Origin of the sequence: Staphylococcus sp. HMSC06C11, from assembly GCF_001808345.1 — a bacterium.
Classification (GTDB): Bacteria; Bacillota; Bacilli; order Staphylococcales; family Staphylococcaceae; genus Staphylococcus; species Staphylococcus capitis.
Window position 1 is genome coordinate 1 of the sequence record NZ_KV793032.1, and the last position, 57,671, is coordinate 57,671.

Below are 57,671 nucleotides of genomic sequence, written 5' to 3' on the forward strand. Positions count from 1 at the left end.
CACTTGTTGATAATGACGTACTAGCAGATTCTGATGCACTTATTGATCCTGAAGTACTGTCAGATAATGAAGTACTCGCACTTCTTGAGTTACTTAGGGAAGTACTCTCACTTAGTGAGCCTGAATCAGATATTGAGTCACTTGTTGATGTACTTGTACTGTTTGAATCACTTATACTTGTACTGTCTGAATCACTTATAAATGTAGAATAACTTTCACTTGTTGATGTACTTGTATTAGCCGATTCACTATCTGATACGCTAGTGCTTGCTGACTTACTTGTACTCTCTGATGCTTTTTGTGAATTACTCTCACTGATTGATTTTGACGTACTTTCAGCTGCTGATTTACTTTGCGAATCTGCAATACTTGTACTTTTTGATTTACTCTCACTGATTGAATTTGACTCACTTTCCGACGTTGATTTGCTTTGAGAATCTGATGTGCTTGTTGATGCACTCTCTGAATCCGACTTACTCGTTGACGCACTTTCTGAATCCGACTTACTCGTTGATGCGCTCTCTGAATTTACCTTACTTGTTGATGCACTCTCTGAATCTGCTGTACTTGTTGATGCACTCTCTGAATTCGCCTTACTTGTTGACGCGCTTTCTGAATTAGCTATACTATTGCTTTTTGATGTTGAAAGGCTTTTACTTGAAGAAGTAGATATGGAATCACTAGTACTATTTCTAGTAACATCATACTTAAATGTAGACGTTGATGTATTTCCAGTCTCATCCTTTGAAGTAATAGTTATGGTAAAACTACCCATTTTACTTGGCGTGCCACTAATCGTATTCGTATTCGAATCAAATGTAAGACCATCAGGCAAGCCTGATACTTCGCTAACTACTTTAGTCCCACTATTATCTGTTGTACTAATCGTAATTGGATTGATTGGATTATAAACTTCTGATGATTGATTACTAATCTGTGTAATCGTTGGTCCAGTAGAATCTTTAACTGTAATGACAAAGCTGCTATCTGAAGCATTACCAGTTGAATCTTCAGAATGCACTTGTACAGTCGTTGTACCTATATGAGTAGGTGTACCTGTAATGGTATTAGTAGTACTATCAAATGATAATCCATCTGGCAATCCTGTTACAGTTGTTTTAACCGGATCTGAACTATTATCTGTAACTGTAACGCTAATTGGTGACGTAGGTTTCCCTACTTCTATAGTTGGATTACTGACACTAATCGTCGTTTTTTGTGCATCATTAAATTTGTAAATGATAGTTTGACCGGCATTAGTCAATTTAACTGTACCTGTACTGTCTGTATAATTAGGTGCGCCAGTACTATCCACACCAGAATAGTTATATCCTTTACTCTTCATTGCATCGATTTGTTTATCAATAGTCGCACTGCCATCAACTTCACCAGCATATGTTTTAGGAGGGATAATGTCTTTACCTGTTTTAGCATCCACGTATCTTACTTGTGCCGTAGCAGATTGTGTATATTCAAATTTACCGAATTGAACTTGTTGAAGATTTCTAGCCCCACCTGTAGACGCAGTCATTGATAAAGAAAACGTCGTAGAACCACTTCTTTTAATCCAGTCGGACATGTTTTTAGTCCACGTTTGACCTGCATATGTAATGGTCATAACTTTTGTGTCACCATTATAATCAATCACAAAATCTTGGAGAGAGTTATCCGTTGGTTGCACTTTTAAAGGAGATGCACTATTTTCATCAGTTGTCGCAACTCCATTTGGATCTGTTGAGACAAACGCACCGAAGGCACCTTTCCCAATCATACTACCTGGATCTTTATTAGCTTTGGCATCCCCTTTAGGTTGTGAAGTATTATGGTAAGTATCCAATTTGAAACCAAATGCATTTTTTAATCCACCTATTCCTACAGCTGCACCTTCTTTACCAATCTCACCTAGGTTACCAGGAGAAAAGGCAAAACCTATACCGTCTCCCCCAACGATAGCAGTATCACCTGTTCCTTCATTATGTCCTTCATATCTACTACCAAGGTTGACCTTACCAGTAAAACGAAAACTACGATTTGAATCTAACCGTGTATTTAAACTAATGGCACCTTTCACACTATTCACATCTGGCGTTAATGTGACAATACCTGTATTTTTATCAAAAGTCGCTGAACCTGAAACATTCATATGATCGTTAAAGTTATCTTTAGTTACTACTACTGAATTTGAAGATACGCTTGACGCAGTAGTTGTTGTAGAAGCAGCTGGTGTAGCTGCCAATGTTTTAAAGACACTCATTCGACTGAATGTTCGCAAGTTACTTACTTTAGAGGCCGTTGATTCACTTGCTGATTGAGAGTTCTTATTAATAGTCGGCTTTTCTGAAGTATGAGTGCTTGCTTGGTTATTACTAGTATCTTTTTGAGTTGCTGTTTGGCTATGTTGAGTGAGTGTAGATTGACCCTCTTTTTTATTATTTGAACTTTCTGATGTTGATTTTAATTGTTGAGATTCCTGAGAAGTTTTTTCTGATGTGGATGTATTCTTAAGTTGTTGGGAATTTTTGTCATTATTCGTGGATGATGTATTTGAAACAGTTGATTTACTTATAGAAGATTTTTCTGAAGATGATTTAGATTGTTCGCTATTTTGTGCTTTATTCGTACTTTCACTAGCTTCTTTTTTTATGCTTTCACTATTTTGATTGTTTTCTACAGCTTTTTCGCTACTAGATTCGTTTTTATTTATCACTTCTGATGATGATGTTTTAGTAGTAGAATTTTTGATTTCACTACTTTGCTGCGTGGAATTTGACGTTGTGTTATTCGTTACCTTTGCTTGCGAATTTCTTATAGTAGTAGAGTTTTGATTGGCAACTGTTCCGCTATTAGATGAAATTTCTGAAGTCATTGGCGTCTCAGAAGCAGCTAACGCATGATGATCTTGAAGCATGTTGAATGTGAACGCTCCGCCGACTAGGGCCGTTGTCTTAGCAGCATTCTTCTTGAATCTACTACCTTTATTATCTTTAGTTTGGCTTTCTTTTTAAATATTTTTACTTAAAAAAGGCACTCCCATTGTTCTTAATAATTCAAATTCACTAATACTCGCTTTAACCCAGTTTTTACCGGACTTATAGAGTTTGACCCGGGCTTTTTCTTGGCCAAGACTCTTGTTAAAATCTCTTTCTTTTTTTGACATAATCGACCTCTCACTTATCCCTAAAAATTTGTAAAAAATAGTTATTTATACCATAAATATTCATTTTCTTAAGTATATAACCCGCTATATATAAAAAGCAACCAATTTAACACAATATTTATATAACTAAATTTTAAAAATATCGTTACGGTATCTTTATACACTTTAGGTGTAATTAGACGCTTAGATAAGCATGTTTTTTCGAAAAATAAACAAAAATTTTACCTCATAACTATTGAAATTAAATTCTTTTTATGAAAGCGTTATATTAATTTTATAGGTAAATCAATTAGGATTTAAATCGTTTTCAGCTATAAAATAAGTTTAGCTTGATGTATTAATATACATAAAAATGTATATAATAAGCCGACTTGATACATAGGGATTCAAGCCGACTTTATTGTTTTTCATTAGATTATTGGCAATTTATCTAAAGACATATACATTTATTTAAATTTCAAATTAATAAATAAATGTATATAGGACAACCTTGATTATATATTTCTTTTATCAACCTCTAAAGATTTTTTAACCATTTTATTCTTACTATCCTTATGTAAACCATCCTTGAGATAAATCCCCCAAAGAATGTAACAAAGAGCACCGATATTTATTGCGTTAAACATTACGATTTCTATGGTATTAGTCAGTAAGGTTGCTATAAAGAGCACAAACGTGAGTTTAAACATATATGTGGCTAAAAGCATAACTTTTAATACATATATCACATAACAAGTTAAACCAATTACCCCAGTAAACATCATAAGTTCAAAAACCATATTCCCTGCGACTATATCACTATTTTTAGTCAAACCGTGCAATGACATACCAAATCCATTCCCCATAAGCATATGTGTTTCTAGCACATTCTCGATATTTTTAATTTGATTATCCTTTGGCATTAAAACACTCTTAACTGAGTTACCATTTAACACAAAGCTTTTAATTAAATAATGAATTGACGGTTGAAAGATACTTAATATGATTATTGAAATTATTAAGGGAATCGTTAAATATTTATAACGCTTTTTCAAAATTAAAAGCAATAAAGAGAGAAATAAACATACTATAAATACAAACCATGCCAACTTAGAATGAGTTACATAAAGTTCAAAAATTCCCGACATCATAACAAACATGACGAAGAAGTTAAATTTATGATATTTCATAGATGAAATAATGAGAGTTAATAAACCTAATATAAGAAAGACTGCAAACGTATTTGAGTCATTGAAGAACCCTTTAAATGATTGTTCTTGAGAAAGAACTTTTATTAATGACATCACTAAAGGTATTAATGTAAAAAGAATGAATGTTACAACTTGATTCGCTAGCCATTTAATAAGTTCATCTACTTCTTTGATAAGATAAACTAAAGTAACAATAATGATTAATGGAATAAAGTAATTAATGAGTTTAGTTATTGAATAAAGAGGATCATTAGATGTAATCAAAGACATTATGATATAAATTAGCATCAAAGTGATTGAAGCTAGAGCAAAGGTAAATATCAGATAGCTTCTCACCCAACGTTTGATATGTCTAATTAAGAAAAATATTCCTATAACATAAATGAGAATGTAAATCGCATATGTAAGATCATACGCGCTATCACTCGTATCGAAAAATGAAATCATTAAATTTCTTGTAGTATAGAGGTAAATAAGTTGGATCACTCCAAGTATTCCTCTTTTTAACAAGAGAACCGATAAAATAATCGCTAAAAGTAGCAACCATTTATTATATAAACTCATTATAAAAATAAGACTTATCAATGTATTTTCTCTTAGAGTATGTTTATGTATTTTAAAAAAACGTTTCATTTAAATGTACTCCAAACCTTCTAGTTGTAAATTCTATTATGATGCTCTTGGAAAATGTAAATTGGGAACTTAAGTCTATAACTTATACGCTATAAATATTACAATCTTTTATCTATCGTTGATCTCAAACCTACTTTCACATTTAAAGATAGGTTAAACTTTATATATTCAATAATTTTATAATTCTATTTTTATTAAATAGCTTTCTATAATTATATCATGAGTTGTTAGGACACGAATACTTAATAACCACTACCATGATTCAACATAAGTCTAATAACCTTAAATTAAAAACCCGTTCAAAATGTTTTATGAACTTTGAACGGGTAGTATATATCACTTATTTTATATTGTTGATTGCATCCTTAATATCAGTTTGACCTGTTTGAATGAAGATATCTTTACCTTCAACTGCTGACGCATCAAGAGCTTCGATTAATACAGTTGCTACGTCTTCGCGAGGAATTGTATAGCTATTAGGATCTCTTGCGATATCTAATTCAGCATCAATTTTACCTGTACCTTCTTCATTTTGAAGTGGACCAGGGTGGACAATGGTATAATTTAAATTTGAATTTTCAATATATAGATCTGAGAAATGTTTAGCTACAGCATATGGTTTCATTACATCAGTTTCTTTATCAGGTTCAACACTATCAGTAGCACTTAAATGAACAAATTTCTTCACTTGATGTTTAGTAGCGTAGTCCACAGCTTTTTTAGCTCCCCACAAATCTACTAATAAAGTTTTATCTGCACCAGTACTACCACCTGAACCTGCTGTAAATATGACACTATCTACGCCTTCAAAAGCACTTGAAAAATCTTCCTCTAAATCTTGGACAACGACTTTATCTGCACCTAGTTCTTTTAAATCACTTACTTGTTCCTCTTTACGTACAAGTGCTACAGAGGAATGTTCAGTGTCTTTTAATTGCGAAATAACTTTTCTGCCCACTGCACCATTTGAACCAATTACTAGTACACTCATCATTAAAAGCTCCTTCCTCGAATTTTATATGCACATGCATATTAACATGCGTGTCATTCTCACTCAACTCATGTGCTTACGCTCGTAAAACTCTTTTTCTTTAAAAAAATAAGTATACCTGACGTCTTATTATAAATCTTTATGATTCATAACTTTTTATACGGTAGGCATACTTATTTTCAGATAAAATGACTAAACAATACGCTTACGGATAGCACCGGAAATTAGGTCGACAATCGCAACCATAATCACCAATCCTATTAAGATGATCCCCACACGATCCCATGAACGTGTTTGGAGTGCAAAGATTAACGGCGTACCAATACCTCCTGCACCTATTAGACCTAGAATAGAGGCAGAACGTAGATTTAGTTCAAATCGATAAAGAATTAATGATATAAATGAAGGTAATATTTGTGGTATCACTGCAAATATTAATGTTTTAGTTTTATTAGCACCACTAGCTTTTAATGATTCAACAGCACTAAAATCTAAACTTTCAATATCTTCAACAAAAAGTTTTCCTAACATTCCAACGGAGTGAATACCTAATGCAAGTACTCCAGAGAATGAACCTGGTCCTACGGCTTTGATAAAGATAAGTGCCATTACAATTTCTGGAAATACACGAATAATACTTAAGATAAATTTACTTATGCCAGTTACTGGTCTTAACTTCACCATATTTCTTGCACCTAAGAAAGCAAATGGAATACATATAATAGAGGCAATGAATGTCCCTATTACTGCAATTGCAAATGTTTCTAATAGTCCTCTAAGTAAGTCTTCACCGGCAGGAATATATATGTAGCCTAGATCTGGATGAAATAAGCCTTTGAATATGGACTTCAATATTTCAATCGATTTACTTTTTAATTCTAAAGCTGGCATACCTGCAAATGCCCAAATAATAATCGCTGCTACAATAACTGCAATAATCCAATTTTTTATAATTCTCTCACGATATCTCTTTGAATTGAGTTTGTATTTTTGTTCATTCATGCTAATTTTTCCCTCACTTTCGAACTTACAAAATCAATAATGACAACGATGAGGAGAGTAAATAAAATAATCATTGCCGTTTTCTTGTATTGGAATAAACCTAGAGTTTGATCGTAAAATAATCCAATACCCCCTGCACCTACAAGTCCTAAAACTGCCGATGCACGAATATTAATTTCAAAAGCGAATAAAACATATGACATGAATGAAGAAATTGCTTGAGGAACAACACCAAAGACAATCCATTTAACTTTATTTGCTCCTACAGCCGTCATAGCTTCCATAGGTCCTGGTTCAATTGTTTCTAATGATTCATATAGTAACTTTCCGATGATACAGATAGTTAATATGAATAATGCTAAAACACCAGGAATTTGACCAATACCAAATACCGCAACAAACACTGCTGCTAAAAGTAAGTCTGGAATTGTACGTACAATATTGAGAATAAATCGTGCTGGAATAGCAATCCATTTAGTTTGAACGATGTTGCTTGCACATAAAAGAGCTACAGGTATTGATACAATACTCCCTAAGAATGTGCCTACAATTGCCATACGAATTGTATCTAACATTGGTTTCGTAATTTGATCTAAGTAACTCCAATCTGGTGGTACCATCTGTCCAAAGAATGCACCAATTTGTGGAATACCTATCATTAAATCTCCAATACTAAAACCTGTATAAATAAAGCTCCATATGATGAGAGCCGCTATAAGAATAATTGTAAAGCTTGTTTTAATTGACATCTTTTTATTTAAATATTGATCATATTTACTCGTTGATGATGTAGGTGTTGCCATTTTACTCCACCCCTAACTTTTCATCTTCATTAATTGATCGACCATAAATATGATTGAAAACATCATCATCCGCTTCACTTGCTGGTCCATCATAGACAAGTTCTCCAGCTCTAAGACCTATGATTCTAGATCCATATTCCTTTGCTAAATCTACAAAGTGTAAATTGATTAAGATTGTAATTCCTAATTCTTCATTAATTTTCTTTAAATCATCCATAACTTGTTTTGTTGTTAAGGGGTCTAACGATGCAACAGGCTCATCCGCAAGAATGATTGCTGATTCTTGGCACAATGCTCGCGCGATTGATATACGTTGTTGCTGTCCACCTGAGAGTTGATCTGAGCGTTGATCGTACTTATCTAAAATGTTCACTCGCTCTAAGGCGTTAATTGCTTTGATTTTATCTTCTTTAGGGAATAAACCGAGTACCATCTTCCAAGTTGGATGATATCCCACTCTGCCACTTAGTACGTTTCTTAGTACGGTTGAACGTTTTACGAGATTGAAATGTTGGAAAATCATTCCAATGTTACGTCTCATTTCTAATAACTGTTTGCCACGCGCTTTCGTAATGGATTGTCCATCAATTGTAATATCACCTGAAGAAATATCATGTAGGCGATTGACAGATCGTAGCAAAGTCGATTTCCCTGCACCTGATAAACCAACAATAACTGCAAAATCACCCTTTTCAATGTTTAAATTAATATTTTTTAACCCCACGTGCCCGTTAGGATATACTTTATTAACATCCTTGAATTCAATTTGACTCATAACAAACACCCTTCTTTTATAAAGAAAAGCTAAGAAGCTGAATAGTTGATATCATCATCTTTCATTCAGTCTCCTAGCTTTTCTATTTTTTGACTCTATTCAATTTATCGTATGGTTGATTACTTCATGTCTTGAACTTCTTTTTCATATTTTCTTACGATATCGAAGTTAGAATCCTTTGTATCTGTGTATCCTTCGTGTGAATATACTTCACTAATGATTTTGTGACCTTTTTTAGATTTAGCGATGTCTTTAAATGCTTTTTTAAGTTTCTCTTGGAATTTTTTATCCATATCCGGACGTACTGAAATTGTATCGTTAGGAATAGATTCAGTTAGTTTTAAAATCTTAGTATCTTTAAAGACATTTGGTTGGTCTTTTTTAACTATAGTACGTGCATCTTGGAATACTGCAGCTGCATCAACGTCACCATTTAATAAAGAAATAACAGCTTGATCGTGACCTTTAACATTTACAATCTTCATATCTTTTGTAGCATTGATACCTGTTTCTTTTTTAAGTGTAGCTAATGGGAATGTGTACCCAGCTGTAGAAGTTACATCTTGTAGTGCGATTTTCTTGCCTTTTAAATCTTTTAAGCTTTTTATTCCTGAGTTTTTCTTAACTAAGATTTCAGATTTGTAATCATCCACTAATTTTTTATTAGATGAACCGTCTTTATTAACACCGTAACGTTGTGCTTGAAGTAATAAGTCTGCTGCTTTTTGATCATGAGCTAAAGTATAAGCAGTTGGTGGTAAGAAACCAACGTCTACTTTTTTAGACTTCATTGCCTCAACAATTGTGTTGTAATTCGTTGATACTGATACTTTTACAGGAATACCTAATTTATCAGATAATAACTTTTCTAAAGGCTTGGCTTTCGCTTCGAGTTTATCTGCATTTTGAGATGGTACGAACTGTACAGTTAATTCTTTAGGTTTATAATCTCCCGAACTTGAACCAGAATCTGATCCACTATCTGAACTTTTCTTATTGTTATCTAATGAACTAGAGTTCCCACACGCTGCCGCAAAGATAACTACCGATAATACAAGTACAACTAAAAACTTCAAATTCTTCATTCTCATAACTGTCCCCTTCACAATATAAGTTAGTGTAATATGTATATTTTAGAAACCATATTTATAGATTAGCACATCTAATAAGTAATGAGTATTTAATTTTAATTAAATTTATAAAAACTTTATATTAATTACTAAGGCTTTGTAAAAATATCGTTAAGTCTCTACTTACCCTCCAATTTTTATACTATAATTTTGAAAGGTATACATTTTTAATGAGGAGTAAATAAAGAGATGAAATTATTTAAAGTGTTAAGTTCAACTGTTTTAGCTACTGCCATTTCTGTAACTACGATTCAATCAGCTCATGCAACGACACAATCTACATCTTCAAGTTCGGGACAATCTGACCAAACCGTGCTTTTCGATAACTCTCATGCACAAACAACTGGTGCCGCTGACTGGGTAACTGACGGTGCATTTTCAGATTATGCAGATTCTATGAAGAACAAAGGATATAACGTTAAAGAATTAGATGGAGAAGCAAATATTAGTAATGAAACACTTAAAAATGCTCATATTTTAGTAATTCCGGAAGCTAATAATCCATTTAAAGAGAAAGAACAACAAGCTATTGTTAACTTTGTAAAACGTGGGGGTAGTGTCATATTTATTTCAGACCACTACAATGCAGATAGAAATTTAAATAGAATCGATTCATCCGAATCTATGAATGGATATCGTCGTGGTGCTTACCAAGATATGACAAAAGATATGAATAGTGGAGAGAAAAACTCTAAAGCAATGCAAGGTGTGAAAAGCTCAGATTGGCTTTCTAATCAATTCGGCGTTCGCTTTAGATACAATGCATTAGGCGATTTAAATACTCAGAATATTGTATCTAGTAAAGAGAGCTTTGGAATTACTAAAGATGTGAAATCAGTATCTATGCATTCTGGTTCAACTCTAGCTATTACTGATCCTGATAAAGCTAAAGGTATCGTATATATGCCTGAAAACTTATCTAATAAACAAAAATGGTCTCACGCCGTAGACCAAGGTATTTATAGTGGTGGCGGTACTAAAGAAGGACCTTACATAGCTATTTCAAAAGTTGGTAAAGGTAAAGCTGCATTTATTGGAGATACTTCACTTGTAGAAGACAGTTCTCCTAAATATCAACGTGAAGATAATGGCAAATCGAAAAAAACATATGATGGCTTTAAAGAACAGGATAATGGAACACTTTTAAAAAATCTCACAACTTGGTTAGGAAAATCAGATAGCCATGAATCAATGAAGGATACAGGTGTCAAAATTGATAATAAAACCCCATTATTAAACTTTGAAAAACCTGAAAATTCCACTGAACCTCAACATGAACCTTGGTCACAGCCAGAAAAAGGCTATAAATGGTATGACCGTTCAACTTTTAAACCTGGTAGTTACGGTAGTTCGCAAAGTGGTTCTTATAATAATGATGAAAGTAGCTCTAATGACAATAGCAACTCACATCATGACCAAACTGGTAACGCTGAATTCAACCTACCTCAAAGTATTCAGCCCAACCATCCATTTAAAGTAACAGTAAAACTTAAAGGTTATGATGCAAATAGTACAATTAATAATTTAACAGTTGGTATTTATAAAGATGGAGGTAAACAAATCGGTAGCTTCTCATCAGATGGGTCCCAATTTAGTCAACCAGGCTATAGTAAAGATCAAACTGTTAAAACGGATAGTAATGGAGAAGCAACATTAACACTTACTGCTAAAGTTTCTGAAGATATTAATGGTGCTCATATTCGACTCAAACAAGGTAAAAAAGTAGTTACAACTACAGACATTCATTAACACTATAGATATAATATTTAAAAAGAGGTCGGGACGAAAGTTTTAGGATTGAAGCAGAACCATAAGTTTTACTGCTAAAATCCCGCTTTGGGACATCATAAATTAGTTTCCCAAAGCTTAAACTTTTAAAGTCCCAACCTTTTCTTTATCAAAGGAGGTTCTAGGTGGATGACTCAATTAGCATTTTATGTTGTAAGTGATGTGCATGGATTTATCTTTCCAACTGACTTCTCACATCGTGATGTTGAATTACCCATGGGATTATTAAAAGCTAATCATATCATTGAACAAGACTGCTCTCACTATGACGGCAGTATAAAAATAGATAACGGCGATTTTTTACAAGGTTCCCCTTTGTGTAACTATTTAGTTTCTGAATTAGCTACTAGTCGTCCATTAACCGATATTTATAATCGTTTAAATTTTAATTTCGGTACAATTGGAAATCATGAGTTTAATTACGGTCTAAAGTATCTTAAACAAACCATACATCAGCTTGATTATCCTATGCTATGTGCAAATATTTTAGAAAATGGAGAACCGTTTACAGGGCAAGGTATCACTTACATAAAAAGTCAGGGGTTAACTATAGGTGTAATTGGCTTAACAACGCAGTTTATTCCACATTGGGAACAGCCTGAATACATTGAAACTTTGACATTTCAAAGTGCTGTTGAAACTCTTTCTTCCCAATTACCTGAATTGCGAAAACAAAGTGATGTAGTAGTCGTAAGTTATCATGGTGGGTTTGAACGTGATTTAGAAACTGGTGAGCCTACGGAAGCTCTGACTGGAGAAAATGAAGCTTCTGAAATTTTGCGTTTATTCAGTGATGACATTGATGTATTAATTACTGGTCATCAACATCGTGATATTGCTACCATTTACAATCAAACTGCCGTCATACAGCCTGGTACAAGAGGGACTAAAGTTGGAAAAATCGTCTTAAATATTGAACATGACAATGACGTTCAAATAGAGAATTGTCACTTATTAGATGTCGAGGATTGTTCAAGTTTTGAAATAAATCAACAAGATCAAAATTTAAGAGTTCATTTAGAAGATTGGCTAGATAAGAAAGTTGCAACTTTACCTACTTCAATGCGAGTTGAGAATGCTTTTGATGCTAGAGTTAAGCCTCATCCGTTTATTAATTTACTAAACTACATTTTACTTGAAAGTAGTGGCGCTGATATTACCTGTACTGCCCTTTTCGATTCTGCTAAAGGCTTCGATAAAGATGTGACTATGCGTGATATCATCAACAACTATCCATTTCCTAACACATTTAAAGTAATCGAACTTACAGGTCGTGATATTAAATTAGCTATTGAACGGTCAGCTGCTTATTTCGATTTACATGATGAGGAAATAAGTGTGAGCGCAGACTTCCTTGAGCCAAAACCTCAACATTTTAATTATGATATCTTTGCGGGAATAGATTATACGATTCATGTAGGTCGTGCTCTAGGAGAACGAGTGAGTGATTTATTTGTGAATGGGAAGCCTTTAGATGAACATAAAAGCTACACTATTTGCGTCAATAATTATCGTGCTGTTGGTGGTGGTAATTATAATATGTATGAAAATAAACCAATCATTAAAGACATCCAAATTGAAGGCGCACAACTATTAATCAATTACTTATCAACTAACGACTTAAGTCATATACCTAAAGTTGTAAATTTCAAAGTCGTAAAATGAGAGGTGCAAGTTATGTCAGAATTTAACCTTTTTATAAATGACATCGAGAATGAAGCGCATCGTGAAAAATTGAGACACTTATTTGAATGGATTGAAACACAATATTCAGATTTAACACCAGTAGTGAAATGGAATCAACCAATGTACACGTACAACGAAACGTTTATAATTGCCTTCAGCAAAGCCAAACAACATTTCTCAATTATGCCTGAAGCAGCTTGTTTGAAACAATTTAAGCAACGTGTAACTAACGCTGGTTACACACAAACTGAAAATTTATTTAGAATCAAATGGAACCACGAGATTGATTATGATTTAATCGGTGACATGATTAAACTAAATATGGAAGAGAAAAAAGATTATACGAAATTTTGGAGAGATCATAAGTAAAGAGTGATTTATGATGTGAGTTTATTTATATTAAATCAATTATGCCTGCTCGCTAAGGATAGCGAACAGGCATTTTTTAATTAATCATTGAATGTAATGTGTTTCTTTTCATAAATATTATTAAGAAAGTTAAGAATGATACCTAGAATAATGATACCACCTGAAATAAATGTAATTTGAATATATGGTAAACCTATAGATAATAGAATCGAACCAATGATTGCGCCTAAGAAATTCGCTACATTGAATACTGATGCAGCCAATGTACTTGCAAGTAGTGGCGCTTCATGAGCACTTAATATAATTTTACTATTGAGTAATGGTGTCGTACCAAAAGTTCCAAAACCAAACATGAAACATACAATTAACGCTAAAACTGCGTTATGCACAACAGTAACAAATAAAATAATTGTGATGAATAATAATAAAAACGTAAGATAGAGATTTTTAGTTAATTTATGTTCTGGAATACTTCCAGTAACTAAATTACCGATAACGCCACCAAGACCAAACATAAATAGACACACTGTAAGGCCTACCACTTTATAAGGTGAGAAATCTCTAATCATTGGTTCCATAAAAGTATAAGTTGTAAATACGCCACTATATCCAAATACAATGATAGAAATAACTATAAGGATATGTGGATTTTTAAATACTTTTAATTCTTTAGCAATATTGGCTTCTGCACTTAATGATACTTTTGGAACAAATTTAATCATACCTAACATTGTAATGATAGCTAATAGGATCATTACACCAAATACTGTTCTCCAATTTGCGAATCCACCAAGAAATGAACCAAACGGCACACCAATCATTACCGCGATAGTTAACCCAGCTTGAACTAAGGCAATTGCTTGTGGTTTCTTAGCGGGAGGAGCAACCGCAGCCGCTACACTCATACATACACCAAAGAATGGCGCGTGCATTGCTGCTGACATCAATCTAGATAATAGCAGTATATTAAAATTAGGAGCTAACATACCCACTAAATTACTGACAATGAATATAGCCACTAGAATAGGCAATAATCGATGTCCATGCACTTTTAAAGTGAATATTCTCATGAATGGACCAATCACAGCTACACTAATTGCATAGACACTTATTAGTAAGCCAGCGCTTGAAATAGAGACTTTCATGTCGTCAGCAATTTGCGTTAACAAACCGGTCACTACATATTCTGCCATACCTACTGTGAAAGTTCCTAACATGAATATGAAGAACATCATTTTGTTTTCTCTCATTTTTGCTTCCTCCCTTATTATTTTTTCTCAAAAAATCAACATGAGTGATATACTATAAAAAATTATGGTACTTGTGAAGAGGTATTTAGAAATTAATTTTTGAGTTTAAACTCAAGTATCATAAGCTTTCATTTTGTTTTCATTATAATAAAATTAAGACAATTTTAGATAACGTGGTATTAAGCCAATTGTAAAATGATTAATTAAAATACTTTTTAATATAGATAAATTGAAATGCATATTCATAATTTTTGTCGATTTTGTGACAGCACATTCCAATTATATATTTATCTTCCCTATTGAAATAAATATTAACGACGACTTTTGAAAAATCACACTGTAACTGTTATGTTTATTTCAGTATTAAAATAGGAGGAGAATAATGAGTTCAACACCCACAGAGAAAAAGAAAAAACGAAAATTTGAATGGTTTTGGTGGTTCGTGGATATTATTATAGATCTTATTTACTATTTAATTATTGGTCTAGTTAAGGTATTTAAACAATGGAATTAATGAGTGTATGAAATTGGTATTTACATAAATTTAAAGAAAATAACATTTTCTCTTTACAAAAGAATATGAGCGTTTTATAATAGTTAATGTTCTGATTTTGGAGGGATACTCAAGTCTGGCTTAAGAGGCCAATCATTCGTGATTGGTAGGAGCTTTTAGCTCGCGTTGGTTCAAATCCTTCTCCCTCCGCTACTTTATTAAAGGGCAAGTTCTTATTACAAGAACCTGCCCTTTTTTGTTTGCAATTTGATTTTGCAAAACCAAATTGAACGTGTTTCTTCTATTATATGGTATATATTTTAAGATTAGTTTTCTATTATATAAAAAGCCATAGCATGTTTTTAGAATTGGGTCAGAAACATAATTTTGAAAATTATCTTCATGGTCCTTATCTAAATGTTACACACTATGGCTTACTTAATTAAATCACATTGTTTACTTTTGTGATTATTTATTTATGTGGTTTGAACGTCTTTTGAGGTGCATAAATCGTTGTTTTGTATTTATCTGCAATTTTTTGTGTTTCACGATCGATTCTCTTGTTAAATACTGAGTTAGGCATCTCATTAGCATTACCAACATTATATTCTAATTCACTGTATTGCTCACTAGTCATACCTTTAGGAGGCATACCACCATATGGTCTAGATCCCATATTCGTACGTCCTTGTTTATCAAACTCTTTTAAAGCTTCCATTTTACCTTTATATTCTTTATTACTAATAGCTCCATCTTTTTTTAATTTTTTTAGTGATTCAACTTTTTCCTTATAAGTAGCGAAGTTGCCATGATGATAGTCGCTCGCATTTGCTACTCCTGTTACGCCTGATAAAGCAATCGTACCTGCTAATACTGCACTACTTAATAAAGTGACTTTCTTCATTAAACTGTAACCCCTTTCAGAAATTTTGAATTTTACATATTCTACGTTATCACAGATTTTTAATTATTTCATTTATGTTACATAATTTTTACCATATTTTTACATCATTGACTTGTAATTAAATTGCTTAATTAACTTTTATTTTTAAAAATTAAAAAAAAGAGCACCCACAATGACGATTGTAGATGCTCAAATATATTATAAATTTTATTAACTAAATGTCTATGACTCATGTTTATAGGCTGTTTTCGATTATATATGAATTTAACAATCTTAATTAAGCCTCTATAATTTTAACTTAACTATAACTAGGTTCACGATCAAATTTTGAAATACTAAAATCACACTTATGAACAACTCTTATTAAATTTGAATTATTCAAATCTCCAAGTAATTGTATAAAATTCGAATTTTATTAGCTATAACTTTAGAGTCTCAATTTTTATATATATTGTCAACTATTTTTTGGTTTCAAAAAAATATGCAATGCAATTCCTTATAAAAATAAGAGATTTATTACATACTAGTTACCAAAATTATTTTTTTATAAACACATTTAATAAAGAATATACTTGGTCTTTATAGCAATTCTTATTTTCTTCAGTAACCCCGAATCTTTGTGAAAAGGACGCTCTCAGATACCAACTCTCTAAAAAAAGGAGTATCAAATTTTGAAAATCTTCTTTACCCATAGATATATTGGAGGAATCATAATATTTTATAATTTCACTATCTAGCACTTCATTAACTCCTAAGAGATGATTATGGATCTCTGAAGATAACTCTTCTGGTGCACTGGATAATTGGACGTATAACCTGATATACCTTTCATCAATATCAAATATAAATTCAAATAAAAACTGGTAAAGCCCATCTATAGAGTAGTTAGAATCGTTGTTGCTCTCAAGAATGAAAGTTTTAAAGTAATTAAAACAGTTTTCTACGCTTTTACGGTAAATTTCTTCTTTGTTGTCATAATGATAGTATAAACTCGCTTTCTTGATGTTTACACTTTTAGCGATATCATCAAGTGTAGTACCGTAATACCCCTTTTCAGAAAATAAGGTTATTGCATTATCAATAATCTTATTCTTCAATTCTAAAATCTCCCCCTTATTTAATTTAAATTCGTTATATTACAGGAAAATTAAGTTAAAATTACAAATATTACTGTTCAAGTATAACAACATTCTATTGCAAATTGAAACACTTTCGATTAGTATATGCGATACAGCCTAACTAACGAAAGGTAGGTAGATAAGTTGCAATTTTTTAACTTTTTACTTTTTTACCCCATTTTTATGTCCATTTACTGGATTGTTGGGGCGTTTTATTACTTTTTCACTAAAGAATTTCCTTTTAGTAAGAAGAAAGTAATCTCTAAAAACAAGGACCAGATTGAAGGTATCTCTTTCTTGCTGGCCTGTTACAACGAGAGCGAAACTGTTAGAGATACACTCTCAAATGTGTTGGCTCTCAACTATCCAAAAAAAGAAATCATCATCATAAATGATGGTAGTTCAGATAATACCGCTGAAATTATTTATGAGATGAAGCAACATCACGACTTTAAATTTGTTGATTTACAGGTAAATAGAGGAAAAGCTAACGCTTTAAACGAAGGCGTCAAACATTCTTCATATGATTACGTCATGTGTTTGGATGCAGACACAATCGTTAATCAAGATGCGCCATATTATATGATGGATAACTTTAAACAAGATCCTAAACTAGGTGCTGTTACAGGTAATCCACGTATACGTAATAAAAGTTCTATATTGGGGAAAATTCAGACGATAGAATACGCAAGCTTAATTGGATGTATCAAACGTAGTCAATCACTTGCTGGTGCCATTAATACTATTTCTGGAGTGTTTACATTATTTAAAAAAAGTGCACTTAAAGAAGTTGGTTATTGGGATACTGATATGATTACTGAGGATATTGCTGTTTCGTGGAAACTGCATCTTGCAGATTTTCGTATTAATTATGAACCACGTGCCATGTGTTGGATGTTAGTACCTGAAACGGTTGGGGGGCTATGGAAACAACGTTTGCGATGGGCTCAAGGTGGACATGAAGTTCTATTAAGAGATTTTTGGGCAACAATGAAATCTAAAAAATTATCGCTCTATATCCTCATGTTTGAACAAATAGTTTCAATTATTTGGGTTTATATGATTTTGCTGTACTTAGCATTTCTATTAATGACAGCAAACTTCTTAGATTACACATATTTGAAGTATAGTTTTTCAATATTTTTCCTATCATCATTTACGATGACCTTTATCAATATTATTCAATTTACAGTTGCTTTGTTTATAGACAGTCGCTACGAAAAGAAAAATATCGCTGGTTTAATATTTGTGAGTTGGTATCCGACAATCTATTGGATTATCAATGCCGCCGTTGTCATTTTCGCATTTCCTAAAGCATTAAAAAGAAAGAAAGGTGGCTATGCTACATGGTCAAGCCCAGACAGAGGAAATATCCAACGGTAAAATCGTCGTTGAATATAGTTAGGGAGAGCTTATTCATTGCGATATCTTGTGCATTTTGGATTTATTGCGTAGTCGTTATGATTGTATATATCGGAACGCTAATCAATTCTCAAGTGGAAAGTGTGATAACAATACGTATCGCTCTTAACGTGGAGAATATTGAAATTTATAAGATCTTTGAATTAATGGGATTATTTTCAATTATCATTTTCCTATTCTTCACATTTAGTTTGATTTTCCAAAAAATTAAGAAAGGTCGTGAAGTATGAAACCTTTCAAATTCATCTTCATTAGCTTAGTAGTGATGTTAGTAATGACGAATGTAACACCTAGCTTTCATCATTATGCACAAGCCGATGAAGACCACAAGAAGTTAAAGTATAAGAAGAATAGCGCTTTAGCGTTAAACTATCACAGAGTGAGAAAAAATGACCCGTTAAATGACTTTATTACGATTTTCTCTAGTAGTAAGGAAATTAAAAATTATAGTGTGACAGATAAAGAATTTGAATCACAAATCAAGTGGCTTAAGAAACATGATGCAAAGTTTCTTACTTTGAAAGAGTTTTTGAAGTATAAACAGAAAGGGAAGTTTCCAAAACGTAGCGTATGGATAAATTTCGATGATATGGATAAGACAATTTATCAAAATGCTTATCCAGTACTAAAAAAATATAAAATTCCTGCAACTGGCTTCGTGATTACAGGACACGTTGGAGAGAAGAATTTTCATAATTTGGATATGATCACGCAGCCTCAATTATCAAAAATGTATCGTTCAGGACTTTGGGACTTTGAAACACACACGAATGATTTACATTCTCTTAAGAAAGGAAATAAATCTAAATTTCTAGAGGCGTCTAATGTGTCTGCTATTAAAGACATTGAAGTAAGTGAAGATGAACTAAAATCGAAGTTTGGTAAAACACAACATGCCATTGCTTACCCCTACGGTCTAATCAATAATAGTAAAATTCAAGCTTCTAAAGATGCAGGTATGAAATACGGATTTACATTGAAGGAGCAAGCAGTCACTCCTCATGATAATAATTATAAAATTCCACGTATTTTAGTAAGTAACGACGCATTCGAAACTTTAATTAAGAAATGGGACGGTTTCCATGAATAAAAATAGACTTGAATTAGTATATTTACGTACTTTTATTTGCATCATTATTATAGTGACACACTTATTAACTCAAATCACACTAGAACATGAACATTTGTCAGGGAGTTCTCTTGTTCTACAATATTATATTCGGAATATAGTTATCTTTGGAACTCCAAGTTTTATTGTATTATCACAGTTGCTAACAACATTAAATTATAAATCTGTAAGCGTACAATATTTGATTTCTCGGTTCAAATATATCTTTATTCCATATTTATTAGTGGGATTATTCTATAGTTATAGTGAATCATTATTGACTGCTTCTTCTTTCAAAAAGCAATTTTTTGAAAATGTAATATTAGGGCAATGGTACGGTTATTTCATCATTATCATCATGCAATTCTTCATATTATCTTACTTAATTTATAAAATTAATTATAAACTGTTTAACAGTAAGATATTATTAGTATTAGCATTTGTAGTACAACAAACATTTTTATACTACTTTAATCATAGTGATGCTTTCCATACATTTGTAAAACATTACTATCCTTTAAGTGAAAATACGATGATATTAGGATGGATTTTTTATTTCTTTTTAGGTGGTTTCATAGGATATAACTATCAACGTGTCCTATCATTCTTAGAAAAATATCTCGTTATCATGATTATGTTAGCTTTAGGTTCATATGTATTATTTATAGCACTTTCAGGTGATGATTATTGGAATGTAACAAGCTTCACTTATTCACTTACGTTATACAATAGTATTATGTTCTTTGTGCTTATTGGCATTTGTGCGCATTTTAAAACGATGCTATTAAACACGGTTCAAATGATAAGCGCATTTTCGTTTTTCATCTATTTATTACATCCAATTATCTTAGATTCACTATTTGCTTATACCAATATCTTTGAAGATAACACGGTCGTCTTCTTAGCGGTTTCCTTGTTAATGATTATCGGAATATGTATTGGTGTTGGCATGATGTTAAGAGAATTTTATATTTTTAGATTTGTTATTGGCAAACAACCGTATAAGCTACAATTTAATAACTATCAACCTAGTTGGAAATCACACTAATGTTGAAAAAGCCTCCCACAGAGATATAATAACTGGATCTCTGTGGGAGGCTTTATGTAAAGCTGTTATCTCATTATGAGAATAATGTTTTTAAGACTTTGAAAAATGAGCCGATTAATTGAAATGCATCACCTGTCATTGGATTCACTCCTTTTTAAATAATTTTTAAAATTCATGTTTCATCGTTATGCTTTTTTAGTTGATGTCAGTTTTTCACTTTGAACTAAATCATCTGCAAGTCCATGCCAGAATTGTTGTAGTTCCTCTCTTGAGCGTACTGTATCTGAGCTATCTTGTCCAACAAAGTCCACATGATCCCAGTCATGTTTAGTTGGTGTCACTTGCCATACACCTTTTTGATTTTGGTCTGTAGCTTCAACATATTTTTGATTGAATGGATGTTGAGAAGAAATAACTGATACTAAACCGTCATTTTCTCTCCATTCTTTCTCTTTAGCTTTACCAATAACATTGGCAGTTACCGTGAATGGGAAGAAAAGATTTAAATCTGCTTTTTGTCTACCAAATAGACCTTTATGCGTAGATTCACCTGTATATGTTTTATAAACAATATTAGGATTTAATGATGTTTTACGGTTAAGGTCAGTCGCACCATCACGAGTTAAATCATTGAAACCATTATCTTTAGATTTCCATAATTTAGATTTTTGAACTCTCTTCACATAATCAATACGTGATTCGTTTGGTTTTTGTTTAAGACCCCATTGTGATAATCCAAAGTCTACGCGAGAGTTTTTATTACCGAATGCTCTTCCTAAATCATACACAACTTGACGTACTAGCGCTTCATTACCCAATTCATCTGATGCGTGCGTACCATTATGTGGTGTACCTAAAGTTGTGATTGAAGAAACCATATTGTCATTATTACCTTTATATAATGGAGAAATTTCGCCACCATGTTCTTTTTGATATTTAACTTCTTCAGGATTTCCGTTTCTTAGTAACTCTTCTAATTGACGGATTGTTTGACCACCCATACTATGTCCGACAAGATGAACTTTTTGGCCTGGTTTCCAATCTTTGTATACACCTTCATATGTTTTACCGTAACGTTTATGACCATATTTCGCAGCATGTGCGGCACCATAATCTACACGGCCACCTTTAATATAGTAATATAGTTCAACTGCGCGATCGTAGTTACTACCAAATGCACTAATACTTGCTTCATAAGATTTATAACCATTCTCTTCTAAATCTTGACGGATATTCATTTTATCGCCGCCCCAATAATGTGCAAGCACTGAAGGATTGATATCATCAGTGAAACCATTGAAACCGTGAACTAAGATGATTGGATCATGATTTTTATATTGGCTTTGTTTAGCCGCTTTATTTGTTTGATCTTTCTGTTGTTTCGTTGTTTGTTGCTTAGATTTTTTATTTGTAGTAGCTACAGCATTACTCTTAAGCGTACCTAATCCATCTTTAGAATCTTTATCATTGTTAGATGATTCATCTTTCTCAGATTTAGGATTTGCTTTGTCACTTACACTCAATGCTTGCGTTTTGTGGTTATCTGTTTCAGCTGGAGTCTCTTCTGAAGTTGCTTCGTCTTGCGCTGACACTTTTTGCTGTTCTTCTGCATCATTTTCTTTATCTTGTTGTGATGCTTTTGGTTTTGTTGCAGTTGCAGTCGCAGTTTGAGTTTGAGTTTGATCTTTATCAGTTTGAGAAGCTTCAGTTTCATCTTTAGCTTGATTTTTTACTGCTCTGTCTGATTGAGTTGTCTCTTTATCTGAAGATAAGTCGTCTTTTTGTTGGTTATTTTGAGTGACTTTTTGTGAATCTTTTTGTGAATCTGATACTTCTTCTGTTTTATCTTCAGTTTTTGGATTGTCTTGTTTTAGATTATCTTGAGTCTCAGATGAATCTTTTTCACTTTCTTGATTTTGATTCACTTCTGGTTTAGATTGAGTTGATTTATCTTCATCAGATTTTTCTGTTGGTTGTGTTTGAACATCCGTTTGTTCTTCTGTTTGTTCAGATTTTGAGTCCGCTTGGTTAGCGTCCTCTTTACTATTATCTACTTGTGAATCCTCACTAGATTCCACTTGTTCATCTGATGACTTAGTTGAATTTTGAGTTGCATCTTGTGCAGAAGTTTGTTCCTCTTTACCTTGTTCTTCAGTAGACTTCGTTTGTTCTGTATTTTGTGCTGAATTTTGTTCTTCAGTTTCTGAATCTTGTTGTTCAGTGTTTTGATTATTTTCATTATGTAAGCTTGTTTGATTATCATTAGCATTTTCGCTATTATCTTTTTCAACATTTGGCTGTTCAGACGTAGTTTCTTTAGCTGATTGAGACGCGTCATCCTCTGTCGCCTGTTGCCCATTTGAATCTTCATTTTCATCCCCAATAGATTGTGCTGTTGCCTTCTCAGGATTTCCCTGTTCCTGATTTTGTTCGGCCGCTTGTGCTGAGCCTCCACCCATAAATAATAAAGCTGCGATTAAGATGGATGATGCCCCCACACTAAATTTACGAATACTATACTTGTTTTGTCTTGTTTTCATAGTAAGCACCTCTCTATTTGTTTATTTTTGAAAAATGAACTCCACAATAGCGTATTTCTAAATAAATAGATTTACGATTGCGCGTGGTAATAATTCAAAGATCTTGCTAAATATCGCTTTAATAGCTTCCATAATGACCATCCTTTCCATCGTTCAGAAAGCGTTTTCAATTATTATGAAAAATTTTTCTCACACACTCTTTATATAAAAAGTATATAAGAATCAAAACACTATTCTTTTCGATTTAATTTAAAACAAATATTACGAGATAATTGCAGTTTTGTCAATAATTATACACAATTAAATCAAGCATTATAAAGCCGATTAAACCTATAAACTTACATATTAATGGGTGTCTTTTTTAAAATAGAGATGAGTGTGAAAATAAAAATTGTAGGAGGATGAAATATGGAACTATCGCAGTTTGAAAGCTATTTAAATATTGATTCTTCTCGTTATAACAATATTGATAAAGCCTCGCTAGATTATTATATGGAACGTTATATGATGACTGTTCCGTTTGAAAATATTAACGTTCAAAATCAAGTTCCTATCTCTGTTAATATTAATGATTTATTGGACAAAGTTATAAACCAACATCGCGGTGGGTTCTGTTATGAAATGAACCACTTGTTCGGAACGTACTTAGAGAAAAAAGGTTTTGATGTCCATCGAGCTTCTGGAACAGTTCATACTCCAGATGGCGGTGTTGCTTTAGAAGGCTCACATATGTCTTTATACACAATTTTAAATGATACTTATTATGTGACAGACGTTGGGTTTGGTGACTTACCTCTACATGCAATCTCGATTTCACATCCGTCTCAACCAGTGAGTATTTCTGATATCAATGGAGAATTTCGCGCAATTTTTGACAAAGAAGACTGCTATCATGTTCAAAAATTGAAAAATAATAAATGGACTACTCTATATCACGCCTACTTAGAGCGTCAATCAATTCAAGATTTCAGCGATAAAATCATTTATAACGAGAGTAATCCAAACTCTATCTTTGTTAAGCAGCTATTAATCACACAACCACAGTCATTTGGACGTGCGACGATGACACATCAAAGTCTTACGTTAACTTCACAAAGTTCTAAAGAAAAATGTGAGGTATCGTCCGACAATTATAAGTATTTTCTAAAGAAATATTTTAATCTTAATATCACGATTGATAGACTTGAACAGTAGTAATATTTTAGTGTACCTGGGGTATGTATTAAGTAATGAGGTGAATTCCATGTCACAAATTGAAATCATAGGCGCTAGACAAAATAATTTAAAAAATATCGATGTTAATATACCGAAACATCAATTAATTGTATTTACAGGGCGGTCAGGCTCAGGTAAGTCTTCACTAGTATTTAATACCATTGCTGCTGAATCTGAACGTCTATTAAATGAAACATACTCAAGTTATGTTCAACATCAACTCACACAATATGAAAAACCAGACGTCGATCAAATCAATCACCTTCCCGTTGCAATGATTATTAATCAGAAACGCCTAGGTGGTAATTCACGTTCGACGGTAGGAACTATTTCTGATATTTATGCTTCTGTGAGATTGTTATGGTCAAGAATAGGAGAACCTTTTGTTGGTTATTCTGATATTTTCTCATTTAATAATCCGAAAGGTATGTGTGAAACATGTTCAGGATTAGGTTATGTTGAAGACATTGATTTAAATGAGTTACTTGATTTTGATAAATCGCTCAATGAAGATGCCATTAAATTCCCGTCGTTTAGACCCGATAGTTGGCGAGGTAAAAGATATCTTTATACAGGTCTATTTGATAATGATAAAAAGTTAAAAGATTATACAAAAGAAGAATTGGATACTTTTTTATATACAGAACCTACAAAGTTGAAGAATCCGCCATCAAATTGGCCTAGAACAGCTAAATTTGAAGGTCTAATTCATCGTTTCAGACGCTCTTTCTTACTAAATGATAACTTTGAGAAGAAACGCTTCAAAGCTGATATTGATCGAGTCGTTACTAAGCATGATTGCCCTTCATGTCATGGTAAAAGGCTTAATGATAAAGTGTTGAGTTGTAAAATCAATGGCTTAAACATTGCTGAATTTACAGATTTACCCATTGATGAGGCTGTTCATTTTCTAGAAAAAATAGATTCAAACACAGCAAAAGTGATTATCGAACCTTTAAAACAACAACTACAAGCATTAAGCTATATAGGTTTGAATTACCTAACGTTATCTCGTGAAACGACAACGCTTTCCGGTGGCGAATCTCAACGGATAAAACTTATTCGCCATTTAAATAGTCCATTAAGTGATTTAGTTTACATCATCGATGAACCGAGTGTAGGACTTCACCCAGAAGATATTCAGAGAATTAATGACATGATTGAATCACTTAAACAAAAAGGTAATACGGTGATCGTTGTTGAACACGACCCTGATGTTATTCAAACGGCTGACCACATTATTGATATAGGTCCGAATGCAGGCAAAGATGGTGGAGAGATTATGTTTGAAGGAAGTTATCAAGACCTTCTCACATCTCAGACGAGCACAGGTCAAGCTTTAAACAGAACACATCAACTTAAAGACCATCCTAGAGCAACTCATGACATGTTTAATATTGAGAATATTTCACGTAACAATTTAAATCATATTTCAACTCAATTACCAAAACATGCGATGACCGTAGTTACTGGTGTGGCTGGCTCAGGTAAGAGTTCCCTTATCTCAGCAGCCTTTGAACAAGAGCAACGTGCTATCTTCATCGATCAGAAACCGCCTCACGCATCGAATCGCTCTAATTTACTCACATACTTAGATATCTTCGATGAGGTAAGAAGTTTCTTTAGTCAACATACTGGTATGAAGAAAAGTATGTTTAGCTATAATTCTGAGGGCGCTTGCCCTGAATGTAATGGTAAAGGCGTACTTAAGACCGAACTCGCATTTATGCCAGACTTTTCTCAAGTGTGTGAGATGTGTGGTGGCACAAGATATCGCCCTGAAGTATTACAGGCGAAGGTAGAGGGATATTCTATCGCAGATATACTTGCCCTTACTGTAAGTGAAGCCATCTCTCAATTTGAAGGTCAAGACAGTATCACTCGTCCGCTTCAAGCGTTGGCTAACACAGGACTTCAATATATGACATTAGGACAATCTTTAGATACATTGTCAGGCGGTGAAATTCAACGCGTTAAACTAAGTCGCTATTTAACTGAAGATGTACACGATTATATTTTTATTTTTGATGAACCAACGACGGGGCTTCATGAAGATGATTTACCTGTACTGATTGATTGCTTCAATCATTTAATTGACGATCATAACACGGTTATTCTTATCGAACATAATTTAACGATGATGACACAAGCTGACTGGTTTATCGATATAGGCCCTTATGCTGGAGATAAAGGTGGACAACTATTGTATAGTGGTCAGCCTGCGGGACTTTTAAATATTAAAAATTCAGTAACCGCTAAACACTTAAAAAGATATATCCTTTAACTGAAAAAGCTCGGCGATGATTTATCATCTAATCAACGTCGAGCTAAAATTTTATTCTATATCTAAATTTTTCAAATTTACTATTGTTTAATATATTGTCGTTCATCAAGTGAACATTTTTATAATGATGTATTCCTTCTGCACTTGAGTAAAATATTAATTTTAAAAAAACCTGTGAAATATGTGGTCAAAGGGACGATTCGCCTTGTTTGAATCTACTGGATATATTATTCTAAAAGTAGTTATACATATATTTATTAAATACTTATAAATATTAAAACTTTCACCGATACATTTTTTAAAAATCCACAAAAAAAGCAAAATACCAATCGATAACGATCAGCATTTTGCTTTACACACGCAATAACTAGAGATACTTGACTACATTAATACACAAAAATTTAGGGATACAGCAATTAAGCTGTTTAAGTGATTTTGAGAAAAATAAAAAAGTATACTCTAATTACCACACAAAACATACTAACCCACAAAGCCCAATTAAATGAGTTAGTATGGCTTACATAGTAATACCATTGCTTTGAACATGTTAATTAAATTATTATTACAAAAGTTATTATACCAACTTAAATTCAAACAATGTATATCCAAATTAAGCTATCTGATACTTATGTGACATTTAATCAAAAATGTCTCTTTTTAGAGGTGTATAATGAAGAGTAAAGATTTGCGTGTAGAAAAAACAGAAAAAGCTCTATTAGATGCTTTATTTGAAACTTTAAGAACAAAAGAGTTCAATCAAATAACAGTGCAAGATTTGTGCGATAAAGCTCTCGTAAGACGTTCAACGTTTTACCGACGTTTTGATGATAAATACGATTTGCTTAAGTTATTAATACGAAAATTAATTTTCAGAGTAAGAGAGAAGCATTTCTCAACATTAAACCCTGAGAATCCTAGAGCTCATTTCGAAAAGGTCATTCACGAATCATTACAATATCTATATAATCATAAGTCTATTGTTCAAAATGTATTAACATTAGCGCTTTATGATGAAGTGACCGATATTATATTCAAACAATTATATGAAGGGATGAAAGCACAAATACAGTTTGAAATACAGCACGGCGTTGAGTTCGATGTCGATATAGAAATACTTGCTGAATTTATAACCGGGGGAATATTGAGAACAATGTATGCTTGGATTCAAGATGGTCAAGAACGTTCGATCAATGAGTTAACTAAAGAAATGGTGACCCTACTTGATGGCGTGCATAACTATCATACTAAAGGTGAAAATTAAGAGGAAATCATGATGAATAATTATGTTCGTCATGATTCCCTCTCGATTAAATGCTTTCCCATAAAAGCCAAGTGAATACTGACTTGATCATTTAAAATCTCCTTCTTATATTTTAACAACCCTTCTCTAATTACGAATAAATATTTGTATAACTAAATTATATATTTTGTTATCACATATAATAGTAGTAAACTATAACTATACTTTAGTTAATTAATAAGTCAGAGACTTTAACTAACAATAATTATACATCGGCTTCAATTTTATTGAGTAGCCAAAATACAAAAAATGTCGCTTAAGTCACACAGATTTTGAAGTGTCCGATTAATGAGGTGAACAATAATGAATAGCAATGATTTACGTGTTAAGAAGACACAACGTGCTCTAATGGATTCATTTTTAGAATTACTTAAAACTAAAAATTTTAGTCAGATTACAGTTCAAGATTTGTGTGATCGTGCTATGGTACGACGCTCTACTTTTTATCGTCACTATAGTGATAAATACGATTTATTAAACCAAGTCTTAGCCAACTTTTCCAATAGTTTGCATGAATCTCATTCAGAGAGTTTATTAGTCAAACAGCCTAAATCATATTTTGAAAATATCGTTAGAGATACGCTTTATTTTTTAATTGAAAATCGAGAAACGATTCAAAGTATCTTTACTATATCGTATTATGATGAAGTGACACGTATCGTCTATACGCAACTTTATAAAGGTGTAGAGAGACAAGTTAATTTCGACATAAGGCACGGTATACGTTTCACTATTGATTTAGAAGTTTATAAAGAATTTATAGCAGGTGGTATATTACGTATCATTTATGCTTGGCTTAAAGAAGGTCAAGAACGATCTGTTGATGAGTTAACTATAGAGGTAGTTAAAATAATCAATGGTATCAGAGAAACAAATATAAAGAAGTTCTAAACTATATTCATAAAAGAGAGGGATTGAAAACACATCTATATAAAGATAGTTTTGCAATCCCTCATCTATTTATCAAGAATGATTATGAATCTTCAGAAGAAACTATAATAGAGGTTTCAATCATTAATGTCTAGCCATCCAAGGTCTTCCTTGTATGGCTTTTTTACGTCTAGTTTTGGGTGAATTTGTTTTAGGAACAACCCGAGGTTCATGCCCTCTTTCAATACGTTTCTTTAACTTGCTATCCTTTTATTAAGTTTAAAAGGCATTAAAGACACGTATTGCTATTTTCATTATAGTGCGGACACTATGCGTAATCATGTTGAACGTTCATCGAGTGTCTTATAGTCAATGCACCACACTTTTGGCAATCATAAGTAATAAATAAAATATAGCGCTTTTGTAGATCAATAAAAAAGTTATCGCATTATTCAATGCGATAACCATCCAAATAAGCCACTACTTTTCTTTTCAGCTTTTACCGATGGATAAGAAGCGCCATCTAGAAAATGTCGTTGATAGTGAACGTAAGCATTCCCTTTATCATTAATCGCAATATACCATTTTTTATGTTTAGGTACGACGTCATATAAGTCTTTTTTTACTGTGTATTTTTTGCCATCAATTTGATGTTCACCTTTAGATAACACCTTTTTATATTCATATTGCTTCCGATAATATTTCATCATATCATTCGCAATTTCATTACGATTTAATTTAGCTGTTTCACTAGGATATGGTGTAACATCTAAAATCGTCTCATTTAATCTCAAACCATGTTGCTTATTGGTTAAAGCTAAACTATATCCGGAATCACTCGTACCAGTCTTGAGTCCGTCAGTCCCTTTATAATATTTCGGCTGACCTTTCAAAGATAAATTCGTAGATTCAAATGATTGTCCTTTTTGTGTATCTGATTTATTTTGTGTGGTTTTAAGTATTTCAGGGTGCTCTTTGATCATGTGATACATCATGATATTCATATCTTTAGACGTACTGGAAGTCTTCCCTTGTTTCTTATACTTTTGAGGTGCGCTAGATCCTAACAACTCAGTATCTGCTCCAGCTGGACTTGTAAAGTGTGTGTCTTTCATGTGAAATGTTTTAGCCTGCTGATTCATTTTATCTGTAAAAGTAGAAGTCGAACCTGATACCTTTTCGCCTAGAATTAAAGCAGCAGCATTACTTGAAGCTAAAGCTGTTTGGCTCAATATATCTTTAACAGTATATGTTTGTCCTGCTTTTAACGGTACCGAAGAAAGGTTAGACTTTTGAGATAATTGCGCTTGTTTAGATGTGATTTTTATTTTATCTTTCATATGTATTTTTCCTGATTTAACTGCATCCAATGTTAAATACATTGTCATCATTTTAGTTAAAGAGGCAGGATCTACTTTTTTATTTTCGTTGTAATTGTATAAAATTTGACCTTGTTTTGTAGTGAGCGTGAGTGATTGAGGTTCATATTGAGTTGAAATATTAGCATTTTCTTCTTTATTGACTAGAGGTGTGAGCTTTTCTACTGCATAACTTTGAGAAGTTAAAAGTAATGATGTTAATCCTATCGTGCCTGTTATATATAGTATTCTTCGAAACATCGTATCACCTGATTTCATTTTTCTAATATTCTTGTTAGTTTATGTACTTTACATATACTTATATCAAGTTTTACTCAACTTTTCAAAAATACCGAATACACGCGCATATGTAAAACAGGCTAGGACATAACGTTAATGTCTTAGCCTGTTTACTTGTTATGAGTAATTATCTGAATGAAATTATGAAAGTAAATAATTCGCATAACTTCATCTTATTAACGAATATTTATTCTTGTTGATAATCTTTATTCCCTTTAAAGTAACTGCGATCTTGTTTATCATAAACCTTCTCAGGATTCATAAAAGGCTTTAATTTATCTTTAAAATCGTATAAGTTCAGACCATCTACTGCAACTCTATCTTGATATACATTATCTGGTTCAACATCGGTAAAGTTATTAGGTCCTACTCCAGCCAAATATTTAAAGTGACCTTCTTTAATCAGATAGTTATATGCTGGCGTATCTCTATCTTGTGCACCATGGGGGAAAATAAATAAATCAGTTTTACCTATAATTGGTGTCACTTCTTTCTCCCAACGTTTTGTATCTTTAACAATTCCTTCATAAGATGATTGTTCAAAATTAATATGTCCATATGAATGACTGGCAAATGTCCAACCATCTCTTTTCATAGCATCAGCTACTTCTGTTGCTTTAGCTTTACGGTCCTTATAATGCTTACTATCTGTTTCATTTGTACGATATCCTAAAACGCCATTATATCCTGTTAATGCAACTACACCTTTTTGTCCATTTAAAGAGAAATCAGGGTGTTTTTTAACAAAGTCATTTAATATTGGAACGATATCATCGTCTTTAGAATGTGTTACTTTGCCATTCTTTTGCTTCGTTTCTGATACAACATGTTTGTTTTTATCTAAAACTAATCTGTCGGCATACCCTTTTCCACGCATGTACTCATAATAGTTCATGTCGTCGATAGATAGTATTAATGGTTTTTTACCTTTAGGTAATTTTAACTTCTTCTTATTTATCGTTTTTGCTTTTAAATCATAAGCATCGTGTGGATCAATTAAAATATAATTTCTTTTATGTAACTCTTCTAGAGATTTTTTAAATTCGTTAGCTGTAATCATCCAGTCGTTATTACCTTTGGCTTCTTGTGGGCTCCCCGAAAATGCCACTTTAGCGTCAGTAATAAGTGGATGATAAAAGATATGGTATATTTCACCATCGTATGTTTGCCAATCTTTAGTCATTTTTGATTGATGACTTGCATACATATTTTCATTTTCACTATCTTCAGTGTGAGAATCTTTCTGTTTTGAGCATCCTTCTAAAATGAATACCATCAACACAATAGAAACAAAAAATAAATATAAAGTCTTTCTCATTATCTTATCCCTCAAATTAATATCATCATACAATAATCAATATAACATTAATGGGGTGTACAATATTATTAAATATATCTTAATTTTATTTTGATTTAATGTTAATATAAAAAACTATCGCTTTATATTCACTTTAAGAGTTCAAACGAATAATGAGTTTAAACATATATCTATGTATCAGGCTGACTAAACAATGATTTGAATACGCATAAAAAAAGAGCGAGATAAAAATTATCTCACTCAATAACGTAAATATTTACAAAGGAACATTTAACTGTTGCTTAAAATAACAACGATCCCCATCATTTATAATATTATTCCACGTATCATTTAATTCATATCCTAAACGTTCGGCAAGCTTAATAGAAGATTCATTGACTTGATTCGTTCGTATAAGTTTTGGTGTTACTGCATCAAATTGTTTCATCCATCGTGATATCATTTCGATTGCTTCAGTAGCTAATCCTTCACCTGTATATTTTGGAAAAAGTCTATAATACAAGTTTAAGAATAATTGATAATTAATGGTGCGGTATTCAAAACCACTCATCCCTACTAATTCTCCAGTATCTTTGGCTATTAACATAAAGTATCCAAAGTCATTTTCTTCCCAATGTCTTCTCCAACCTTTTATAAATCCTTTAGTAATATCTTTGTTCTCGTGTATACCTTTAGGAGTGTATTTTGTTGATTCATTATTCGTATGTAGTTGGAAAAGCGCATCAAGATGCTCAATATCTGGTTTTAATAAGTAAAGTCTATCGGTTTCTAACATATACTCACCACCTCAATTTGTTTATTACTGACTTTTTAGCATATACCCTTTTTTCTACCTTTTATTTAAAACTAGTCATAAATTCAACGTTGAGCTAGCATGCAGGATGTCTTACCTCAGACAAACCTAAGCCTCACACCCTCACCTACAAATGTATGACTTAATGAGAAATTTTTAGCTAACTCATTTACACATTAAAACTCTATGCGACGACATAGCCACGCTCGTTAAACTATCTCGTATAGTGTTTTATTTTATTTAGATCTATTTAATTTAAAAAAATTTATGATTTTAGTTTTTATTTTCCTAAAAATAGGGAATATATTTATAATGAAAATTTACAAATCGAAGGTTGATGAAGGATGATTACTTATACACTCAGCAATTACTTTGATACGAGATGGAAAACGATGTATGACGATGGGAATCCCTATTTATACATACGTAAATCGTACCCTAACCCCTTTATTAAAGGATTAGACATTATTATTCCTCAAGCAGGAATATATACCTCTTATGTCGTTAGGGATTTAGAGAAAAATGTAATATTTACTTCTAAATGTATTCCAAATTTTAGAAACTTTAGAGAGATTCATTGTAATTACAGAGGTACTCATATTGAGATGAAAGAGTTCACATTGGTGAACAAACCGGTTAAATTCACTTATGATAATGAAGATTATTTTATTAAAAAGACGAGCCCAGAAACATGTACTATTACGAATTATGAGAATGAAAAACTATCTCATTGGGCTAAAAATGAAGGACAAGTGAGCTTCCATATTTTAGATGAAAGTAGTAAACCAATAGAAGAGTTATTAATCATACTCTCTCATGCATTAATGAATAAAATTTGAGGCTGTGCATAAATGATTGTCGCAGTCTTATTTTTTAATATATATGCTGTAGATGGTTGTACTGAAAATGTGCTTATATCAAGCTTCTTTCAATTCTAGCCCTTCTTGCTGACGGGGCTCCAACTTATGGTAGCCATCTTCTCATTTATTAGGAGTAGGACATATGATTAAATTCAAGTTCTACTCCTAATTTGTGTCTAATCAATGAGCATATTATGTCTAAATTATTACAAAATGGAATAGGTATTATTGAAAATATGTATTTTTGTTATAGATTGTTAGCAATTATAATAAGACTCAGCGCAATAATTTAATTATTTTTGCACGAGTTCTGTTTTAAGAAAGGTGAGCAAAAAATGGCTAACAATGAGTCAAAAAACATAGTTATTATTGGCGCTGGTGTCTTAAGTACGACATTCGGTTCTATGATTAAAGAATTAGAACCTAATTGGAACATCAAACTCTATGAACGTTTAGATCGTCCAGGTATTGAAAGTTCTAACGAAAGAAACAATGCCGGTACTGGACATGCTGCGTTATGCGAACTGAACTATACAGTTCAACAACCGGATGGTTCAATTGATATAGAAAAAGCGAAAGAAATCAATGAACAATTTGAGATTTCTAAGCAATTCTGGGGACACCTTGTGAAAAGTGGCAACATTGATAACCCTAGAGAATTTATTAATCCACTTCCTCACATTAGTTTCGTAAGAGGTAAGAATAACGTTGAATTCTTAAAAGACCGTTACGAAGCGATGCGTAACTTCCCTATGTTTGACAACATCGAATATACGGAAGATATCGAAGAAATGAGAAAATGGATGCCATTGATGATGAAAGGTCGTACTGGCAATGAAATCATGGCAGCTAGCAAAATTGACGAAGGTACCGATGTTAACTATGGTGAGTTAACACGTAAAATGGCTAAAAATATTGAGCAACATCCTAATGCCGATGTTCAATATAATCATGAAGTCATTGATTTCAACCGACGTCAAGACGGCATCTGGGAAGTGAAAGTAAGAAACCGTAACAATGGTTCAGAGGAAACTGTATTCGCGGATTACGTCTTTATAGGTGCTGGTGGTGGCGCTATTCCACTATTACAAAAAACTGGTATCCCTGAAAGCAAACACCTTGGTGGATTCCCTATTAGCGGTCAGTTCTTAATTTGTACTAACCCTGAAGTCATTAATGAACACGACGTTAAAGTATATGGTAAAGAACCACCAGGCACACCACCAATGACTGTACCTCATCTTGATACGCGTTATATTGATGGTGAAAGAACATTATTATTTGGTCCGTTTGCGAATATCGGTCCTAAATTCTTAAAAAATGGTTCTAACTTAGATTTATTTAAATCTGTAAAACCATACAACATTACAACACTACTTGCATCTGCAGTTAAAAATTTACCTTTAATCAAGTATTCAATCGACCAAGTATTGATGACAAAAGAAGGTTGTATGAACCACTTACGCACGTTCTACCCTGAAGCTCGTGACGAAGATTGGCAATTATACACTGCAGGTAAACGTGTTCAAGTTATCAAAGATACGCCTGAGCACGGTAAAGGATTCATTCAATTCGGTACAGAAGTTGTGAACTCTGAAGATCACTCAGTTATTGCATTATTAGGAGAATCACCAGGAGCATCAACTTCAGTTTCTGTAGCGTTAGAAGTTCTAGAACGAAACTTCGCTGACTACGAAAATGAATGGAAACCTAAATTACAAAATATGATTCCTTCATATGGTCAATCACTTATAAATGATGTTCAATTAATGAGAGAAACTCGTAAACAAACATCAAAAGATTTAGAATTAAATTATTATGAATCTAAATAATTAACCCTTTCCCTGTAAAATATAAAATATTAAAGTCCTTACTTGGGGCTCTCCCCTGACCCCAAAACCCTTAATAAATATTGTAAAAGTTAGAAGTAACAAAAAGTTGAAACTAAATTAACCTTATTTCCCCTACCCCCTTCAAAGAGAGCCACTTTGAAGGGGGTTTTTATGTATAGTTTGATAATCACTAGTTATACACACTCATTCTTTTACTATCTATAAAATTATTTTTTATAAAAATAAACTGAGACAGATGAACTATCTCAGTTTCACATAATAAAAAGTTAAAATTAATACATATTATTCACTTGGCGTAAAGAGTTCCGCTTCATTATCTGGAGGATAATAAAATCCATTTGGAACGGTTTGTAATTCAATGAGACTTCCCCATGGTGTTTTAACATATACTGTTTGATTCCCTTCGGTGTCTTCATATCTCGTATTACTATGAGGCTCAGAAATAAGTTCTCCACCGGCTGATCTTACTTTGGCTACAGCCACTTCAAAGTCATCTACATAAAACGATAAATGTGTATAACCAATATCTTGAAGTGCTTCAGGTTTTCGTTGCTTTGCATTTTGGAATTCAAACATCTCAATATTTGGACCATTCCCAAATACCATCATCCGTTTATGTACGATTTGAGCACCTTTACTCATGCCCAATATTTTTTCTACATCTTTACCACCACGTGGTTTCTCATCTTTTCTTTGACTATCATAGGCAATCTTTCCGTCTAAACCCTTTTTGAAGAATTCAGTGGCTTCCTCTATATCCGGTACAGTTAAACCAATATGATTGATACCTCTTGAGATATCTTTCATATTTCTTCACCTCTTTAGAAATTGTTTATCACAACGAATATTCCCTAGATAATAAAGTTTTACACATCTCTTTTTATAAAAATAACAGCTAACAATGACTCAAAATGGGTAAATGTTTAATAGAAGTTATTTTTCAAAAATGAGTATATTGAGAACTTATTGATTGCAACTTGAGCAAACGATGTTATAATAATTATATCAGGTATAATTATTATACTTAAAAACTTATGAAAAAGGGGTAATGTAATCATGACTCAATTCACATTTGATCAAGCACATAGTGATATTCAATTCCAAATCAAACATTTAATGGTATCTAAAGTGAAAGGTACTTTCTCCCAATATGATATTCAATTAGATGGAGATATTAACGACTTAAGTTCACTTAAAGCAACTGCAACTATCATTCCAAGCTCAGTCGACACGCAAAATGAAGATAGAGATAATCACTTGAAATCTGGTGACTTCTTCGCAACAGATGAAAACGACAAATGGACATTTGAAACAAAAGAAATTTCAGAGAACAAAGTAACGGGCGATTTAACTATTAAAGGTGAAACACACGAAGAAACTTTCGATGTTGAATTTAATGGTATTAGTAAAAATCCAATGAACGGTTCACAAGTAACAGGATTTATTGTTACAGGTACAATTGACCGTGAAAAATATGGCATGAGCTTCAACCAAGCATTAGAAACTGGTGGCGTAATGTTAGGTAAAGAAGTAAAATTTGAAGCATCAGCTGAATTCAGTTTAGAAGATTAACAAAATGAACATATCCATCATTTTATCTCTTAAATAGTAAAACACAATTATAAATGAGTTAAACCCCTCACTATCATCGCTTATAGTGAGGGGTTGTTTATTGAAAGGCTATCACCCGACTTCTTATTTATATCTTTAATCATTAACTTGTTCTTAAAAATTTGCATCTATTGAAACTGATAACTTTGATGACCTTTTGCAAATCCATTGACCGTATAAATCATTGAACCGCCTTCAGAGTTATTCTCAATATCATTTGTACAAATTAACAATTGATTTGTACCTGGAATAAATTGTGGATGCGTTGAACGTAGCATTTTACCTTCATCACGGCCTGGCATTAGGATCTGACCAATTGGGTAACCCTTTTTATTAAAGACTAAGACACGACCTTGACCATACATTGCCACATAAAGGTTATCATCACTATCGATACAACATGAATCTGGCCCTTCATGACCTGTGAAGTAATATGGAATCGTTGCGCCAAATGGTGCAATAGTCACACCATCTTCTTCTAATTCAATACGATGAAGACGATTTGTAGTTGTTTCAGTCACCCACAATACGCGTTCATCAGTACTTAATGCGACACCGTTTGCAACTGAGATATTCTGTATCACTGGTGTAATTGTCTTGAAGTCTGGTGATACATAATAAACACCGCCTAGAGGATTTGTTGAGTATCCTCTGAAATCAGTGAAGTAGAAACCACCCTTACTATCAAATACCATATCGTCAATACAGTATTCTGTGCTTAATTCAGAAACAATTTCTTCAAATTGTTCGCCTTCTTCAGTAGTTGAGAAAATACCACCTGTCGTCTTAAAGTCGCCTAAATAACATATAAATAAACGTCCATCTTTATGAACTTTAATAGCTGCTGGATTCGCTTTTTCAGACACGAATGGTCGAGTCACTTCTTTGGTAGATGTATTCACTTTAAAAATATTACCTTCAAAGACATCTAATAAGAATAAATTGCCTTCGCGATTGAAATTTAAGCCTTCTAATTGTAATCCTCTATCCGAAATTTTAACCCAAGGTTCTGCAGTCACTGTTTGCAACTCATTTTCAGACACTATTGGTGCAACACTTGCCGATTTCCCTGTATATTTTAAAGTTGGTAAATCTTGAATAGCCATCGTCTAATCCCCTCTTTCTCTCATTTAAACTTTGATACCATTTTATAAGAACTCAACTTAATTGTCATTAGAGCGGTATTATAACGGTTATTTTTATATTTTATTTTCTTAAAAAATGTCGCGATATTTGATTGCATTTTCAAAAAATATCAACTTTAATAATGATTTATAAGCTAGCATATTGAAACTATTTATCATTTTGGTACAATGTTATAATGGAAAAAATGTAAACAGTATTAATATCAGACTTTAGACAAGCCCTTTTACCACTCATCAACGTTTTATGCATTTCGACTTCTCGATTGAGAAGGATTTTCTAACAGTTTGTTTATGTCATGTTAGTTTGTCTACAAAATAATATTTATAAATCATCGCCCCATATATAGAGAAGAAATAAAAGAGGAGAATGTAAGAATGGATTATAGAGTACTTTTATACTATAAATACGTAACAATTGATGACCCAGAAACATTTGCGTCAGAGCACTTAGAATTCTGTAAAGAAAATAATTTAAAAGGTAGAATCTTAGTTTCTACAGAAGGCATTAATGGTACTTTATCTGGTACAAAAGAAGACACAGATAAATATATCGAACATATGCATGCGGATGAACGTTTCGCTGATTTAACATTCAAAATTGATGAAGCTGAAGGTCATGCATTCAAGAAAATGCACGTTCGACCTAGAACAGAAATCGTTGCTTTAGGTTTAGAAGATGATGTAGATCCACGCGTAACTACAGGTAAATATTATTCACCTAAAGAATTTAAAGAAGCTTTAGAAGATAAAGATACTGTTATTTTAGATGCACGTAACGACTACGAATTCGACTTAGGACACTTCCGTGGTGCAATTCGTCCTGATATTACACGTTTCCGTGATTTACCAGATTGGATTCGCAACAATAAAGATCAATTAGATGGTAAAAATATCGTGACATATTGTACTGGTGGTATCCGTTGTGAGAAATTCTCTGGCTGGTTAGTTAAAGAAGGCTTCGAAAATGTAGGCCAACTACATGGCGGCATTGCGACTTACGGTAAAGACCCTGAAACTAAGGGTGAATACTGGGATGGTAAAATGTACGTTTTCGATGAACGTATAAGTGTAGATGTTAACCAAGTTGAGAAAACAGTTATTGGTAAAGAGCATTTCGATGGTACACCATGTGAACGTTACATCAACTGTGCTAACCCAGAATGTAATAAACAAATCCTTGTATCTGAAGAAAATGAAGAAAAATACTTAGGCGCATGCTCATACGACTGTGCGAAACATGAACGTAATCGTTATGTTGCAAAACATGATATCAGTAATGAAGAATGGAATCGTCGCCTAGAGAACTTTAAAGACGTTCCTGAGCATGCCCACGCTTAAGTCATCATTGAAGTGTTTATATGCCAACTTCGCTATCCTTACATAGGTGTAGCGGAGTTGTTTTTATGTGAAAAATCATTTTAAAATGGAACTAAATGATTGAATTTGAGAGTGAGGCGTTGAGTTTGAAAATATTAGTAACTGCGTTTGATGCATTTGATGGCGAATCCACAAATCCTGCTTTAGAAGCCGTACATCGTCTTGATACGCACATCGGCGAACATGTCATCACTAAATTAGAAATTCCCACCGTCTTTCATGAATCTAAAAACGTAATCTGTAAAGCGTTAAAAGAAGACACTTATGACGTTGTTCTAGCAATTGGTCAAGCTGGAGGTCGTTTCGAAATTACACCTGAGCGCGTAGGGATAAACATTGATGATGCTCGTATTCCAGATAATAAAGGCAACCAACCTATTGATAAAGTAATAAAAGAAGACGGCGCGCCGGCTTATTTCTCAAATTTACCTGTTAAAAAAATGGTAGAAGCTATTAAAAGAGCAGGAGTACCTGCCAGATTATCAAATACTGCGGGTACGTTTGTATGTAATCATATATTATATCAACTAGGTTATTTAGCAGATATGTCTTATCCAGACTTACTGTTTGGTTTTATTCATGTACCTTACATTCCAGAACAAGTTACTGATAAACCTGAGAAACCATCAATGTCTATCGATACAATCACGAAAGGATTAACCTCTGCTATCAAGGCGATATCACGAGAAGAAGATATTAAAGTTGCTATGGGTGAGACGCACTAATTGTATTTATGATATTAAAATAAGCGATGAATGCCTATTTTTATGATGGCCTTCATCGCTATTTACATTTTAGATTATCTTTAAGCGGTAGGTACGTTCCACTCTACAACCAAGCCTGAATAGGCTAAGCCCCCACCAAAATCAAACTACTCATGGTACTAATTTTCACCCATCCTATATAATTGGGGAGCCAGTAGTATCTGGATTAAATGGATTCAGAATACTGTGCGATACATGAACATTCGCGAAAGAATGCAAAATTAATATAAATAATAAATGATTCTTTTCATATAACTCACTTTTCCCCTCAACATATGCATAGTCACCATTTTGTTTCCAACTTGCGATTTCTTTATCTTGTTTAAAATCTTTTATCACTGTATATTTATTCACGTCTGAATGAATATTGAGGATTCTACCATCAAATTTCAATATTCCATAAGTTTCTCCACGACCATTACTTTGCTTATCAAATAAAACTTGTGATTCCCCGTTATTTGAAACATATGTAACATCAAAACGCTTTTGCGCCATTATCGTTTTTACTTTGACACTCGCTTTTACATCACCATTATGATCATAAATTACGAATCGATTAAATTTAAAACCTAATGTAAAAAAACTAACCAACCGTTGAAAAATATTATTAAATTTTTTCTGAATGGTACCGACTATTTTTCCAGAATCATCTTTAATATCAGAACTTTTCGTTGAGAAACGATTTCTCTTAAAGTATTTATACATCATTTCACCTATATTCCTTTTGTTTACTTTTATAATAAACAAAGTCTACATATGAATTCAAATAGCTTCGTTATTATATGCGTAGTCATTTTTAAAAGCGGGTAGACACATGTTGCAAGCAATTTTTTTAGAAATCACTTGAAAGGGTGTATAAAATGACTAAAACTGTTTATGACGTTATAGACTTTGGTGTAAGTTATATTAGAGATGTTTATGATAAATGGGATGTTATGAAAGTATTAGATAAAGATGACAGTGTCTTCCCAAATACACTACATTGGCAATATGGTCACGTACTAACTGTGTTTGAAGAAGCACTCGCAATGGGTAATCAAGAAGTTATTGATGTTGATAAATATAGTAAATTGTTCGGAACTGGAACTAAGCCATCAGATTGGGGATATGATGAAGTTCCTTCAATCGAAAGCATTTTAAATGACATTAAAACGTTACCTGAAAGAGCTACACATTTAACTGATAAAGAGCTCAAAAAAGAAATTGACCAGCCTATCGCAGGTTGTAAAACATTAGAAGAACTTTTAGTGCTTAATGCATTACACATCCCATTACATGCAGGTAAAATTGAAGAAATGACTCGTGTTTTAAAAGCTGAACAATAATGGTATTCATCCGATAGCTAAATAATTAAGCTATCGGATTTTTTGATTTTCACAAGTATAGTGATTTTATTGATAATCTTTCTCATTAATATTCTTTTAGGTCTGTACATCTCATTTACAGAAGACTATGATTGAAATGTAAAAAGTTTAATTTGAGATAGAAAGAAGGAAAGTGACGATGGAGAATACGGTTAAATATCGTAAATTCATACTTCCAATTGTTGTAGGATTGATTATTTGGGCACTCACCCCTTTTAAACCTGATGCTTTAAATGACCAAGCTTGGTATATGTTTGCAATTTTTGTGGCTACAATTATCGCATGTATCACGCAACCTATGACAATCGGTGCTGTATCTATCATTGGCTTTACGATTATGGTACTCGTTGGCATCATGGATACAAAATCAGCTGTTGAAGGTTTTGGTAATAGTAGTATCTGGCTTATCGCTATGGCCTTTTTCATTTCAAGAGGGTTTGTTAAAACAGGACTCGGCCGACGTATTGCGCTTCAATTCGTAAAATTATTTGGTAAGAAGACGCTAGGTCTTGCTTATTCCCTTGTAGGTGTAGATTTAATTTTAGCACCAGCAACACCTAGTAACACTGCTCGTGCAGGTGGAATAATGTTCCCTATCATTAAATCTCTCTCAGAATCATTTGGTTCAACACCTAAAGACGGCACTGAGAGAAAGATGGGTGCATTTTTAATATTTACAGAGTTCCAAGGTAACCTTATTACGGCAGCTATGTTCTTAACTGCAATGGCAGGTAACCCTATCGCTCAAAGTTTAGCTGAGAAGACCGCTCATGTTCATATTACCTGGATGAATTGGTTTGTTGCAGCTATCGTTCCTGGTCTTATTTCACTAATAGTTGTCCCATTCATTATTTATAAAATGTACCCTCCAACTGTTAAAGAAACACCTAACGCTAAAAAGTGGGCTACTGATCAATTAGAAGAAATGGGCAAAATTTCATTAGCTGAGAAATTTATGATTGGGATTTTTATCGTAGCGTTAATACTTTGGATAACTGGTAGCTTTATCAATATTGATGCGACGTTAACAGCCTTTATCGCGTTATCTCTTCTCTTACTTACAGGCGTATTAAATTGGAAAGATATATTAAATGAAACAGGTGCCTGGAATACACTTGTTTGGTTCTCGGTACTCGTATTAATGGCAGATCAATTAAATAAATTAGGATTTATTCCTTGGTTAAGTAAACTCATCGCACATAGTTTAGGTGGCTTTAGTTGGCCAATCGTGTTAGTTTTACTCATTCTATTTTTCTTCTACTCACACTATTTATTTGCGAGTGCAACTGCACATGTCAGTGCCATGTATGCCGCGTTACTTGGCGTTGCAGTAGCAGCTGGTGCGCCACCGTTATTCAGTGCATTGATGTTAGGTTTCTTCGGTAATTTACTAGCCTCAACTACGCACTATAGTAGTGGTCCAGCACCAATTCTTTATGCTTCTGGCTATGTATCACAGAAACGTTGGTGGCTTATGAACCTTGTACTCGGTATCGTTTACTTTATTATTTGGATTGGATTAGGTTCATTATGGATGAAATTAATTGGAATGATGTAATTTTTGAACATGATAAAAAAGAATCGCTCAAATGAGCGATTCTTTTCTTATTTAATATACTTTTTAACGAAGCGTTTATTTCGCAATTGGATTTCTCTTAATATTCATATATTGCGAAATACTATATAGAATAATTCCAATCCATATAAATATAAATGTAATTAATTGATGGACATCAAACTTTTCTTTAAAGACGAAAATGCCGAGAATAAACATAATTGTTGGTCCTACATACTGAATAAAACCTGTAAGTGATAATGGTATACGTTTCGCTCCTGCTGAGAACAATATTAGTGGGATTGCTGTTACTGCCCCTGAGAAGACAAGCCAAAATGACGACATATTAAATCCAAACGTCATGTGATGTTGTTGCCATAAGTAGATAACATAAATTATTCCCGCTGGCGCAGTGACAATACATTCTATCGCTATACTGCTAATCGCATCGATATGTACAATCTTTTTAAGGAGTCCATACAAACCAAATGATAAGGCGAGCATGATAGATACGAATGGAAATTCCCCTATTTTAATAGTCATATAGAGTACACCGATTAATGCAAAGATGATGGCTAACCATTCAAATTTGTTAAATCTCTCTTTTAAGAAAATGAGCGCTAGCACGATACTGACAAGTGGATTAATATAATAACCTAAACTTGATTGAAGTACATGCCCATTTGTTACTGCCCAAATAAAAGTTCCCCAATTTATCGTGATTACATATCCCGCTACAATAATTGCTACAAGTTGTACAGGATGTGTAAATAATTGATTCACATCTCTAAGGAACGCCTCTCGTTGTTTGCGCCCTACTACAAGCAGAAGAATCATAAATATCATTGAGAAAATAATTCTAAAAGCAAGAATTTCAAATGCACCAATATGATCTATAAGTTCCCAATAAATAGGGAGTATCCCCCATAAAACGTAAGCACCTAACGCAAAAAATATTCCCTTTTTATACTCAGATGTCATTAGAAGCCCCCTCACTTTATGTAAAATAAAAAATGAGCGTTATTTCAGCTCATTTTATAGTATGCTTATTTAGTTTACTAATTCTTTACTATGAATGATACAAATCTGTTTAAAGATATTTGGTAAAAAATGAATTTTAATTAATAACGCATGAGATTTGGATTCAAAAAAATGATTATCCCCCAAAGAATAAGTCTATGAAGTCACTTGCACGGTTAGCACTTTCTTTGTAAAACTCGGTATAACCACAATTCGTACATGTGATTGTTTTAAAGTTATTGTGCTGAACATCAAACATTTTCGATAAACCTGATCCTGTAGCAGATAGTGTTCCTTCTTCTATTTCCGTATGACCACACTTCACGCAACCTTTTTCTTCAGTCATTTTTATTCCCCCTTAATTCTCTTATTAATTAACCTATTACACATTGAAAGGTTTATGAAACACTATTCTTCATAGGGACTGTATGAATTAGTTTTTTTAGCGACTTTTTACTTTCTTAGGTACATTTTTATAGGTCCATTTACGCCACAACGCTTCAAGAGGGCCTTGACGATAACGTTTAAGCCACCAATGTGTCACTAACATACTTATTATGAGGATAGGTAGCGCAATACAGATTGATTGAATTGGTGTTGGATGATTATATGGGAACACAAATCTTATAAAGAAATATAGTAATAACATTTGAGCCATAAAATTCGTAAACGCTGTTTTACCTAACTTTTCAAAAGGTACTAAAAGACGTTGAACACTCTCTTTATCAGTAATGAATAATAGTATTATGAAGTAAATGAGCGTTTGGAATGGTGTGACTAAGTCTTCTATATTCATCCATGATAAATTAGAACCAATATACTTTATTCCGATTAAAACAATAATAGCTGCTAAGCAAATAAGGAATGTATTTAAGAAAAACTTACGATGGTGCTTAAATCTATAAATCATACCACTTTGTGACATGTACATCCCAAATAGCATCACTGCCATTGCATCAATTAAATATAAGTTGGAATTCGTATCTACAAATGTCATGATATTGATGCTTAATAGTGTAAGAATTGAAATCCATAAATTATAGCGTGCTTGAGGTAACAAGAATAACCACATGATGACAGCGCCACATATTGCATATTCTGCGTATGGTAATGATAAAATCATACCAAAGATACCTACAACAAATAGAAAGAGTAAACGTCTAAACATCAGCTTTAACGGTGAAAGTGATTTTTTACGCGCATTATTCATAAATATGCCCATTCCGATACCAAATAATAAAGTAAACAACATAATAAAACGTCCATCTATAAATAGTGAGAAAAATTGTTTAATCATATAATCTAGACTTGTAAAATGAGGTTTCTTTTCATCTTCGAAAATGGGCAATACTTCTGAAACATTTGCAAAAAGAACGACTGAAATCGCTATGCCTCGAATAATATCTAACTCAACTATACGCTTCTTATCCATAACATAACCTCCTTATCTTTATGATAGGAGGCTGAAAAATTTCGTGCATTTACCTAATCTTACATTTTGCAGTTAGTTTCTTTCATAGATGAAAGGTTTGTTCAAAGTGCGTCTAAACAAGAGTAATATTAATACATCATTGTAATAAGGATAAGACAATATTGTCCCATCCTTTTGACTCTCGTTATATTATTAGACAACCCTCTGTCTTAATTTGAAAGTGCAATTTTAATGTGTTCTAGATGATGACGCTCATGCCATGATAATTTAGCCAATAAGAATGCTACGGTTAAGTCATCTGTTCCCTCTAAATTAACTTTCCTTTCAAGGTCCGAGTTTGATACGTTTTCACCAATAGCAACAACACGTTGATTTAGGGCATCTAGTAATTGTATAGAAATTTCGATAGGTAAACTTGAGTCTGCTAAATCCACCCACTGATTTTGGTCAAACTCAGGTGCTGATGGGTGTTCCTCAGTTAAAGCTAACTTTAAGCGGCTAAATAATTGCATTTGAGAGTCTGCAATATGATGTACAAGTTGTCTGACTGTCCAACTACCTTCTCGATATTTTTTAGTTAGTTGCTCATCTGATAGGTCATCAACAACATTTTTTAGTTGATCAATATATGTTTCTACTTCACTCATCCATTGTTTCACATCAACTAAAGTTACTTTGTTCGGTAACTCTAATTCTCCTATAGGAAATCTAACATCCATATCCTCCACCCCTTTTCATAATTACACATCTAGTATAAGGAATAATTTGAGCGAAAGAAAGATTACACTTTACCGAATAAGGCATTTATCATAGATATAATTTTCATTAAAACTTTTGTATAATGTTTGCTTTTACGCTGAAATCTTTGTATAAACTAATTGCTTAATATCTCATTTACATACGCGTTTAACGATTCACTAGATGATATGAGACCTATTTCACGTACGTATTCTTCAAGCTTTATATAATTAAGGTTATCACTTACCTTATCCAAGTATGATTCTGGTAAAAGAGTTATACCTTTATTTGCAGAGACATTGGCTAAAATTGTCTCAAAATAATCGTTGTAAACTAATAGATCTTCTTTAATTTTTAAAACTTTGTTTAAAAAATGCAGTGTGTCACATGGTGGTGTTTGAATGTAAATTCTTTCATTACCAAGATTTAACAAAGAATTATTCAACTTTTCTCGTCTTTCAGAATAGACTATGAAGTAATCTTCTTCATAAAACTTTTGAGCATAAAAGTTCTTTATCGACATGTTACCGATATCGCCAATAGCTACATCTATTTCTTTAATTTTTAATGATTCTATCAAGCTAGCTGTATTATCATTAATTATATATTGAAAATTCAAATCCTCAGTTTCTTCAATTTTTTTAATATTATGTGGGTTAATACTCGGAAGTAATCCTACTTTTATGTCTCTTTTGTTTATCTGTGAGTTACTAATTTTTACTTTTTCAACTTCTTCATAAATTTTATTTAGTTTCTCTAGTATTGATTGACCTTCTTTAGTTAAGAACACACCTTTTCTGTTTCTTATGAATATTTGTTGATTTAATTCATTTTCGACTGAAGTAACTCTTTTTCGTATTGCAGGCGTGCTGATATTCATTACCTCTGATGCTTTGTTAAAGCTATTATATTTAGCCACTTCCAATATATCTCTAATATAATCTGTCTCCATATTAATCCCCTTGAAACTTTTAGTTAATACACCATGAAACTCTTTTATTATTCCAAGTTTTATATTTAAATACTAACCTTAATTTACATTATTAAAAACTATTTAGTTTTGCACAGGAGGTTATTATGAAGAAAATACTAATATTAGCCTTGGGAATGTTTTCATTAGGTATGGATACTTATATCGTCGCAGGCTTAATACCTGAAATGAGTAGAAGTTTAAATCAATCAAGTACTGCAATCGGACAAGGTGTAACAATATTTACACTTGTATTTGCAATTTCTGCGCCATTATTTTCTATCTTTTTAGCTAAAATTAATGTTAAGCAAACACTTATATTCGCTCTAATCATCTTTATTTTTGCGAACATCATGACATCTTTGGCAGTTAATTTACCTATTTATCTCTTGGCAAGAGCAATTGCTGGATTAGGTGCAGGCATCTTTTCTCCAATGGCAGTTAGTACAGGCAGTCAATTAGTAGAGAATAAAAATAGAGGGAAAGCTCTTGCGACTGTGGTTGGAGGCATGAGTATAGGTACTGTCATCGGGGTACCTTTAGGTATCCAAATATCAAATTTAAGCTCTTGGAGAGTCACTTTATTATTTATTGTCTTAATAAGTACCCTAACGTGTGTACTTATAGCTATTCACTTTAGAGCAATATTTGCCCCGACTCCACCAAGTATCAAAGAAAGATTTAAGCTATTTATACATCCTCATATTATTCGAATAATGACAGTTACAGTGTGTGCAGCAATCGCTAGTTTAGGTTTATATACCTATTTAAGTAAAATTGTTGAACATTATCAAAGTATCTATTCTCTTACTACTTATTTGATGTTGTGGGGTATTGGAGGCTTGATAGGAAGCTTTAGTATCGGGTTTATTATAGATATGTTTAAGTTTACTAACCTAATTGTGCTAAGTATAATGATACTTCTTTTATTTAGCTTCATACTTCTACCTATCTCAATCCACACACCTATCGCGAGCTGCCTCCCTTTTTTACTTTGGGGCGCTATGGGTTGGGCTACACAGGCTCCTCAACAACATATACTTATTAAAAATTATAAAAGTTATGGTGAGACTGCAGTAGCATTAAATAGCTCAGTTAATTACTTGGGAAGTAGTATTGGATCAGCTTTATGTGGTTCATTATTATTTATCACTCACAATATAAACATGCTAGTTTATCTATCTATTTTTATTTGTGGTATTGGTTTATTAGTCCAACTAACAAATATATTAATAGATAAAAAGCAGTCATTTTAAATTCATATCTCCCCATATAACCTTAATATAGTCTGTTTATCAATGTTTTCCGTTAAGTCTATAAAATATTTACTCTGCCATGCTTGCGTTTTTAGGGCAGTAGAATTTAAGTGTGTAACCCAACTAGGATAAACTCTAAAGGCCATTTTACCTTTCTTAAAATGATTACTTAATATCTCTCGTTTTAATAATTCATCTTTTGGAAAGATAAATTGGCCAAGTTTGTCCTTATCAATCACATTTACTATTAATTTCTCAGGAAAATTAGCATACTCAAATGGTTGATTAACTGACATCGAATCTTTAGTCCATAATGTTACGAAATATCCCTGTTTTTTATTCGTTTTCTTAGCTAATCTGCTTTTACATTTTATATGATTAATACTCAAATCAAGTGCTTCATATTCTTTATTCCATTTTTCATTAGCATATATTTCAAAGTTTATATTTAAATTTCTCACTAAATCTTCCATCAATTGAACAGACTTAAATGTCATTTACAGTCGCACCTTTTGTTTAATAATTAACGCTATTATGACTTAAGATAAATTAGCACGTTTAGCTCTTTGTATTTGTCGTTCAATACTTTCGATATCGACTTTGCTAATTAACTTTCTATAATCTTTCATGAGTTGTTGAACAATAGAATTGCCTTTGCCTGTAAGATAAATATACGTCGCACGTTGATCTTCATCACTTATATCCTTACATATTAATGCTTTCTTCGGAGATCGCAGTCGATCTATGAGACGCGACATCGCACTCTGACTCAATTTCACTTCTTTTATTAAATCATTAATTTTATACTTTTTGTCTTTCGCTTTATATAATTCATGAAGTACATAGAACTCTCTTAAACTAACACCATAGTTTTGTTTGAAATTACGCTCAATCATGTCCTCGATGTATCGAAAATATTCTGTAACTTCAACCCACTCGTCTATTCCGTTGATTTGTGTCATTCTTGCACCTCCATTGATGTCTTTAGTTGGTTAATTCTTATTATACATTGTTGCTTCTTTTGTAGAAATAAACATGGATTATTTTATTCATTTGAAAATGAAGTTCACAATAGTGGTGTTCATTTTCATATAAAGGTTATACGTCAAGGGAACTTAATGATAAAATATGTGTTAACTTGTGCATATTACATATAAAAATTGAAAATTTATAAAGGAGTATATTCATGACTAAAACTGTACATATCATCGGTGCCGGTTTAAGTGGTCTCGTAGCTGCAACGGAACTTCTTAAGAAGGGATACCATGTGACTTTAATCGACCAAGAACCTAGACAAGCTATTGGTGGCCAAGCATACTGGTCATTCGGAGGCTTATTCTTAGTCAATTCAAAAGTGCAACGTCGTTATGGTGTCAAAGATTCTTATGAATTAGCACTCAATGACTGGTTAGGCTCAGCACAGTTTGACCGTCTTGATGGAGAGGACTATTGGGCTGAACAATGGGCAAAAGCTTATGTTAAATTCGCAACATATGAAAAGGAAGACTACTTAAATCGTATGGGCGTTAAATTAACTCCAATTCTAGGTTGGGCTGAACGTGGTGGCGCTTCAGCATCGGGTCACGGTAATTCAGTTCCTCGTTTCCATATTACATGGGGAACAGGCCCTGGACTTGTAGAACCATTTAGTAATTATGTCCTTCAACAAGAGCAAGAAGGTCGCGTCACTTTCTTACCTAGACATCAAGTCACATCTATCGACATTGAAGATAATCAAGTACGCCATATCTCTGGGAATATTCTCGAAGATAGTGATGTTGAACGTGGCACCCCTTCCTCTCGACAAGTGATTGATACATTTTCATATGATGTCGAACATCTTGTTATTACATCAGGCGGTATTGGGGCAAATATCGAATTAATTAAGAAGTATTGGCCTAAACGTCTAGGCCAAGCCCCTGAACATATGATTCAAGGTGTGCCAGACTCTACTGATGGACGTTTGATTGGTATTTCTGAAAATGCAGGCGTCAACATCGTTAATAAAGATCGTATGTGGCATTATACAGAAGGCGTTAAAAACCATAGTCCAATTTGGACTCAACATGGGATTCGTATCATTCCTGGTCCTTCATCAATGTGGTTTGATGCTGAAGGACATCGTATGTCTGCACCAGATTATCCTGGTTTTGATACTTTACACACGTTGGAAACTATTATGAAAACAGGATATGACTATTCATGGTTTATTTTGACTGAAGATATCATTAAAAAAGAGTTTGTGTTATCAGGTTCAGAACAAAATCCAGATTTAACTAACAAAGACATTCAGTTGTTAATTAAAGAGCGATTAAGCAAACAAGCGACTTCACCAGTGAATGCATTTATGGAAAAAGGTGAAGACTTTGTGGTTGCCGATGATTTAGGCACGCTCGTTAAGAAAATGAATGAACTCGTAGATGATGATCTTTTAAAATACGAAGATATTAAAGCTGAAATTAAATCACGTGATTTGCAAATTACCAATTCATTTAGTAAAGACCCTCAAGTAGCATTTATTCATAATGCACGACAGTTTTTAGGAGATAAAATTGTACGAACTGCAAAACCTAAACCTTTCCTAAGTAATCAAAGTGGTAAATTAATTGCAGTAAAACTTAACATTATTAGTCGTAAAACACTAGGTGGTATTCAAACCGATTTAGATGGACGTGCTATCAACCAACAACGTGAACCTATACAAGGATTATATGCTGCTGGTGAAGCATCTGGCTTTGGTGGCGGTGGTCTTCACGGTTATCGTGCACTTGAAGGTACCTTCTTAGGTGGTTGTATCTTTAGTGGTATTAGAGCTGCTGAAGGTATCGATAAACATAACTTATAATATTTTGAAATCAAGGTTACTCATTTAGGATATGGGTAACCTTTTTTTAGGTTTTATACTCCTCGAATTTTTACTCGCAATTTTATTTCTAATTTAAGATAATAGTGAAATCAACGATGCGAAAAACCGAGCGATAAATAGCATACATAATGGACCATAAAAAGCGTATTGTTAATTTACTCAACAAAGTGAGATTTAACAATACGCTTAATCATTATCTCTATTCAGTTTTATCGCTACGAATGTGTAATCCTCTATATCTATTAATTGTACCTATCAACTCTTGTTTACGTGGTAAGGCTAAATTACCTGGGTGACCTTGATGATGTGAAATAACTTCTAAACCTTCTGCTTCAATACGTTGATATAAACGATCTGTTGCTTCAATCAATGTATCATTATCATTGAGTAATTCGTTGTTAAGATAATCTAACATCACTGCTAAACTATTAGTCTGGCTATCATCGACAAGTTGCTCTAAACCAGAGATTTGGATAGGTTCTTTACCATAAGTAACTGCATGAAGCCCTTTAGCTTTAAAACGACCATCTTTGCCTTTCTTATTGAAGCTAGATTTAAGAGGGACTCTAGACGGAATGCTACCAAATTCACTGTTGGACATATCAAGTCTTTCATATCCTGTAGATTGTGCGATGTCTTTTGCCTCAACTGTCACATCTTTCAAATGATATTCATCCATCATTAATACTTGGTCAGCCACATCAAAGTAATCTCCTGAGCCACCAACAATAAGAATTGTTGAGACATCGTAATCCTCGTATAATGGTTTAACTTTATTTGAAAATGGTGTAATCGGTTCTTTCTCAGGAGCAATCAACTTTTGCATACGTCCGTCTCGAATCATAAAATTCGTCGCAGATGTATCTTCATCGATAAGTAAAAGCGATGTCTGAGCTTCTAAAGCCTCCATCACATTTGCTGCTTGAGACGTACTGCCACTTGCATTTTCTGTTGAGAATTCCGTAGTATCTTTCTTACCTGGCAAGTGATCGATAAATGGTTGAATATTGACTTTCTCAATACTTCTGCCATCTTCAGCACGAATCTTCATCGCATCATGTTGTGTGATGACATACTCTCTACCATCTCCGTCAATGTGATTATATACACCACGCTCAAGTGCTTCGAGTAATGTGGATTTACCATGATAACCGCCACCTACGATTAAAGTAATTCCTTTAGGTATGCCCATACCTTTAATAGATTTTCCACTAGGCAAGTCTAATTGAATCTCAAATTTTTCTGGACTTTGAAACTGAATAGCGTGGTGCATAGGACGGTCAGATACTCCACTTTGTCGAGGTAAGATTGCGCCGTTAGCAACAAACGAAACAAGGTTGCGTTTGTCTAATTCTTCTCGAATATACATCTGATCTTTAATGAGATTGACTTGATCTTGAAGTTTAGAATGGTCAAGATGTTGATAGTGTAATGCTTGATCAACAATTTCTGGTAAGGTATCGATAATTGTATGTGCAGCTGCTTTACCAAGAATTTTACGACCTGCTGCAGGTAATCCCACTTCGATACGCGCTTCAATGTCAGTATCATTAATCACCACAGAGGTGCGCTCTAACATTTCTTGTCCACAGCGATCGATTTGTATCTTCCCAGATTTTTTATCCTTTTTTGTTAGCTCTCTCACCTTATTGTGCACTGCTCGCGTTAAGAAATCACTCACAGCAATACGTTTATATTTGTCATCTAATAATTGATCAGGTATGCCTGCCTCATCCCTAGCTACGATACATCTCATTTTAGAAGGTGGTGCAAACGGATCGACTTGTACATGGTCTATAGCAAGTCTAAATTGATCGAATTCATACACACCTTTCGTACGTTTATAGGCACCATATTTTTGCCCATCTAATGACTTTAAAGTGCGTTCTAGCGCTTGAGCACTTTTCAAGATAGACACCTCCATTCAATATATTTCCAACTTTCATTTTTTACCCTGAACATGAAAACTATTAAACGTTCTTTTCATTAATAATAATTAAACTATGCGCGCATACTTAAAATTAAAAAAACACTCCAAGTTCTCAATCATAAATTGAAAACGGAGTGTAATTTAGATGTTTTAATGTGTTTTAGCGCCTGTACGTTCGCGTAAATCATGTTCAATTTCTTCAAGACTACGTCCACGTGTTTCAGGTAAGAATTTAATAACAAATAGCATTGCAAGTATACCAATTACAGCGAAGATTAAGAAGACCCATTCGGTACTTAACGCATCACTTAAAATTGGGAATAGTAATGACACAATTAATGTACCAATATTAAGCACTAATGCTGAGATACCAGTTGCTGCACCACGAGCGCGCATAGGGAAAAGCTCTGGTAACATGACCCATAACACAGGTCCCCATGAAATACCGAAGAAAACGATAAATAGAGATAAACATAAGATAATAATCCACGCTGACGATGCTATACCTATTGTCCAAATCAATACTGCCATGATGATAAGTGATGCAATCATCCCAATATTACCAATGACTAATAATTTCTTACGGTCAATTTTATCAACTACAAATAATGCTGCAATTGTAACAAGAACATTAATTATACCTATACCAACTGAACCTAAAATAGATGCCGCTTCACCTAAACCAGCCTTAGCGAAGATAGATGAAGAATAGAAGATAACCGCATTAATACCGATAAATTGTTGGAATATCGCAAAGATACAACCTACAATAAGTGTTCTACCTAACCAAGGCGATTTTATTACTGACCATGATGATTCAGCAATAGCTGAGATTTCTTTCATTTCTTTAAGCTCTTTTTCAATTTCGCTATCGTCATAAGTAATCTTCATAACTTTACGAGCCGCTTCTTCGCTTCTATTTTCAAGTAACCATCTTGGACTTTCAGGCATAAAGTAAATTCCAATAAGTAGAATCACTGATGGTACAACTGCTAAACCAAGCATCCAACGCCAACCTTCAATATTAGCGAATGCATAGTTCACAAGATATGCTGCTAAAATACCAATAGTAATCATTAATTGGTTTAATGAACCGAGTGAGCCACGATATTCTGTAGGGGCCATTTCAGTTAGATACACTGGTACTGTAGACATAGAACCACCGACTGCTAAACCAATAATCAATCGTCCCACAATTAGAAGTGCAAGATTTGTAGAGAATGCAAGTGTTAATGCACCAATAATGAAGACGACAGCAATTAACATTACAAGACGACGACGTCCTAGTTTATCGGCTAATGGACCACTACTTCCTGCCCCGATAATAGCACCAATTAACATGGATGATACGACAATCCCTTCTGTCGTACTGTTTAGAGGTATATCTTTATGTATAAAAAGTAATGCACCAGAGATTACACCGTTGTCATAACCGTATAATAAACCTCCCAATGCTCCCAATATGAATATTAAATACTTATTCACTTTCATGTAAATCATCCCTTTTTTAAAAACTAAAGCAATTATACGCCTAAAATGAAAGCGTTTCAATTTATAATTTATTAAAATTTAATTACGACTAGTTTATTTAGTCTTTTAGATATTAAATATAATTAGACACAATATATCGTGTTGTTTGATTGCGATCTTCATATAGCTTCTTACATAAAAAAACACGCCGAAGATAAAGGTCCTCTATATCAACGACGTGCATATATTGAAACGTTATTTATCTGTTACTTTTTCATTTTGAACAATTTCTTCAGCAATGCTGTCCCAGAATGCTCTTAAATCATCTACTGAAATACGTGCTTCTGTACCATCTGATCCAACGAAATCACCGTGATCCCATTCATGTTTTACAGGCATTACTTGCCATACACCTTTTTTAATATCTTTCGTTGCAGGTGTGTATGCTTGGTTAAATGGATGTTGTGCTGAAACAACTGAAACTAAGCCATCATTCACTCTCCATTCTTTCTCAGGAACTTTACCAATCACATTGCCTGTAACGATATAGGACATACCCATATTAATATCAGCTTTTTGTCTACCATTCAATGCTGGTCTTGTTGATTCCCCACTGTATGTTTTATATACAATATTTGGATTGAGTGACGTATGGTGATTTAACTTACTTGTACCTTCACGACTTAAATCATAGAATGCATTATCTTTCGTTTTCCATATCTTACTAGTATTCTTAACACGTTTTAGATATTCAGCATTCGTTTCATCGTCTCTTTGAGCAAGACCCCATTGTTTTAAACCTACGTCAACTTTTGAATGTTTACTACCTTGGAATTTAGCGTAATCATATGCAAGTTGGCGAATAAATGGTTCGTTGCCGATATCAGCTGCATGAGTACCATTGTGTGGTGCTGCTAATGTCGTGATTGAAGAAACCATGTTATCTTGGCCACCTTTATATAAAGGAGAAATGTCGCCACCGTGTTTCTTTTGATATTTAACTTCTTCAGGATTACCTTTTCGAAGCATTTCTTCTAGTAAACGAACAGTTTGTCCACCCATACTATGACCAATTAAATGAATTTTTTGACCAGGCTTCCAATCGCGATACGCCCCAGCATATGTTTTACCATAACGATCATGACCGTATTTAGCAGCATGTGCAGCACCGTAATCAACTGTACCGCCTTTAATATAGTAATATAATTCCACAGCTCTATCATAGTTACTGCCGAATGCACTCACGCTCGCTTCACTAACGTTGTAACCTTTAGCTCTTAACTCTTGTGTAAGTTTAATTCGTTTACCGCCCCAGTAGTTATGACCTAGTACTGGACCATTATCTGTAGTATATCCGTTGAAGCCATGAACAAGTATGATTGGATCATGGTTTTTATATTGAATTTGTGGGAAGGATTTATCGCCTTGCTTTTTAACTTTTGTTTCAGATTGTTGTGCTGATTTCTTTTTAGGTGTAGCAATCGCATTGCGTGTTAACGTATTTAATCCTTTTTTAGATTGATCATCTTTGTCACTAGGTGAAGAATGGTCTGTCGCTTTATCATTCTTTAAATCATTTACTTTAAGTTGTTTATCTTTTGCATCTTTTTGAGATGAATTTGACTGTTGATCATTATTTAAAGCTTCTACTGGAGCTTCTTTTTCTGCAACATCGCTTTGTTGTTCATTATCTTTAGATTGCTGTGTTGTTTCACGATTTAATTCTTTATTTTGAGTTGAAGTTGATACTTTATGATTACGTTGCTCTGGTTGAGTTTTATTTGTTTTATCTTTGTCGTTATTAGGTGTTGTTGCATCAGCTTTATTATTTTGAGAAGACTCTAATGTATTTTCATATGAAGATGCTTGATCTTTCACGTCCTCAGAGGTTGTTTGCTCTTTTTCATTATCTGATTGAGTATCTTCAGATTTTGCAGTTTCCTCATTATTACGAACCTTTGCTACTTCTGAACTTGACTCTTGTGTTGTTTTATTAGCAGTTTCATCTAAATTTTGCTGCTTATTATCTTGATTTTCTTTTGCAGGTGTCGTTACAGCTGCACTTTCCTGCTTATTGACTGTATCTTGTTGAGTTTTACTTTCTTGTCCATCATTATTTTCAGGTGATTGCTTTTGTATGTTTGATTGATTAATATCTTGTTTTGATTGTTTATCTTCTGTAGTTTGATTATCAACTGGTTGTTCTTTTGATTGATCTTTATCTGTCTGTTCCGAAGTAGATTGATCTGTCGTTAGGTCTTCATTAGATTGATTATCATTGTTTGATGGATGGTTCGCAGTGTTTGTTTGCGCTTGGTTTTGTGTTTCATCTTTATGTATAGCTGATGAAGTATCATTCTTAGTTTCTACTGTTTGGCTATCTTTTTGATCATTCGTTTGTGGCTCACTTAAATTTTCATTATCTGCCCCGTGTGATTGTGCTGTATGACTTTCAGAATTCCCTTGTACATCCTGTTCTGCCGCGTGTGCAGCGCCGCCCCCAATAAATAACATCGATGCGACAATGATTGAAGACGCACCAACACTTAATTTGCGAATACTGTAAGAGTTCTTTCTGTTTTTCATTTTTTAGCACCTCAGTTTTAATTTTTTAG

Annotated in this window: 49 protein-coding genes and 1 tRNA gene; 22 read left to right on the plus strand and 28 right to left on the minus strand. The window is 33.2% G+C overall.

Features of this window, described 5'->3' with window-relative positions; translation table 11 throughout:
- The 8 genes from HMPREF3154_RS01820 to HMPREF3154_RS01850 all read right to left on the minus strand — a co-directional run.
- Nucleotides 1-2,908: lectin-like domain-containing protein (locus HMPREF3154_RS01820; protein WP_371089584.1), on the minus strand; the 2,908-nt coding region annotated here is incomplete at its 3' end.
- Between the two features lie 93 nt (nucleotides 2,909-3,001).
- Nucleotides 3,002-3,157 (minus strand): KxYKxGKxW signal peptide domain-containing protein, encoded by a 156-nt coding sequence (locus HMPREF3154_RS11755; protein ID WP_083292096.1) that lies wholly within the window; start codon nucleotides 3,155-3,157, stop codon nucleotides 3,002-3,004.
- A gap of 494 nt (nucleotides 3,158-3,651) precedes the next feature.
- Complete coding sequence (locus tag HMPREF3154_RS01825) at nucleotides 3,652-4,617, minus strand: hypothetical protein (RefSeq protein WP_239682404.1); 966 nt, start codon at nucleotides 4,615-4,617, stop codon at nucleotides 3,652-3,654.
- 703 nt (nucleotides 4,618-5,320) lie between these two features.
- Complete coding sequence (locus HMPREF3154_RS01830; protein WP_030058899.1) at nucleotides 5,321-5,971, minus strand: SDR family oxidoreductase; 651 nt, start codon at nucleotides 5,969-5,971, stop codon at nucleotides 5,321-5,323.
- 192 nt (nucleotides 5,972-6,163) lie between these two features.
- Entirely contained in the window at nucleotides 6,164-6,973 is an 810-nt protein-coding gene (phnE, locus tag HMPREF3154_RS01835; protein ID WP_002434989.1) for a phosphonate ABC transporter, permease protein PhnE, read from the minus strand.
- Nucleotides 6,970-7,776 (minus strand): phosphonate ABC transporter, permease protein PhnE, encoded by an 807-nt coding sequence (phnE, locus tag HMPREF3154_RS01840; RefSeq protein WP_002435050.1) that lies wholly within the window; start codon nucleotides 7,774-7,776, stop codon nucleotides 6,970-6,972. The genes phnE (HMPREF3154_RS01835) and phnE (HMPREF3154_RS01840) overlap by 4 nt, the downstream gene beginning before the upstream one ends.
- Nucleotide 7,777: 1 nt before the next feature.
- A complete protein-coding gene (phnC, locus tag HMPREF3154_RS01845; RefSeq protein ID WP_030058897.1) occupies nucleotides 7,778-8,551 on the minus strand; it encodes a phosphonate ABC transporter ATP-binding protein in 774 nt (257 codons plus the stop codon).
- Nucleotides 8,552-8,670: 119 nt separating this feature from the next.
- Nucleotides 8,671-9,636 (minus strand): phosphate/phosphite/phosphonate ABC transporter substrate-binding protein, encoded by a 966-nt coding sequence (locus HMPREF3154_RS01850; RefSeq protein ID WP_030058895.1) that lies wholly within the window; start codon nucleotides 9,634-9,636, stop codon nucleotides 8,671-8,673.
- 234 nt (nucleotides 9,637-9,870) lie between these two features.
- Here HMPREF3154_RS01850 and HMPREF3154_RS01855 point away from each other — a divergent pair, with 234 nt between their 5' ends.
- The 3 genes from HMPREF3154_RS01855 (at nucleotide 9,871) to HMPREF3154_RS01865 (ending at nucleotide 13,524) form a co-directional block, all read left to right on the plus strand.
- Nucleotides 9,871-11,430, plus strand: a complete 1,560-nt coding sequence (locus tag HMPREF3154_RS01855; RefSeq protein ID WP_070474255.1) for a motility-associated ABC transporter substrate-binding family protein — start codon at nucleotides 9,871-9,873, stop codon at nucleotides 11,428-11,430.
- 168 nt (nucleotides 11,431-11,598) lie between these two features.
- On the plus strand, nucleotides 11,599-13,134 hold the full coding sequence (locus HMPREF3154_RS01860) for a bifunctional metallophosphatase/5'-nucleotidase (protein ID WP_030058891.1): 1,536 nt from the start codon (nucleotides 11,599-11,601) through the stop codon (nucleotides 13,132-13,134).
- A 12-nt stretch (nucleotides 13,135-13,146) separates the two neighbouring features.
- The gene (locus tag HMPREF3154_RS01865; RefSeq protein WP_030058889.1) at nucleotides 13,147-13,524 is read left to right on the plus strand and encodes an iron chaperone; all 378 of its coding nucleotides are present in this window, start codon (nucleotides 13,147-13,149) and stop codon (nucleotides 13,522-13,524) included.
- Between the two features lie 80 nt (nucleotides 13,525-13,604).
- Here the strand turns inward: HMPREF3154_RS01865 and HMPREF3154_RS01870 are convergent, their stop codons facing one another.
- Nucleotides 13,605-14,774 (minus strand): MFS transporter, encoded by a 1,170-nt coding sequence (locus tag HMPREF3154_RS01870; protein ID WP_002434998.1) that lies wholly within the window; start codon nucleotides 14,772-14,774, stop codon nucleotides 13,605-13,607.
- Between the two features lie 382 nt (nucleotides 14,775-15,156).
- On the opposite strand from HMPREF3154_RS01870, the gene HMPREF3154_RS11595 reads away from it, so the two are divergent.
- Nucleotides 15,157-15,288, plus strand: a complete 132-nt coding sequence (locus tag HMPREF3154_RS11595) for a hypothetical protein (protein ID WP_002435053.1) — start codon at nucleotides 15,157-15,159, stop codon at nucleotides 15,286-15,288.
- A gap of 99 nt (nucleotides 15,289-15,387) precedes the next feature.
- A tRNA-Thr gene (locus HMPREF3154_RS01875) sits at nucleotides 15,388-15,477 on the plus strand.
- A gap of 262 nt (nucleotides 15,478-15,739) precedes the next feature.
- On the opposite strand, the gene HMPREF3154_RS01880 is transcribed toward HMPREF3154_RS01875, so the two are convergent.
- Together HMPREF3154_RS01880 and HMPREF3154_RS01885 are read right to left on the minus strand one after the other, a co-directional pair.
- Nucleotides 15,740-16,171: a hypothetical protein gene (locus HMPREF3154_RS01880; RefSeq protein ID WP_049326420.1), complete on the minus strand. Its 432-nt coding sequence runs from the start codon at nucleotides 16,169-16,171 to the stop codon at nucleotides 15,740-15,742.
- Between the two features lie 536 nt (nucleotides 16,172-16,707).
- The gene (locus HMPREF3154_RS01885; protein ID WP_030058885.1) at nucleotides 16,708-17,268 is read right to left on the minus strand and encodes a TetR/AcrR family transcriptional regulator; all 561 of its coding nucleotides are present in this window, start codon (nucleotides 17,266-17,268) and stop codon (nucleotides 16,708-16,710) included.
- A gap of 165 nt (nucleotides 17,269-17,433) precedes the next feature.
- On the opposite strand from HMPREF3154_RS01885, the gene icaA reads away from it, so the two are divergent.
- Genes icaA through icaC form a run of 4 tightly spaced genes read left to right on the plus strand, consistent with a single transcriptional unit; the run spans nucleotide 17,434 to nucleotide 20,867 of the window.
- Entirely contained in the window at nucleotides 17,434-18,672 is a 1,239-nt protein-coding gene (icaA, locus tag HMPREF3154_RS01890) for a poly-beta-1,6 N-acetyl-D-glucosamine synthase IcaA (RefSeq protein ID WP_030058883.1), read from the plus strand.
- Nucleotides 18,636-18,941 (plus strand): intracellular adhesion protein IcaD, encoded by a 306-nt coding sequence (gene icaD / locus HMPREF3154_RS01895; RefSeq protein WP_023350944.1) that lies wholly within the window; start codon nucleotides 18,636-18,638, stop codon nucleotides 18,939-18,941. Before icaA ends, icaD begins: the two co-directional genes overlap by 37 nt.
- On the plus strand, nucleotides 18,938-19,801 hold the full coding sequence (gene icaB / locus HMPREF3154_RS01900) for an intercellular adhesin biosynthesis polysaccharide N-deacetylase (RefSeq protein ID WP_030058879.1): 864 nt from the start codon (nucleotides 18,938-18,940) through the stop codon (nucleotides 19,799-19,801). Before icaD ends, icaB begins: the two co-directional genes overlap by 4 nt.
- Nucleotides 19,794-20,867 (plus strand): polysaccharide intercellular adhesin biosynthesis/export protein IcaC, encoded by a 1,074-nt coding sequence (icaC, locus tag HMPREF3154_RS01905; protein ID WP_002454230.1) that lies wholly within the window; start codon nucleotides 19,794-19,796, stop codon nucleotides 20,865-20,867. The genes icaB and icaC overlap by 8 nt, the downstream gene beginning before the upstream one ends.
- A 185-nt stretch (nucleotides 20,868-21,052) precedes the next feature.
- Here the strand turns inward: icaC and lip (HMPREF3154_RS01910) are convergent, their stop codons facing one another.
- Complete coding sequence (lip, locus tag HMPREF3154_RS01910) at nucleotides 21,053-23,407, minus strand: YSIRK-targeted triacylglycerol lipase (RefSeq protein WP_070474258.1); 2,355 nt, start codon at nucleotides 23,405-23,407, stop codon at nucleotides 21,053-21,055.
- A 408-nt stretch (nucleotides 23,408-23,815) separates the two neighbouring features.
- On the opposite strand from lip (HMPREF3154_RS01910), the gene HMPREF3154_RS01915 reads away from it, so the two are divergent.
- The 4 genes from HMPREF3154_RS01915 (at nucleotide 23,816) to HMPREF3154_RS01930 (ending at nucleotide 29,097) form a co-directional block, all read left to right on the plus strand.
- Complete coding sequence (locus HMPREF3154_RS01915; protein WP_070474261.1) at nucleotides 23,816-24,601, plus strand: arylamine N-acetyltransferase; 786 nt, start codon at nucleotides 23,816-23,818, stop codon at nucleotides 24,599-24,601.
- 49 nt (nucleotides 24,602-24,650) lie between these two features.
- Nucleotides 24,651-26,906, plus strand: coding sequence for an ATP-binding cassette domain-containing protein (locus HMPREF3154_RS01920; protein ID WP_030058872.1), 2,256 nt, complete (start codon nucleotides 24,651-24,653; stop codon nucleotides 26,904-26,906).
- A gap of 670 nt (nucleotides 26,907-27,576) precedes the next feature.
- Nucleotides 27,577-28,167: a TetR/AcrR family transcriptional regulator gene (locus tag HMPREF3154_RS01925; protein ID WP_016898499.1), complete on the plus strand. Its 591-nt coding sequence runs from the start codon at nucleotides 27,577-27,579 to the stop codon at nucleotides 28,165-28,167.
- Nucleotides 28,168-28,509: 342 nt separating this feature from the next.
- Entirely contained in the window at nucleotides 28,510-29,097 is a 588-nt protein-coding gene (locus HMPREF3154_RS01930; protein ID WP_002435036.1) for a TetR/AcrR family transcriptional regulator, read from the plus strand.
- Between the two features lie 431 nt (nucleotides 29,098-29,528).
- On the opposite strand, the gene pbp4 is transcribed toward HMPREF3154_RS01930, so the two are convergent.
- The 3 genes from pbp4 to HMPREF3154_RS01945 form a co-directional block, all read right to left on the minus strand.
- Nucleotides 29,529-30,695, minus strand: a complete 1,167-nt coding sequence (pbp4, locus tag HMPREF3154_RS01935) for a penicillin-binding protein PBP4 (protein WP_070474264.1) — start codon at nucleotides 30,693-30,695, stop codon at nucleotides 29,529-29,531.
- 226 nt (nucleotides 30,696-30,921) lie between these two features.
- Nucleotides 30,922-32,055: a polysaccharide deacetylase family protein gene (locus tag HMPREF3154_RS01940; RefSeq protein WP_030058868.1), complete on the minus strand. Its 1,134-nt coding sequence runs from the start codon at nucleotides 32,053-32,055 to the stop codon at nucleotides 30,922-30,924.
- A 253-nt stretch (nucleotides 32,056-32,308) separates the two neighbouring features.
- Complete coding sequence (locus HMPREF3154_RS01945; protein ID WP_023350937.1) at nucleotides 32,309-32,827, minus strand: GNAT family N-acetyltransferase; 519 nt, start codon at nucleotides 32,825-32,827, stop codon at nucleotides 32,309-32,311.
- Between the two features lie 362 nt (nucleotides 32,828-33,189).
- On the opposite strand from HMPREF3154_RS01945, the gene HMPREF3154_RS01950 reads away from it, so the two are divergent.
- Nucleotides 33,190-33,684 (plus strand): tubby C-terminal domain-like protein, encoded by a 495-nt coding sequence (locus tag HMPREF3154_RS01950; protein ID WP_023350936.1) that lies wholly within the window; start codon nucleotides 33,190-33,192, stop codon nucleotides 33,682-33,684.
- Nucleotides 33,685-34,004: 320 nt separating this feature from the next.
- Nucleotides 34,005-35,537: an L-lactate dehydrogenase (quinone) gene (gene lqo, locus HMPREF3154_RS01955; protein WP_227489934.1), complete on the plus strand. Its 1,533-nt coding sequence runs from the start codon at nucleotides 34,005-34,007 to the stop codon at nucleotides 35,535-35,537.
- Between the two features lie 303 nt (nucleotides 35,538-35,840).
- Here lqo and HMPREF3154_RS01960 read toward each other — a convergent pair whose 3' ends face one another.
- Nucleotides 35,841-36,365: a VOC family protein gene (locus HMPREF3154_RS01960; RefSeq protein WP_002434905.1), complete on the minus strand. Its 525-nt coding sequence runs from the start codon at nucleotides 36,363-36,365 to the stop codon at nucleotides 35,841-35,843.
- Nucleotides 36,366-36,614: 249 nt separating this feature from the next.
- Here HMPREF3154_RS01960 and HMPREF3154_RS01965 point away from each other — a divergent pair, with 249 nt between their 5' ends.
- Nucleotides 36,615-37,130 carry a YceI family protein gene (locus tag HMPREF3154_RS01965; protein WP_030058860.1) on the plus strand — a complete coding sequence of 172 codons (516 nt, stop codon included), beginning with the start codon at nucleotides 36,615-36,617 and terminating at the stop codon, nucleotides 37,128-37,130.
- Between the two features lie 167 nt (nucleotides 37,131-37,297).
- Here the strand turns inward: HMPREF3154_RS01965 and HMPREF3154_RS01970 are convergent, their stop codons facing one another.
- Nucleotides 37,298-38,275: an SMP-30/gluconolactonase/LRE family protein gene (locus HMPREF3154_RS01970; protein ID WP_030058858.1), complete on the minus strand. Its 978-nt coding sequence runs from the start codon at nucleotides 38,273-38,275 to the stop codon at nucleotides 37,298-37,300.
- Between the two features lie 414 nt (nucleotides 38,276-38,689).
- On the opposite strand from HMPREF3154_RS01970, the gene HMPREF3154_RS01975 reads away from it, so the two are divergent.
- Both HMPREF3154_RS01975 and pcp read left to right on the plus strand, forming a co-directional pair.
- Entirely contained in the window at nucleotides 38,690-39,652 is a 963-nt protein-coding gene (locus HMPREF3154_RS01975; RefSeq protein WP_030058856.1) for an oxygen-dependent tRNA uridine(34) hydroxylase TrhO, read from the plus strand.
- Between the two features lie 125 nt (nucleotides 39,653-39,777).
- The gene (gene pcp, locus HMPREF3154_RS01980) at nucleotides 39,778-40,416 is read left to right on the plus strand and encodes a pyroglutamyl-peptidase I (RefSeq protein WP_030058854.1); all 639 of its coding nucleotides are present in this window, start codon (nucleotides 39,778-39,780) and stop codon (nucleotides 40,414-40,416) included.
- 174 nt (nucleotides 40,417-40,590) lie between these two features.
- Here pcp and HMPREF3154_RS01985 read toward each other — a convergent pair whose 3' ends face one another.
- On the minus strand, nucleotides 40,591-41,160 hold the full coding sequence (locus HMPREF3154_RS01985) for a tubby C-terminal domain-like protein (protein WP_070474266.1): 570 nt from the start codon (nucleotides 41,158-41,160) through the stop codon (nucleotides 40,591-40,593).
- A 155-nt stretch (nucleotides 41,161-41,315) separates the two neighbouring features.
- Here HMPREF3154_RS01985 and HMPREF3154_RS01990 point away from each other — a divergent pair, with 155 nt between their 5' ends.
- Entirely contained in the window at nucleotides 41,316-41,780 is a 465-nt protein-coding gene (locus tag HMPREF3154_RS01990; RefSeq protein WP_030058850.1) for a bacillithiol transferase BstA, read from the plus strand.
- A 178-nt stretch (nucleotides 41,781-41,958) separates the two neighbouring features.
- Complete coding sequence (locus HMPREF3154_RS01995; protein WP_030058848.1) at nucleotides 41,959-43,377, plus strand: anion permease; 1,419 nt, start codon at nucleotides 41,959-41,961, stop codon at nucleotides 43,375-43,377.
- Between the two features lie 75 nt (nucleotides 43,378-43,452).
- Here the strand turns inward: HMPREF3154_RS01995 and rarD are convergent, their stop codons facing one another.
- The 5 genes from rarD to HMPREF3154_RS02020 form a co-directional block, all read right to left on the minus strand.
- A complete protein-coding gene (gene rarD, locus HMPREF3154_RS02000; RefSeq protein ID WP_030058846.1) occupies nucleotides 43,453-44,355 on the minus strand; it encodes an EamA family transporter RarD in 903 nt (300 codons plus the stop codon).
- A 175-nt stretch (nucleotides 44,356-44,530) separates the two neighbouring features.
- Nucleotides 44,531-44,740, minus strand: coding sequence for a zinc ribbon domain-containing protein (locus HMPREF3154_RS02005; RefSeq protein ID WP_002434976.1), 210 nt, complete (start codon nucleotides 44,738-44,740; stop codon nucleotides 44,531-44,533).
- Between the two features lie 96 nt (nucleotides 44,741-44,836).
- Nucleotides 44,837-45,826, minus strand: a complete 990-nt coding sequence (locus HMPREF3154_RS02010; RefSeq protein WP_030058843.1) for a DUF418 domain-containing protein — start codon at nucleotides 45,824-45,826, stop codon at nucleotides 44,837-44,839.
- A gap of 209 nt (nucleotides 45,827-46,035) precedes the next feature.
- Nucleotides 46,036-46,545, minus strand: coding sequence for a YfiT family bacillithiol transferase (locus HMPREF3154_RS02015; RefSeq protein WP_030058842.1), 510 nt, complete (start codon nucleotides 46,543-46,545; stop codon nucleotides 46,036-46,038).
- A gap of 155 nt (nucleotides 46,546-46,700) precedes the next feature.
- Nucleotides 46,701-47,516: a LysR family transcriptional regulator gene (locus HMPREF3154_RS02020; protein WP_030058841.1), complete on the minus strand. Its 816-nt coding sequence runs from the start codon at nucleotides 47,514-47,516 to the stop codon at nucleotides 46,701-46,703.
- Nucleotides 47,517-47,641: 125 nt separating this feature from the next.
- Between HMPREF3154_RS02020 and HMPREF3154_RS02025 the strand changes: the two genes are divergently transcribed.
- Nucleotides 47,642-48,790 carry an MFS transporter gene (locus HMPREF3154_RS02025; RefSeq protein WP_030058840.1) on the plus strand — a complete coding sequence of 383 codons (1,149 nt, stop codon included), beginning with the start codon at nucleotides 47,642-47,644 and terminating at the stop codon, nucleotides 48,788-48,790.
- A 2-nt stretch (nucleotides 48,791-48,792) separates the two neighbouring features.
- On the opposite strand, the gene HMPREF3154_RS02030 is transcribed toward HMPREF3154_RS02025, so the two are convergent.
- Entirely contained in the window at nucleotides 48,793-49,287 is a 495-nt protein-coding gene (locus HMPREF3154_RS02030) for a MepB family protein (protein ID WP_030058838.1), read from the minus strand.
- Between the two features lie 42 nt (nucleotides 49,288-49,329).
- A complete protein-coding gene (locus HMPREF3154_RS02035) occupies nucleotides 49,330-49,752 on the minus strand; it encodes a MarR family winged helix-turn-helix transcriptional regulator (RefSeq protein ID WP_030058836.1) in 423 nt (140 codons plus the stop codon).
- Between the two features lie 224 nt (nucleotides 49,753-49,976).
- On the opposite strand from HMPREF3154_RS02035, the gene HMPREF3154_RS02040 reads away from it, so the two are divergent.
- Entirely contained in the window at nucleotides 49,977-51,635 is a 1,659-nt protein-coding gene (locus tag HMPREF3154_RS02040; protein WP_049326423.1) for an FAD-binding dehydrogenase, read from the plus strand.
- Nucleotides 51,636-51,855: 220 nt separating this feature from the next.
- Here the strand turns inward: HMPREF3154_RS02040 and HMPREF3154_RS02045 are convergent, their stop codons facing one another.
- The 3 genes from HMPREF3154_RS02045 to lip (HMPREF3154_RS02055) form a co-directional block, all read right to left on the minus strand.
- The gene (locus HMPREF3154_RS02045; RefSeq protein WP_030058832.1) at nucleotides 51,856-53,565 is read right to left on the minus strand and encodes an ABC-ATPase domain-containing protein; all 1,710 of its coding nucleotides are present in this window, start codon (nucleotides 53,563-53,565) and stop codon (nucleotides 51,856-51,858) included.
- Between the two features lie 171 nt (nucleotides 53,566-53,736).
- Nucleotides 53,737-55,077 carry a glucose transporter GlcP gene (locus HMPREF3154_RS02050; protein WP_002434924.1) on the minus strand — a complete coding sequence of 447 codons (1,341 nt, stop codon included), beginning with the start codon at nucleotides 55,075-55,077 and terminating at the stop codon, nucleotides 53,737-53,739.
- A 234-nt stretch (nucleotides 55,078-55,311) separates the two neighbouring features.
- Nucleotides 55,312-57,642 (minus strand): YSIRK-targeted triacylglycerol lipase, encoded by a 2,331-nt coding sequence (gene lip / locus HMPREF3154_RS02055; RefSeq protein WP_070474269.1) that lies wholly within the window; start codon nucleotides 57,640-57,642, stop codon nucleotides 55,312-55,314.
- Between the last annotated feature and the right edge of the window lie 29 nt (nucleotides 57,643-57,671).

Excerpts from the sequence above, each read along its gene's own strand:
- HMPREF3154_RS11755 (WP_083292096.1), bottom strand. The coding sequence starts at position 3,157 with ATGTCAAAAAAAGAAAGAGATTTTAACAAGAGTCTTGGCCAAGAAAAA.
- HMPREF3154_RS01825 (WP_239682404.1), bottom strand. The coding sequence starts at position 4,617 with ATGTCTTTGATTACATCTAATGATCCTCTTTATTCAATAACTAAACTC.
- HMPREF3154_RS01830 (WP_030058899.1), bottom strand. The coding sequence starts at position 5,971 with ATGAGTGTACTAGTAATTGGTTCAAATGGTGCAGTGGGCAGAAAAGTT.
- phnE (WP_002434989.1), bottom strand. The coding sequence starts at position 6,973 with ATGAATGAACAAAAATACAAACTCAATTCAAAGAGATATCGTGAGAGA.
- phnE (WP_002435050.1), bottom strand. The coding sequence starts at position 7,776 with ATGGCAACACCTACATCATCAACGAGTAAATATGATCAATATTTAAAT.
- phnC (WP_030058897.1), bottom strand. The coding sequence starts at position 8,551 with ATGAGTCAAATTGAATTCAAGGATGTTAATAAAGTATATCCTAACGGG.
- HMPREF3154_RS01850 (WP_030058895.1), bottom strand. The coding sequence starts at position 9,636 with ATGAAGAATTTGAAGTTTTTAGTTGTACTTGTATTATCGGTAGTTATC.
- HMPREF3154_RS01855 (WP_070474255.1), top strand. The coding sequence starts at position 9,871 with ATGAAATTATTTAAAGTGTTAAGTTCAACTGTTTTAGCTACTGCCATT.
- HMPREF3154_RS01860 (WP_030058891.1), top strand. The coding sequence starts at position 11,599 with ATGACTCAATTAGCATTTTATGTTGTAAGTGATGTGCATGGATTTATC.
- HMPREF3154_RS01865 (WP_030058889.1), top strand. The coding sequence starts at position 13,147 with ATGTCAGAATTTAACCTTTTTATAAATGACATCGAGAATGAAGCGCAT.
- HMPREF3154_RS01870 (WP_002434998.1), bottom strand. The coding sequence starts at position 14,774 with ATGAGAGAAAACAAAATGATGTTCTTCATATTCATGTTAGGAACTTTC.
- HMPREF3154_RS11595 (WP_002435053.1), top strand. The coding sequence starts at position 15,157 with ATGAGTTCAACACCCACAGAGAAAAAGAAAAAACGAAAATTTGAATGG.
- HMPREF3154_RS01880 (WP_049326420.1), bottom strand. The coding sequence starts at position 16,171 with ATGAAGAAAGTCACTTTATTAAGTAGTGCAGTATTAGCAGGTACGATT.
- icaD (WP_023350944.1), top strand. The coding sequence starts at position 18,636 with ATGGTCAAGCCCAGACAGAGGAAATATCCAACGGTAAAATCGTCGTTG.
- icaB (WP_030058879.1), top strand. The coding sequence starts at position 18,938 with ATGAAACCTTTCAAATTCATCTTCATTAGCTTAGTAGTGATGTTAGTA.
- icaC (WP_002454230.1), top strand. The coding sequence starts at position 19,794 with ATGAATAAAAATAGACTTGAATTAGTATATTTACGTACTTTTATTTGC.
- lip (WP_070474258.1), bottom strand. The coding sequence starts at position 23,407 with ATGAAAACAAGACAAAACAAGTATAGTATTCGTAAATTTAGTGTGGGG.
- HMPREF3154_RS01915 (WP_070474261.1), top strand. The coding sequence starts at position 23,816 with ATGGAACTATCGCAGTTTGAAAGCTATTTAAATATTGATTCTTCTCGT.
- HMPREF3154_RS01920 (WP_030058872.1), top strand. The coding sequence starts at position 24,651 with ATGTCACAAATTGAAATCATAGGCGCTAGACAAAATAATTTAAAAAAT.
- HMPREF3154_RS01925 (WP_016898499.1), top strand. The coding sequence starts at position 27,577 with ATGAAGAGTAAAGATTTGCGTGTAGAAAAAACAGAAAAAGCTCTATTA.
- HMPREF3154_RS01930 (WP_002435036.1), top strand. The coding sequence starts at position 28,510 with ATGAATAGCAATGATTTACGTGTTAAGAAGACACAACGTGCTCTAATG.
- pbp4 (WP_070474264.1), bottom strand. The coding sequence starts at position 30,695 with ATGTTTCGAAGAATACTATATATAACAGGCACGATAGGATTAACATCA.
- HMPREF3154_RS01945 (WP_023350937.1), bottom strand. The coding sequence starts at position 32,827 with ATGTTAGAAACCGATAGACTTTACTTATTAAAACCAGATATTGAGCAT.
- HMPREF3154_RS01950 (WP_023350936.1), top strand. The coding sequence starts at position 33,190 with ATGATTACTTATACACTCAGCAATTACTTTGATACGAGATGGAAAACG.
- HMPREF3154_RS01960 (WP_002434905.1), bottom strand. The coding sequence starts at position 36,365 with ATGAAAGATATCTCAAGAGGTATCAATCATATTGGTTTAACTGTACCG.
- HMPREF3154_RS01965 (WP_030058860.1), top strand. The coding sequence starts at position 36,615 with ATGACTCAATTCACATTTGATCAAGCACATAGTGATATTCAATTCCAA.
- HMPREF3154_RS01970 (WP_030058858.1), bottom strand. The coding sequence starts at position 38,275 with ATGGCTATTCAAGATTTACCAACTTTAAAATATACAGGGAAATCGGCA.
- HMPREF3154_RS01975 (WP_030058856.1), top strand. The coding sequence starts at position 38,690 with ATGGATTATAGAGTACTTTTATACTATAAATACGTAACAATTGATGAC.
- HMPREF3154_RS01985 (WP_070474266.1), bottom strand. The coding sequence starts at position 41,160 with ATGTATAAATACTTTAAGAGAAATCGTTTCTCAACGAAAAGTTCTGAT.
- HMPREF3154_RS01990 (WP_030058850.1), top strand. The coding sequence starts at position 41,316 with ATGACTAAAACTGTTTATGACGTTATAGACTTTGGTGTAAGTTATATT.
- HMPREF3154_RS01995 (WP_030058848.1), top strand. The coding sequence starts at position 41,959 with ATGGAGAATACGGTTAAATATCGTAAATTCATACTTCCAATTGTTGTA.
- rarD (WP_030058846.1), bottom strand. The coding sequence starts at position 44,355 with ATGACATCTGAGTATAAAAAGGGAATATTTTTTGCGTTAGGTGCTTAC.
- HMPREF3154_RS02005 (WP_002434976.1), bottom strand. The coding sequence starts at position 44,740 with ATGACTGAAGAAAAAGGTTGCGTGAAGTGTGGTCATACGGAAATAGAA.
- HMPREF3154_RS02010 (WP_030058843.1), bottom strand. The coding sequence starts at position 45,826 with ATGGATAAGAAGCGTATAGTTGAGTTAGATATTATTCGAGGCATAGCG.
- HMPREF3154_RS02015 (WP_030058842.1), bottom strand. The coding sequence starts at position 46,545 with ATGGATGTTAGATTTCCTATAGGAGAATTAGAGTTACCGAACAAAGTA.
- HMPREF3154_RS02020 (WP_030058841.1), bottom strand. The coding sequence starts at position 47,516 with ATGGAGACAGATTATATTAGAGATATATTGGAAGTGGCTAAATATAAT.
- HMPREF3154_RS02025 (WP_030058840.1), top strand. The coding sequence starts at position 47,642 with ATGAAGAAAATACTAATATTAGCCTTGGGAATGTTTTCATTAGGTATG.
- HMPREF3154_RS02030 (WP_030058838.1), bottom strand. The coding sequence starts at position 49,287 with ATGACATTTAAGTCTGTTCAATTGATGGAAGATTTAGTGAGAAATTTA.
- HMPREF3154_RS02035 (WP_030058836.1), bottom strand. The coding sequence starts at position 49,752 with ATGACACAAATCAACGGAATAGACGAGTGGGTTGAAGTTACAGAATAT.
- HMPREF3154_RS02040 (WP_049326423.1), top strand. The coding sequence starts at position 49,977 with ATGACTAAAACTGTACATATCATCGGTGCCGGTTTAAGTGGTCTCGTA.
- HMPREF3154_RS02050 (WP_002434924.1), bottom strand. The coding sequence starts at position 55,077 with ATGAAAGTGAATAAGTATTTAATATTCATATTGGGAGCATTGGGAGGT.
- lip (WP_070474269.1), bottom strand. The coding sequence starts at position 57,642 with ATGAAAAACAGAAAGAACTCTTACAGTATTCGCAAATTAAGTGTTGGT.